This is a genomic window from Capnocytophaga bilenii, assembly GCF_017565765.1.
GTDB lineage: Bacteria > Bacteroidota > Bacteroidia > Flavobacteriales > Flavobacteriaceae > Capnocytophaga > Capnocytophaga bilenii.
Window position 1 is genome coordinate 115343 of record NZ_JAGDYP010000007.1, and the last position, 57671, is coordinate 173013.

Consider the following 57671-nt stretch of genomic DNA (forward strand, 5'->3'; position numbering starts at 1 on the left):
CCAACTCGGCATCACGAGTGATTTTTATCATATTAGCAGAAAGCGACTCATAATTGAAAATATTAAATATTTTGTGCAAACAAAAACGAATAATATCATCTATCATAATAATGTAGTGCTTGCCCTCCAGAGTAGGAAGCTCTACAAAACGGTCTAAAGTAGTAGGAAGCTCAATTAAAGCATATTGTATTTTTTCTTTATAAGCTCTTGAAGAGAAGAATTTTTGTACTCCTGAAGTTTTATTGTCCTCTTTTAGGATCATTTTCACAGCCAAATAAGCAATATCATCTTTCAGCTGCGGAAATTTATCTAAATCATTCAATATAATCGTAAATAAAGCAGGGCGTACCTTATCGTAGAAGTAATTATTTACAAACTCTTCGTGAGCAGGCAAAAGTGTTTGTTCATTTACAATAAATATCTGTTCTTTCTCTAACTTCTTAGTAATATTATCAATAATCTGCAAGCTCCTATCCTGCATTTGTATTACCTCTTTGGTAATCTCCTCAAGTAATTCTTTGGCGTGTATGCCAAGTTCTTTACTGGCATTTTCGTCATTTATCAATCGTTTTACGGTAGCGTAGCGCACCTTGAAAAACTCATCTAAGTTATTAGAGAAAATACCTGCAAAACGCAAACGCTCAAGCAGGGGCACTCGCTCATCGGCTGCCTCTTGTAACACCCTTCCGTTGAAGTGTAACCAACTCAGTTCCCTATTGATATAGAGGTTTTTATTTTGCATCATCCGTTTGTTTTAAGCCATTTCCACACTTCTTTATAGCTTGCTTTCTTGCCATACATCAAGATACCTATACGATATATTTTAGCTGATAGCTTGATTACCATAAAGAAGGTTAAATAAAGTATTAGTAGTGATATGAGTATTTCCCACCACGCTACGCCAAAAGGAATACGCATCAGCATCACTACGGGTGAAGTGAAAGGTATATACGAAAATACTACCGATACAGTACCGTGCGTTTGCTCCATTACCGAGAACATACCTACATAAACCGCCAACATCAGTGGGGTAATTACAGGCAAGAGAAACTGTTGGGTATCAGTTTCATTATCTACCATAGCCCCTATCATTGCATAAAGTGAACTGTACAGCAAGTAGCCCCCTACAAAGAAAAGTATAAAAAGTACAAAAGTTTCCAATAGCGGGAATTGATAGATAGCCGTTAGCACTTCTTGTATTTTAGCAGTATCAGGAGATTGTAAGGCTTCGGTAGTAGTGCCTGTCATAGGCATATCAAAAAATGTAGGAAGCAAGGCAAATAATACACCTGTAAATACAATCCATATGAAGGCTTGGGTGAGCCCTGCCAATGAAGTACCTAATATCTTGCCCAACATCAAATCAAAGGGTTTTACCGATGAAATAATTATCTCAATAATACGATTATTCTTCTCCTCTATCACACTGCGCATTATCATATTGCCATACATTATGATAAACATAAAGATAAGATAACCTGCCGACATTCCCAAAATAGACTTTACCAAAGTGCCCCATTCTGAAGTTTTCTCACCTGTAAAGTTTTGCAATTGCAACGATACTCGCACTTTAGCACTTTCTATTTCCTGCTGATTAATATTTTTTTCAGTAAGATTATACTGAAACAAAGTTTTCTCAAGCACTGATAACATAGCATTGGTAAGTGAAAGTGCAGGTGTTTCTTCGGTATAAAAAGTAACTTGCTGATACCAATTAGGAGTATTTTTAGGAGGAATGTACAGCAATCCGTAGTTTCCTTTTTCAAGTACCTCCTTTTTAGCCGTTAGCAAGTCGGTATTTTGCAAATAATGGTAGTGTACCTCATCGGTATTGGTAAAAGCAGTTGCGAAGATATGACTTTCATCAATAATAGCAATGTTTTTCACCTCACTTTTATTTATATTTACAAGCCAGCCTATAAGTAGTATAAAAGCTACCATTATCAGCGGACTTACGAATGTCATTATAATGAATGATTTATTGCGTATTTTATTGAGGTACTCTCTTTGAGTAATAATTCTTAAAAACTTCATAGTACATAAACATTAGTGGGTTTCACAAGCCGAAATAAATATTTCATCAACAGTAGGGATATTCTCCACAAAATGGGTTATTTCTCCTTTTGTAGTCAAATACTGCAACAATTCATTCACCGTTTGTGTCTCTTTTTTCTTGATATTGATTTTCAGCTCATCATACAAACTCTTAAAGTGTGCTTCTTTCACCTCAAAATGAGTTTTAAGCTCTTCTAATATCGCAGTTTTTTGAGTATCGGCGAGCTTTAAGCCCACATCATAGGAGTTATTTTTGTAAGTACGCTTAATATCGGTGAGCTTGCCATCTAATATCTTTTGAGATTTATTGATAAGTGCTATATGGTCGCAAAGTTCCTCTACTGATTCCATTCGGTGAGTAGAGAAGATAACCGTAGCCCCCTGATCGCGCAGATAGAGTATTTCATCTTTGATAATATTGGCATTGATAGGGTCGAAACCACTAAAAGGCTCATCAAAAATAAGCAATTTAGGCTGGTGAAGCACCGTAACCATAAATTGTATTTTCTGAGCCATTCCTTTAGATAATTCTTGTATCTTTTTATTCCACCAGTCGCCTATCTCTAAGCGTTCAAACCAAAACTTGAGTTGTTTTTTAGCTTCTTCTTTAGGGAGTCCTTTCAGTTGTGCCAAATAAAGTGCTTGTTCACCTACTTTCATCGTTTTATACAAGCCACGTTCTTCAGGTAAATAGCCTATTTGAGCTGTATGTTTAGGCTGCAAAGGCTCGCCATCAAAGAACACACGCCCTGCATCGGGCATTACAATTTGGTTGATGATGCGGATAAGAGATGTCTTACCCGCACCATTAGGACCTAATAAACCGAATATACTACCACGAGGCACTTCCAGCGAAACATCGTTCAGGGCAGTATAATCACCATATTTCTTATAAATGTTTTCAGTTCTAAGCACTTTTTTTAATGTTTAATGATTAATGTTTAGCATATCTCCCCTACTCTACTGTTACCGATTTTGCTAAATTTCGGGGTTGATCTACATTACAACCACGCTTGATAGCTATATAATACGACAACAATTGTAACGGAATAGAAGCCAATATAGGAGTGAGCGCCTCGCTTATTTCGGGTATTTCAATTACGTGATTTGCCAAGCCAGCCATTTGGGTATCACCTTTAGTTACCACCGCTACAATCCTACCTTTACGCGCTTTTATTTCTTGTGCATTTGATACTACCTTGTCATAGTGTCCTTTAGAAGGCGCAATAAATATAACAGGCATATTTTCATCAATAAGCGCAATAGGACCGTGCTTCATTTCGGCAGCAGGATAACCTTCGGCGTGAATGTACGATATTTCTTTTAGTTTCAACGCCCCCTCTAAAGCAGTAGGGAAGTTGAATCCACGCCCTAAGTACAAACAATTCGTTGCTGTTTTGAAAGTATCGGCGATTGCTTCTATTTTAGGATTTACCTCTTTCAATGTACTTTCTATCAATTCAGGTATTTGTTCCAACTCGTTGCACAACTGATGATACATTTTATTGCTAAGCGTACCTTTCCTATGACCTAAGTGCAAAGCTATAAGCGTAAGCACAGTAAGCTGAGTAGTAAAAGCTTTGGTAGAAGCTACCCCTATTTCAGGTCCTGCGTGCGTATAAGTACCCGAATCGGTAACACGAGCTATAGATGAGCCCACCACATTGCAAATACCATAAATAAAGGCACCTTTTTCTTTAGCTAATTTCAAAGCCGCCAATGTATCGGCAGTTTCACCTGATTGTGAAATAGCAATTACGATATCGCCGCGCTCAATGATAGGATTGCGGTAGCGGAACTCAGAAGCATACTCCACTTCTACAGGAATACGTGCATACTCTTCCAACAAATATTCACCCACCAAACCAGCGTGCCAAGAAGTACCACACGCCACTATAATAATACGTTTGGCGTTTAAGAACGTTTCTATATGTCTATCTATACCCGAAAGCTTGGTAGTGCCATCGGGCAATAAGCGCCCGCGCATTGTATTTTGTATAGATTTAGGTTGCTCGTAAATTTCTTTCAGCATAAAGTGTTCGTAGCCTCCTTTTTCAATAGCTTCAAGGCTCAGCTTAAGCTCTTGTACAAAAGGATTTACCTCTTTGTTACTATTAATTTTCACAACCTTTAGCGGACGCTCTAAGTGAATAGTAGCCATTTCGCCATCCTCCAAATACACCGCATTTTGTGTATATTCAATAAAAGGGGTAGCGTCTGAAGCTATAAAGAATTCATCAGCACCAATACCTATTACCAAGGGGCTACCCAAGCGAGCTACTACTATTTCTTCAGGTTTTCCCTCTTCCATTACAGCAATAGCAAAAGCACCAATTACCTCGCTAAGCGCATAGCGCACAGCAGTTTCTAAATCAACATTTTGTTTTTCTTTGAAGTATTCTATAAAGTTTACCAGCACCTCAGTATCGGTGTCAGAATAAAACTTAAATCCCTCTTTTATAAGGTTTTGTTTGATGCTTTCGTAGTTTTCTATAATACCATTATGCACTATAGCGATTTTCCCCGACTGTGAGCGGTGCGGGTGCGAATTTACATCGTTGGGTACCCCGTGAGTAGCCCAGCGAGTATGCCCCATACCGCAGCCGTAATTAGGTACATTACTACCTGCTTTAGTTACCAAATCGGCTACTTTTCCTTTTGTTTTTTCGCCGTGAAAAGTTTCGGCATTCAATATGAAGCCAGCGCTGTCATATCCTCTATATTCCAAACGTTTTAATCCATCTATAATGATAGGAAAGGCAGAACGTTTACCTAAATAGCCTACAATACCACACATTGTTAGTTGTTATTTTTAAGATTTTTAATTGATTGCAAAATTACAAAATAATTCCAAATTATGCAAATATAGTTTTTACTTTTTCTCGCCCTAATGGATTATACTCTTACGCTTTCGGGCACTAATACTTTATAATCACCATTGTTGCGAATTACATCGCGCACTATAGAAGACGAGATAAACGAAGTACGAGCTGCTGTAAGCAAGAAAACCGTTTCTATTTTGGACAATTTGCGATTGGTGTGAGCAATTGCCTTTTCAAACTCAAAATCGGCTGGATTGCGCAAACCACGCAATATAAACTGAGCTCCAATTTCTTTACAATAATCTACTGTAAGACCTTGGTAGGTAGTAACCTTCACTTTAGGTTCGCCGGCAAAAGCTTTTTCTATAAATTCTTTGCGTTGTTCTACGGAGAACATATAGTTTTTATCGCCATTTACGCCTATAGCGACAACAATTTCATCAAATAAATCTAAGGCACGTGTGATAATATCTTGATGCCCTAAGGTAATAGGGTCAAACGACCCAGGAAATAATGCTCTTTTCAATGATTAATTATTAATGATTATTCTAACAATTCATTACTTTTTAGCGAATACCTCGGCAGTACTGATTTCTAAATCGGGGAATTTTACTGAGGTTACGGTTTTACCCATCGCTACAGGTTTTTGAATAACATACTGCCCCTCTTTCAGCACATTAACCCATACGGCTTCGTGCTCTGGGTCTACTATCCAATATTCGGCAACTCCAGCTTCTTCATAAATACGAAACTTATTGTCTAACTCTTTTTGTGAATTACCTGGTGAAAGTATCTCAACTACTAAATCGGGGGCTCCTAAGCAGCCGCGACTGTCTATTTTTTCGGGGTCGCATATTACACAAATATCGGGTTGCAGCACTGTGAGAATTTCTTCATCTTTTTCATTTTTACGAGGAATACGTACATCAAAGGGGGCGTGAAATAGTTCACACTTTTTCCCTTCAAAATAGGCATAAAATTTGACAAACAACAGCCCTGATATACGTTGATGTACGGGTGAGGGGGCTGCCATTTTAAAGATTTTTCCTTTTAGCAGTTCTACGCGTTCTTGGAATTTCCACATTAGATAATCGGCATAGCGATAAATGCCGTTTACAAGGTCTAAATCGTTTATATTGGTAACTACTGCACTCATCTGTAATTTTGTTATTTGTTAATTACTCGTTCTATTTCGCTTTCAAACAAAGCTTCTAAGCTGATGCCCGCTACTTTAGCTTGTTGAGGAAGCAAACTTGTTTCGGTAAGCCCAGGGGTGGTATTCATTTCCAACAAATAAGGCGTATCGTCTACAATAATAAATTCACTACGGCTAAAGCCTTCCATTTTTAGCAATCGGTATACGCGTTCTGCCAATGTGTTGATTTTATCAGTCATTTCAGGAGAAAGACGAGCAGGTGTAATCTCTTTTGATTTACCTAAATATTTTGCTTCATAATCAAAAAAGTCATTTTCGGATATGATTTCGGTCATTGGTAACACCTTTGTTTCGCCCTTATAGTTAATTACCCCTATTGATACTTCGGTACCATTTAAAAATCCTTCTATAAGTATTTCATCATCTACCTGAAAAGCTTTCTCAATAGCCTCTGGTATTTTGTCTTCGTCATAGACTTTATACGTTCCTAAGCTACTTCCTGATTTATTGGCTTTCACAAAACAAGGTAAGCCCAATTTAGCCACTATATCGGCAGTATTGTAATCTTCTCCTTTATTGAGATAGTAAGAAGGTGCAGAAAGTATACCAAAAGGCTTCAGTACCGACAACATATCGCGCTTATTAAACGTAAGAGCTGAAGCGTACATACTGCAACCTGTGAGTGGCAAACCTATCAACTTGAAATACGCCTGCAGATAACCATCTTCACCAGGGGTGCCGTGAATAGCATTGAACACGGCTGCAAACTTAATTTTTTCACCCTTTATAGTAAGCGAAAAATCATTTTTATCAATATCGTATTCATTTCCTTGTTCATCAGTATACACCCACCTCACCTTATCGATACGGATAAGGTAAGGGGTGTATTTTTCTTTGTTGAGATGGGCAGCCACTACGCTACCACTTTTCAAGGAGACTTCAGCTTCACCTGAAAAACCTCCCATTATTACGGCTATATTTTTTTTCATTTGTTTAATATTTTTGTTTTTAATAACAATCTCCTTCATAAAAACTATTCCATCGTATGCGTTCATTGGTAACATCATAGCAATGGGTAGTATCAATACAATATTGGGGGTGTTGTTTATCGGTATGTTTGAGTGTTTCGGTAGAAACTACACGCCACTGCCCATTTACATAGGCAACATTGATATTTTTTGTATCTAAAGTGCTATTGGTAACCGAAACAATCTTCAGGTACTGCGGACTGGCAGGACTGCATTGCGAAGAAGCATTTTGGTAAATAGTAGTAAACTCACCCTGTTTTAGCACAGGGTAAGCTATATCGGCAATATTGAAAACTAACTCAGTAATTTTTTGGTAGTTACCATTTTCGTTTATAAAGATTTTGTACAGATAATCAGGTTCTTGGTTCATTTCGGTACGAGAATATTCCCAAGCCCTTTCCCAATTATTTACATCTTCGGCACTACCAAAAACAGAGTCATTTACCATTATTTGCCGTGTTACCAAAAATTCCTCTTTTTGCTCATCGCCTTTTACATCTATCAAATAATATACCGAATCACGTTCGTAATTTACTACAGGAGGTTCTTTTGCGAGTTTTTCGAGTTCTTTTTCGCGAGAAACGTTGTTATTACAAGCTATAACAAACAGCAGAGCGAAAATAAAGCCTATTTTTTTCATTGTCTTAATGATGATTTGCTGAGAAATTCATCACTTCTTTAAAAATTTTTGTATAATATTCTCTTTCGGGAAGCCCATTCGTTCCCCCATTAATTTTAACACTTACAGCTCGTACGTCATCTTTATCAGCCAGAGCATTCAAGTTGTTTTTATTCCAAAACCAGCCTGCACAATCTACGGCATAATGGATATTAGTAGCCAATTGTGGAGCGAATTGTCGTACCTGCTGCATCACACTTTCCAATTTGAGGGCATCGTTTTTCAGAGTAGGATCGTTTTTTATTCTACTGATATAATCATACACACCCTCGCCTATTTTGTTTTTATAGAGCTTGCTATGAGCTGTATCATTTACAGCATCGTAGTAAGCCAAATAGTTATAGTCATTAGTGAGGTGTATAAGTCCTCGTCCTAAGAAATCGGCACCACCTTTATAGCCAGCGGCACGTGCTCCTGCATCTTCATAAGCCTTAGTAAAGCGGAAAGTCTCTAAATAACACTGAGCCAAAAAGTGAATTTTTCTGACACAAGTATTGATGCCATATTTGCTGAAAGCTGCGTTGAGCTCTTTGGCGAAAGCGGCATAATCGGGTTGTGGTGACATTTTTTCATTGGTATTATTATGAAAAAGGTTGTCTTTAAACAGGGTATAGTCGCTTTTGTTTTGCACGTAGAACACGGGAGTAGTTCCTGCATCTACGGTAATTTTTGTGCCTTTTTGTAGCGAATAATAGTCGGCAGCCCCATATTTTATTACCAATTCGCCTTTGTAGGTATAAATTGGATTTTTTTGGTAGTTGGGGTACTTTTTGTGGAAAGCAGCTATTTCCGAAGGTGGAAAGCTACTCAAAAATTGTTTTTGAGCCACTACGTTGCTTTTCTCTCTCACATTTTTGATAATGTTTTTCAGGTCTTCAGCCGAAAAGTCGGCATTACAATAACATTTGTTCATAATATCAATTAGTTTTAAAAATTAGAGTTTTAGAGGTATGATTGTATGGATTGATATTCGGTGCAAATATACAAAATAATTTTGAATTTTGAGTTATGAATTTTGAATTATTATCCTTCGGTGCGAGCCGCACAGGCTTTTATCCTTCGCTCATCCTTCGCTGAACCTTCGCTCATCGTTTGGTGAGGGAGAATAAATGATAACATTCCCCCCTGCCCCCCTTTCAAAAGGGGGGATGCGTAATCATACTTTTAAAAACTCTTTGGAAATAAGTGGAAAAGTGGGTGGAATTGGCGGGATAAAAACATTATTAAAATTATTTTGCGTATTTCTAAATAAGTTGTATCTTTGCGCCATTAATTCTAAAAGAAATATTATGAAGTTACGTTTTGTTACCGCTGCTTTATTAGCAGGAATGACGTTGCTAACTGTGGGTTGCAACAAAGAGAAAAATGAACCTGAAACCCCTACTGATCCTTATCTTGGTTACAAAAACCTTGATGTGAAAGCAGGAAACGTTAAAGAAATAGCTAATTTAAAAGCTAACACTGATGGAGAGTGGGTGTACTACTCTTTGACAAAAGGAGTGGTAGAAGTAACGACCGCTACGCCTACCGTTAGCAATTGGGATGTAGCTTTTAGCCGCTACCACGTAAAGACCAATAGCGGTACTTCGGGCAAGGGACAAGGAGGAGCTGTAAAAACAGCTGAAACAGACCTTAGCAAAGTAGCTACTGCTTCGGTTACTGCCTCTTATACCGTTGATAAACTATTAAATGTTTCTTCTTTTGGTGGCGGAAAACCAGGTCAATCAAGAATTTCGGCTTCGCCTATTTTTGAAATAGGACACGGAGAAGGCTTTTGGAGTATGGTGAAAGGAGGAATACTAAAACAAGCTGCTGAAAAGTTTGCTGAGAAAACAGTACCTAATTTTAAAAACCTTCCTGATGCACAAAAAGAAACAATAGTGAACGGACTTATACCAACCTTAGAACAAAATATTAAACCTTCATTAGTACACGATAACGGTTGGCTTACTATGGATTACGCTCAAGGTGCTGTAGCTCCTACTTACAAATACAACAACTGGGTGTATGAAATAAAAACGCACGATGGTAAGTTTGCTAAAATACAGCTTACTGACTATAAGAACCAAAAAAACCAAACAGGGTATGTAACCTTTAAATACGCTCTTGCTAAAGAAGACGGCAAATACTAAACCGTCATTTTACACAAGATAAAACTCCCTTTGAAAAGGTAGCATTAGCTTATAACTACAAATGGCTCACTATCTTTGCAAAGGGATTTTTTATGTTTTAATATATTTTTTAGGTTTATATGAGGTGTTTTTATATTACATTTTTACTAACAGTTTGGGGTACAGCAGCTTGTTGGGCACAAGATGAGGGTGAGAAAGAAATTGTGCTAAAAGAGGTAGTAGTAACTGCTACACGAGCTGCAAAAAACCTTAAAGATGTACCCATAACAGTACAAGTAATTACGGCTGAGGATATTCGCAAATCACAGGCTACGAACTTTCAGTCGTTTTTAGAAAGTGAGTTTGCTGGGATTAACTTCACCTATGATGGAGGTATGCCCAACATCAATATGCTGGGTTTTGGGGGTAAATACGTGCTATTCCTGATGGATGGCGAGCGTATGGCAGGCGAGACCTTTGATAATATTGATTATAACCGCATAGATTTGGACAATATAGAGCGTATTGAGATTATAAAAGGGGCATCGTCATCGCTTTACGGCTCGAATGCCTTAGGAGGGGTGATAAATATTATTACCAAAGAGGCTAAAAAAGCTTTTGAGGGGAACTTAAGCTATCTTTACGACACGAGCCACAACTATAAAACCAATGTGGGAATAGGCACAAAACTGCGCTGGGGAAGCATACGGCTCACTTCATTTTACAACTTTAGAGCACCTTATGTGCTGAAAGATACCGAACCACTCATCAGTTACAAAAATGGAGTGCCCGTAGCAGGAGCCGTCTCGACACTGCCCATTGCAGGCTTTACCAATTACGGTATTACGCCTAAAGTAAGCGTAAAGCTATTGCCCAAAACAGAGCTTAGCCTCACCCCCAACTACTACTTTAGCGAACGCAATAGAGGAGATAACGAACGGGTATTAGACCGTTATTACAACTATGCACTATCGGGGAAGGTTACTACAGACTTCAGTGAAACGCAAAAACTGAGTTTGTCGGGGGCTTTTGACCGTTACGACAAACTTTACTACTATAAATTGCTAAACGAGGAAGAAAAGAACTACGAAAATACCATTTGGCGCGGTGCAGGGCAATACAACCTAACGATAGCAGGGAAACATTCGGTAGTGGCTGGTGCTGAAGTATTGCAAGATGAGCTGTTGAGTTTTCGTTTCAACGATGCAGGTACTGCACTTAGGAAAAATGCTGAGAACTATACCCTTTTCACACAACAAGAGTGGAAACTTCTGCCTGATTTTACCTTAGTAACAGGGGGGCGTGTGGATTATCATTCGTTATTCAAGGCACATTTTACTTATCGGTTATCGGGGTTGCTAAAAGTAGAAAAGTTTAGTTTTAGGGGAGGTTTTTCCACCGGATTTAGGTCGCCTACGCTCAAGGAGCTTTTTACCAATTGGTTTCACCCTTGGGGAGGCGGTTTTCAGATTATGGGTAACCAGCACTTGAAGCCAGAAACGAGTAGAAATTTCAACTTTTCAGTAGATTACGACACGCCCAAGCTAAATGTTACGGCAATGACACAGCTATCGTCTGTAAGAGAAAAGATAGGATTTAGGTGGACAGCTTCATCGGATTCTATACGTTACGTAAATTTTTCGGGTGATACACGCATTATAAGTTCGGAGCTATCGGCTACCTATCGCCCTCATAAGGCTGTGAGGCTAAAAGGCTCATATGCTTATTATTACACAGCTAAAAATATGGACGAGAACCGTCCGTACACTTTTACTGTGAAAGGGGAATACATACCCCCTTATGGGGCTAAATACGTGCCTAATGTGGTGCTTAGTGGTAAATACGTAAGTGCTGCGAAAGTGTATGATGCAAGCAATGTGACTGAGGAGGTTTATACGCGTTATGAGCCTTATAGTATATGGAACTTACAACTATTCAGCAAACTGCCTTATCATTTTACGGTAAGTGCTGGCGTGGATAATCTGCTGGGGTATGTGGCTAAGAGTACGAGTTTTTATTCGAGTATTACCCCAGGTCGTACTTATTTGATAGGGCTGAAATGGGGGTATTAGTTTTTAGTTATTAGTAGGCAGGTGATGTGTAAGAGGAAAAAAGTTTATGTAATTTTGGTAATTGAAAAAATAGTATTAAATTTGCAGAGAAATAAAGATTGACAAAAAATAATATAATATGAAAAGAAATCTTGGGAAACGCGACAAGAGCGTTCGTTTGATTATTATTGCAATTATTGCAATTTTAGGATTGTTCAATGAATTTTCAATTGGGGTAGCCTCAGTATTGGGGATGGTGTCTATACTTTTATTGGTATCTATTCTTATCAATTTTTCACCCTTGTACTATGTGTTAGGAATTAGTACCTATAAAGAAAATAAATAATGATTGCTTTTTTTGAAGAAACACCTTTTAAATTTCCTTTTAAAAAAAATGCAGTAAAACAATGGGTAAAACTGCTTTTGGAGAAAGAGGGGAAACAGGCTGGCGACATCAATTACATTTTTTGTGATGATACCTACCTGCATAACATCAATGTTACGTATTTGCAACACGATACTCTTACTGATATTATCACTTTTGATTATAATGAGGGTGAGGTAGTACATTCGGATATTTATATTTCGGTGGAGCGTGTACGTGAAAATGCAGGGATTTTTGGTGTTAACTTTGAAGATGAGTTGCTACGAGTATTGGCACACGGACTGCTACACTTATGTGGCTATAAAGATAAAACAGAGGCTGATAGTGCTATGATGCGTACCAAAGAAGAGGAGGCTATGAAACTTTATAACGATAAATGACAGGGTAATAATACAGCGCAAGGGATAACTACTTAATAGGGGAACAATGCTTATGGATATTCCTGATTTTCAGAAATTAATGCTTCCTTTTCTGGAAGTAATAAAAGATGGACGTGTGTACTCTACTGAGCAGATAGTGGAGATGCTACGCGTGCATTTTGGTCTGACAATGGAGGATATGAAGCTAAAAGTACCCAATGGTAACCAATCTCTTTTTAGAAATCGCATTGACTGGGCTTCGAATCACTTGCACCAAGCGGGACTTGTGGTAAGTTTTCTGAAAGGATATTACCAAATTACAGAGGCAGGGGAGCAAGTGCTTAGCCAAGAGCAAGTGAAGATGGATGCTGCTTACTTGCGAAAGTTTGACCAGTTTCAGTTATGGGAATCGATGTTTGACACGCCGCAACGCTTATTGGAAGGGGAGCGGGAAACTGAATTACAGAACGAGACACCTGAAATTGTTATTGGTAAGGCTACGGTGATGCTCTATCAGTCGTTGAAGTTTGAGTTATTGAGTCTTATAAAGCAACGTCCTATTTCATTTTTTGAGTATTTTATAGTAGAATTGATGAGGAAGATAGGCTATAAGGGGGTAGATTCTTCAAATTTTGATATTATAGGGAAGCGTGAGAAAGAAGGTATTGAGGGGATAATGTATATGGATGAATTGGGAATAGAAAAGGTGTATATGCAGGCTAAGAAGTGGCAAATGGAGGTTACCTCAAAAGATATTAGGAATTTTATGGGGGCACTAAACCTAAAGGGTACACGCAAGGGGGTGTTTATAACCACCTCTACTTTTTCGCAAGAAGCCAAAACAGAAGCTACAACCAACCCGATGAATAAAATTGTGCTGGTGGATGCTGATAGACTTATGCAACTGGCTATAATGCATAATGTAGGAATACAAACTAGAAGAATTGTAGAAATAAAAGGTCTTGATGAAAATTTTTAAATACACTATTTTACTCTGGTTGCTTGGTTACACTTCATTACAAGCTCAAATCATTTTTACAGAAAGCCTTGCTCCTGTGATAGATACTACAAGGAGTTGGCAGGGTAATATAGCTCCTGAACTCAATTTTAAGACTGAAAAAGATACTTATTTTATGGTGAAGAACAATGCCAACGTAAGTTTCTTACTCAGGAAGAAAAAAGCTATTACGATACTCAATCAGGTGGAGATAGCAAAATCGGGCGAGAAGGTGAATATGAGCAATGGTTTTGTGCATATTGAGTATCGTTACTTGTACAAACCAACCTTAGAGGTATATCCGTTTGCAGAAGGAGTATGGGCACCCAGCCGAGGACTGCTGACCCGTGTGGCTGGTGGTTTCCAATTGCGTTACCTATTCTTGCATACTGATCATTTTACTTGGCGGGGTGGTGTAGGTATTTTCTACGAATACGAACGCTGGAACCACGATGGCGTTCCTAACCTTACTACTGCTAATACAGAAGTGTACCAAGAGAGTATTAAATCACGATTGGCTACGGGTATTGAGATACGTTTTACTGATCGTTCTTTTTTGCAGGCGAGCTTTTATATTCACAACCGAATGGATAGCAACGTAAAAAATCCGCGTTATGCTTATTGTATAGACCTAAAATACAAAATTACTGATAATCTTGGATTATGGCTTTCTTATCAGGCTATACAACATACCAAACCTATAGTACCCGTGAAGAAATTATATGTAGTACTTGGTAGTGGCGTGTATTTATCGTGGTAATAGCCAATCTTCAAGTTCGTTTTGTTTTGTGAGGGCGATTTGCCAATCGCCCCTACAATGTGGTTTGATTATAATTAACTTTGGCAAACTTTCAGAGTTTGCCAAAGTGTGTGGCGCAATCATACTTTTTAAGACTTTTTGGACAGCCTCTGTGTGATATATTTAAGCTGTTGTTCTTCTTCGTTTAAACTGCTGTATCAGCGAAGCTACAATCCATAACAACAATAACGAACTGCCAGCAAGAGATAAATAGCTACCTATAGTTACTACTTCAGGTTCAAAACTAAACTTTATGGTATGTTTGCCAGCAGGGATGGGCATTCCGCGCAAAAGATAGTCTACTGGGTAAAAATCAGCAGCTTTGCCATCTATGGTAGCTTGCCACCCGTGAGGGTAATACATTTCGGAAAATACAGCAAAACCATCGTGAGCATTGTTACTTTCATAAACCAATGCATCAGGAGCATAGCTTTTTAGCTGTATGGTAGCTGTACTATCGGCACTGTATTGCAATGGAAATACTGCTTTTACTTCTTTATTATTCACGACCACTTCGGTAGCAGGGTCAAAATTCCTTAACTCACTCATTACTTCATCATCATTAGCTTTGCGAATAACTTGGTTTACAAACCAAGCATTACCCAATGCCTCATCGTTAAGAATAGGTGTTACTTGGTTCTTTTCATTGCGCACGATAACATATTTTACATTCAGCCAATTGAGCACCTTCATATTACCTTCTTTAAACTGATAATCAAAAAGCTCTTGTAGCTTACGGGGTTTGGCAGCGTGATACCCCCCAATAGAATGGTGAAAAAATGAAGTGCGCGCCCCATTGAGCCCCACTTCGGGTTCATAAACACGATAATAGGATTTATCTCGCAAGATATATTCATCAGCAGGGGTAGGCTGAAAAGGATTGGCTAACTGATGCCCCTCTACGAAGCTATCTTTATTGACATAACGCTTGGCTACTCCGCCCAAATCAAAAAACAACAAGGCTAATATAATAACTTGTACAGCCCATAGGTTTAGTTTTTTAAAATGATACAAAGCCAAAGCAGCCGCCGTAAGTAGTGTGAGCAGGAGTGCACGTAGCACATCGGAAGTATAGATACTTTCGCGGTCTTTAACAATCATTGCAATAAGCTCATTGCCATAATACTGTGCATAGCGAGCGTCATTGGGTGAAGTAAAACTAAAAAAGCCTTTGCCGAGCAGCAATAACACTAATATTCCTAATACCACACATATTGTGTTGAGGAGCGGCTTTTTACGTTCTTCGGCAGGCATTTTAATAAATTGATAAAGCCCTAACACAGCAAGTACAGGCACACAGAGCTCTAACAAGACTTGTATAGAGGAAACTGCCCTAAACTTGTTGTAAAGAGGGAAATAATCTATCATAAAATCGGTGAGAAGGTTGAAGTTTTTACCCCACGAGAGTAGCAAAGACATCAGAGTACCTGCAATGAGCCACCATTTGAGTTTATTTCTCACCACAAAAAGAGCCAATACGAAGAAGAAAAACACGACAATACCTATATAAGCAGGAGCAGCCACAATAGGCTGGTCGCCCCAATAAGTAGGCAGGCTATTAGCGAAGTTTAAAGCTTCAACTCCCCCATAGCCTTGAGAAGCTAAATACTGATACGTATTTGATTTTTCGCCGAGTGCTTCGTGATTAGAGCCCCCAAAGAGACGAGGAACGATAAGGTTTAAAGACTCGGTAATTCCGTAGCTATATTCGGTAATATAATCTTTGGATAAGCCTGAAGCCTCTATTGTTGTAGTGGCAGTAGTGAGGGTAGATTTGCTGCGGGTACTCCAAGCAGCATATTCACGAGTAGCTAAAAGCAATGTAGCATTGGACAAAACCGCAATGAAAGCCGCCCCTATAAGAACCCCCATAGCTTTAAGAAAATTTTTTAGCTGTTTTTGCTTGATGGCTTGGAAAAGATGTCCAGCGCCAAGAAGCAGTACCAATAGGAGGAGGTAGTAGGTCATTTGGAAGTGGTTGGCACAAAGTTGCAAAGCTAAAGCGAAAGCTGTGAGAATACCTCCTACGAGATATTTCCGTTGAAATACCAGCAAAATACCCGCTAAAACAGGTGCAAAATAAGCAATACTATGAGCTTTGGCATTATGTCCTACCCCAAGAATAATAATAAGGTAAGTAGAGAGCCCAAAAGCGATAGCCCCGAGAAAAGCATTGCGGGTATCAACCTTGAGTACCGAAAGAAGCAGGTAAAAACCTATAAAATAAAGGAAAAGATAATCTGCAGGGCGAGGTAAAAAGCGAAGAGTTCTGTCTACTTGTTTTATAAAATCATAAGGATAGTTAGCGCCGAGCTGATAAGTAGGCATTCCTCCAAAAGCGCTATTCGTCCAATACGATTCTTTATTATCAGAAAGTCGGTAATCGTTACGTTCTTTTGCCATACCGGTGTATTGAACGATATCGGACTGCCAAATGGCTTTACCTTGCAGTACAGGATAAAAAAAAGCGATAGCTATAATGGCAAATAGAGCCACTGCAATAAGGTGAGGTATTATTTTTTTCATCTAATTATAATTCAATAGTTTATATTTCTTCGTAATCAATATATTCGCCTACTTGACGTGTAGCTTTAGGATTTTTAGTTGTATCTTCACGATTCACAATATTTTCTCTACTGTTCTGGTTGCTTTTATAAGTTTGATTATTATAATCATTATAAGGTGATTGAGGATTTTGCTGATAGTTTTGAAATTCCTTTTGAATACGCTCTCCTACTCTATTGAAAAAAAAACGAAGAATATAAGGCAATAGGATGCGGAATAAAATACGGATTCCAAGTATAATTAGGAGTATGATTAATAGCGTTTTTATAAAACCAATAAATGAAGCTTGTGCTAACATAATTATAATTATTTTAAGTTTGGGGCAAAGATAAGAAATAATGTTTAATTATCAATGTTTAACGATTAAATTTCATAAAATAGAGAGATACGTAACTTACTGATTTTGTTATAGTAAAGTGTTACTTTAACAAAATAAGATGAAAATTTAACAATTTATTAACGCGCTATGTTCTATAAAATTCTTTACTTTGCTATGAAAAAAGTAAGATACTTTTTAGAAACTATAAACCTATTTTTAATCAACTAACATTTAAGTATGTCAATCAATGCTTTTATTATTTATCTTTCAATAGAGATGAAGTATTCCATTCATACTGTTGAAGCTTACAAACACGACCTTAGGGCTTTCGAACGTTTTATTAAGAGTGAGTATGAGAAGAAGGAGGAAGAATGTCCGTTAGAAAAAGCCGACCAAGAGGATATAAAGAAGTGGATTATCAGCCTATCTGACCAATCTATATCATTCAGAAGTATCAATAGGAAACTATCAGCTTTAAAAACTTACTATTCTTTTTTAAAGAAAACAAAACAAATAGAGATAAGCCCTTTTGAAAAAGGAATTTTTATGCTGAAGACCGATAAGAAGCAAAAGATTCCATTTTCAGAAGCAGAAATAGAAAAAGTGCTTTCTTATTTTTCGAGTAAGAATTCATTTGATGAGGTGCGTGACAGAGCAGTAATAGAGATGCTCTATGCTACGGGGATGCGACGATCTGAGTTAGCCAACCTGAAAGTGGGAGATGTAGATCTTATCCAACGCCAAGTAAAAATATTGGGTAAAGGAGATAAGGAACGTTACATACCGATTATACCAGAACTTGAAAATACATTACACGAGTATTTGAAGCTACGAGCAGAAATAGCTAATAAAAAAAGTGAAGATTATTTGTTCTTAGTGAAAAACGGCAAAAAGATATACCCTACATTGATATATAGAATTATCAATTCGTATTTTAGTGCCGTTACCAGCAAAAAAAATGTGAGCCCTCACGTGCTACGACATTCATTTGCCAGCCATCTATTGGATAATGGTGCCGATTTGAATACCGTAAAAGAACTATTGGGGCACGCAAGCCTTGCTTCTACGCAAGTGTATACTAATACAAGCTTAGTAGAGCTAAAACGCCAATACAAAAAAGCACATCCTCGTGCAGAACAAAAAGACGAGGAAGAGTAATAGAATTGTTTAACCTTAAAAAAGAGACATTATGAAAGTACATGTACATCCTGTTGACTTTACAGTTGACCAAAAGTTAGTGGATTTTATCCAAAAAAAGCTTGACAAGCTTGACAATTTTTACGATCGCATCATTGAAGCTGACGTACATTTGAAGTTAGAAAACACCAATACTAAAGAGAATAAAATAGTAGAGGTGAAGGTACACATTCCTGGTGAGAGCCTTGTAGTGAAAAAACAGTTTAAGACCTTTGAAGAAGGTATTGATAGTAGCGTAGAGCCTTTAGAACGAATGCTACTAAAATACAAGGAAAAACGTTAAACTTTTGTTAAACATATTTTTAGTACCAAAAATAATATTACCTTTGCCGCATTATTGTATAATTTACTTAATTAAAAAAAGAAAATGAAAAAAAGTATTTTAGTTCTGGCTTCATTGGCTTTCCTTGGAGTCCAAGCACAAGATGGCTATAACAAATGGTCAGTAGATGTAAATGGAGGGCTAAATAAAGCTGTTTCTCCACTTACACGAGGTTATGCTACAGCCACTCCAAGTCCGTGGAGTGCATCAGTAGGTGTGCGCTATATGCTTAACAACAAATTTGGTCTTCGTTTAGGAGGTGGTTACGATGCTTTCTCTAACAAGAAAAACACCTCTAAGTTTGACTCAAATATTTGGAATGTTAATTTGCAAGCGTATGCCAACTTGGGTAGAGTGTTGAGTTTTGAAGATTGGACTAGCGACCTTAACGTATTGGTACACGCTGGTGGTGGTTACGCTCAACTTAAAAGTGATTGGTTAGGAAAAGCTGACCGTATGGTATTCTTAACAGCGGGTGTTACACCTCAAGTAAGACTTTCTAACCGCATTGCTTTATTATTAGATGGTTCATTATTTTTGAATGCTAAACAAAACGTTAGCTACGATACTAAATCTCGTGCTACAAGACGTGTTTTCCAAGGTGCTCACTTAGTAGGTACTGTAGGTTTGAACATTGCACTTGGTAAACAAGGTGTACACGCTGATTGGGCTGCTAATGCTGCTAAACAACAAGAAAACGATGATGTTGCTCAACGTATCGCTGCTCTTGAAAGCAATGTATCTGATTTGAAAGACAAAGTATCTGGCAAACAAGACAAGATGAACGATGCTAACGGCAACGGAATTCCTGACGAAATTGAAAGCTACTTGAACAACAACTACCAAGCTAAAGGTGCTACTGCAGCAGCTTCTGCAGCTGAAAACGGTGGCGTAAGCGGTGATGTAGTTGCTGACCTTATCAAAAAAGGTTACATAAGTGCTTACTTTGATTTCAACTCTTCTGTACCTCAAATGAGTTCTACTTGGGCTATTGATATGGTTGTTAAATATATGAAAGAAAACAGCAACGCTCAAATATCAGTAGTAGGTTATGCAGATGAGTTGGGTGGTACTAACTACAACTCTACATTATCACAAAAACGTGCTAATGCTGTGAAAGATTTGCTTGTAAAAGCAGGTGTTAGTGCATCACGTATCTCTACTGAAGGTAAAGGTGAAGATACATCAGTTGATAAAAACTCACCAAGAGCTCGTCAGTTAGCTCGTAAAGCTACATTCAGCATAAAATAATAACACTAAATTATACAATTAAAGAAAGCTGTCTCATATTGGGACAGCTTTTTTTATACTACTTATTGCCCAAGTTTCATAATAATTTTGTATTTTTGCAGCCTAAAAATAATTACAGTACAAGATGCCTAAAAGATATACCATTACAGCAGCGCTACCTTATACTAACGGACCTATACATATAGGACACCTTGCAGGTGTATACGTACCTGCCGATATTTATGCGCGCTACCAACGACTTAAAAATAATGATGTAGCTTTTATTTGCGGTAGTGATGAACACGGAGTAGCTATCTCTATAAAAGCTAAAAAAGAAGGTACAACCCCTCAAGCTATTATTGATAAATATCATAATATTATTAAACAATCATTTGAGGATTTTGGTATTTCATTTGATAACTATTCACGTACCTCAGCTGCTATTCACAACGAAACAGCCTCTGATTTCTTTAAAAAACTATACGAACAAGGCGATTTTATAGAAGAAGTATCGGAGCAACTTTATGATGAAGAAGCTCATCAGTTCTTAGCCGATAGGTTCGTAATAGGTACTTGCCCAAAATGTGGTAATACTGAAGCCTATGGCGACCAATGTGAGCGTTGCGGCAGCTCACTTAACGCTACTGATTTGATAGACCCTAAATCATCTATCACAGGTAGTAAACCTATACTAAAGGCTACTAAACATTGGTTCTTACCCTTAGATCGTTATCAGAAGTTTTTAGAAGATTGGATACTAAAAGGGCATAAAAACGACTGGAAACCTAATGTATATGGGCAAGTAAAAAGCTGGTTGGATGATGAGCTTAAACCACGTGCCGTTACGCGCGACCTTGATTGGGGCATCCCTGTACCTATAAAAGGTGCCGAAGGTAAAGTATTGTACGTATGGTTTGATGCACCTATTGGGTATATATCATCTACCAAAGAATGGGCTACCCGTGAGGGAAAAGACTGGAAGCCTTATTGGAAAGATGAAAATACTGAATTGATACATTTTATAGGGAAAGATAATATTGTTTTCCATTGCATAATATTCCCTGCAATGCTCAAAGCTTATGGTAGTTATATATTGCCTACCAATGTACCTGCTAATGAGTTCCTAAATTTAGAAGGTAACAAGCTTTCTACTTCTAAAAATTGGGCTGTGTGGCTACACGAGTATTTAGAAGATTTTCCAAATCAGCAAGATGTATTGCGTTATGTACTAACTGCTAATGCTCCTGAAACCAAAGATAACGACTTTACTTGGAAGGACTTCCAAGCTCGTAATAATAATGAATTGGTAGCTATATTGGGTAATTTTATCAATAGGGTATTAGTGCTTACCGATAAATACTACAATGGTGTAGTACCTGCACCTAATGCTTTTACAGCTACTGACAATGAAGTACTTGCCGAAGTAGTAGCTCTTTCTCAAAAGATTGAGCAATCATTAGAACGTTTTCGTTTTCGCGAAGCGCAACAAGAACTGATGAATATTGCTCGCTTAGGTAATAAATACCTCGCTGACGAAGAGCCTTGGAAACTTATAAAAACCGATGCAGAACGTGTAAAGACTATAATGTTTGTAGCTCTACACATAACTACAGCATTAGCAATTACTAGCGAACCTTTTTTACCTTTTACATCTGAAAAGTTAAAGAAGATGTTGCTTTTTGAAGCAATGTCATCAGCACCTCATTGGCAAGATATATTACCAAACAAACTATTAATTACAAGCGGACATACGATAGGTAAAGCTGTATTGTTGTTTGAAAAGATTGAAGATGAGGCTATAGAAAAACAACTACAACGCTTAGAAACTACTAAAAAAGAAAATACACAAGAGACAGCAAGCGTAGCAGAAACATCTGTAGCACCTCAAAAAGAGCTTATTAGCTATGATGATTTTGCCAAAATGGATATTCGCATAGGTACCATTCTCACAGCCGAAAAAATGCCTAAAGCTGACAAACTACTTATTCTGAAAGTAGATACAGGGATAGACCAGCGTACTATAGTATCGGGTATAGCGCAAAGTTTTGAACCTGAAGAAATTATAGGAAAGCGTGTAACGGTGCTTGCCAACCTCGCTCCACGCAAATTACGTGGAGTAGAAAGCCAAGGAATGATACTAATGGTAGAAAACAACGAAGGTAAATATACTTTTATTGCTCCTAATAGTGAAGGCATTGCTAATGGTACTGAAGTGAAGTAATATCTATCATAGAAACAAAAAAATACTTGAAAGTTTTAACAACTTCCAAGTATTTTTTTATTGTAGTAATCGGGTTAAATTACTTCACTAAAAGGGATAGTTGTATCAAAAATCTCTTCCAACAACTGTTTGGTAACAGTTACATATTCAGAAAGAACTGAAGGGGTAACATCATAATCTTTTTGTTTATCAAAATGAGTATGGAATTGTATCAAATTTTTCTGCAAACGCTTGAATGATAAATTAGCTACTTGCATAGTTTCCTCTGTTTTAAACTTTTGTTGGTACATATAAGCATAAGTAAGTAATTGAAAGGCTTTACCATACTTTATATCAGTAATAAGATCATTCCAATCACTTATTTTTACATCTTTTTCTTCTACAACCCCTGTTTTATAATCTATAATTTGTAATTTTCCATCTCTACAATCAATACGGTCTATAATTCCTTTAAAATTTACAATAGTGCCATTTATCTTGTGTTCAAAAGGAATTACCATTTTTTCTTCTAAACAAAGTACTTTTATTTCTGTACCCTCTTTAATTGTTGCTATTTCTAAATCTAAAAAACGATGCACATATTCCTTAATAACGTTGTAAATAAGATAGTTTTTTCCTTCACTAAAACTATCATTCCTATACTCTCTGCGAAAGTGAATATTAATAATCCTTTCTACTTTAGGGCGTATTTTTTCTATATCATTTACAGTAATAGCTCGGTTTATTCTACTATACAATAAGCCTTTATATAAGCATTCCAACGTTTTATGAATAATATTACCAAAAGTACGTGCCTCTACCGTCTCTTCTACTTCTTGTTCCTCATATACTTTTAATACATTTTGCTGATAAAACGTAAGCGGATTGCGTATATAAGTTGTAATTGCTGAAGGCGATAGTCCATTTTCAGCAAGCACACGTAACTTTTCTATAATTTCAGGTGTTTTTTGTATGTTAAGCACAGACAAAGAAGTAGGATACACTTTAGGAGCTTTGATAGAATGTATCACCTCGTGTTTATCAACGTTTTCAGCTAATAATTGCAATATAAACCTACTCTTTTCTTTACTCTTTAAGCTATCCATTTCAGTATCATACAGTAAGTGAACTTTCTTAGCACGTTGCAAAATACGATAAAAGTTATAACTATAAACCGCATCGCGTTCTTTATAAGTAGGTAACCCCAATTCACGCTTTACATCATAAGGTATCAAAGAGTTATCACTCTTGCCAAGAGGCAATACACCTTCATTTACTGAAGTAATAATCACATTTTCAAAATCTAAACTTCTACTCTCCAATACCCCCATCACTTGTAATCCCTCCAAAGGTTCGCCACGAAAGTTGAGAGCACTTTTCTGCAATACATCTAAATAGAAGTGATATAATGTTTTCACTGAATCTATATAATGATAACGATCTTGTAATTGTTTTAGTTGATTAAATAATTCATAGAACCTATAAGCATACTCTTGCACAAGAATATGTTGTGAATTTTCAGGATGTATATATGATTTAAGTCTATAAATTATCGTAATAGCGTTCTCTATTAGTTTGCTGATAAAAGCAACATTTCTCGTCTTATCCTGCTCTTTTTCAGGAAATAATAATTTAAAAACTTCGTGCTGATTTTCAGGAGTAGCTTGTAGGAGCTTCTCTCTGCTTATATATGTAAGATTGTGCTTTGTAATATACTCTGAGATAGCTTTTATTGACTCTTGCGAAAGTAACTGTTTCAAAAAAGGTTGCGACAATAAGTTCAGTACATCTTTATGGTAAAAACTCTTGGAAAGATGCAAACGAAAATAAGTAGTAAATAAATCATTTAGAGGCGTTTGCTGCAAAGGGTAACCCATTGTAATATTCACAGCCGTATTAGACTGAACCGCTTGAAGCATTGGTATTAGTAAACTCTCATCAGCAACAATAAGTGCTGTTTTTTCCAATTCAGCTTTAGGAGTATGCTGCAAGAGCTCAGCCACCACGTGTACCTGATTGATACTTTTAGAAACCCCTGTAAGATAAATCTTCTTTTCTTTCTCGTAGTTATTATTTATAAATTTAGGAATATGCGTTTTGTAATATCTCCAATGCTCCCTATATTTACGAAAGAAATATCCCGCATCGTGGTCTTTCTTGTTTACAAAATAGCTGTCTGCATCCCAATAAATCTCACCACCTATATCCATCAAAATATTTTGTATAACCTTCTGTTCAGCTTCTGAGAGCGCATTAAAACCTACAAATATATGAATTGTATCAGTGTGAGTCTCTATATATTTAGGAAGAAATTCTACTGCTTTTTTCGCCACAAAGCCTGCATACCCTTTCTTCTTTTTTGTCAATTTTTCATTTAGAGCATCATAATAATCACGTAAAGACTCCCAAAAAGCTAAATATTCTTTCTGTAAATCTGTAAGAGAATCCATACCGCTCCACTGTTCTACTTTTCTTAAGTCACTAATATAAGAAAATATCTTATCAGGCTGTACCAAATATTGGTCTATCTCACTAAAATCTTTCAATGCTGTAACAGCCCAGCCCAAGAACTCTTCAAAATTATTTACATCTTTTGTCTTACACACCGCTTTATAGCTATCATAAAATTCAAATAACAAAGGCAAACCACTAATAGCCTCTACCCCCGATATACGCGTAAATAAATCAGCTATCCCTATAAATTCAGGAGCCATAGTAGGTCGTTGTACTTGTTCAGCAAAATATTTCTTCAAAAACAATGCAGGTCGTTTTCCCGTAGTAACAAACACTAAACGATCTGCTTTAGTGCTGTAGTTCTCAAGTACATCTGTAATTACATCTTTTAAATAACTCATAGTTAATAGTTCTTTTTGTTATTTTTTAGCTGATAAACAATATAGCCTAATGGCAGAACCATTACTCCTATATAAAAAGCGTGATTTATTACTGCCTCAGGTGCATATAATACAGCTACCAAAAGTCCAAATACAGCCCCTCCTAAATGCGCAGCGTGTCCTATATTATCCCCTTCACTCGGATTAAACATCATAAAAGCCGAATAAGCAAAATAAAAAGCACCAAACAACCAACCTGGCAAAAAATTCACTGTTATTCCTGTAGGATTAAGTGCAATCGCAGCAAATATAATTCCTGAAACAGCTCCCGAAGCTCCTATAGCCGAATAATACCATTGTCGTTGGTACAAATACCAACTAAACAAACTACCCGCAATCATAGCCCCAAAATAAACAACTAAAAATAATACACTCCCTATGCTCCTAATGAGTAACCCCTGAAAGAAAAACAGCGATACCATATTGAGAATTAAATGTTGCCAATCAGCGTGTAAAAAGCCTGATGATACCAAACGAATATAATCACCCTTCTGCACCGCTCCTACATTGAATTTATAACGCTCAAAAAAAGTAGTATTCTGAAACCCATAATAACTCACTGCTATTGTAGCCACAAGTATAATAACAAAAACCATATTCATTGCAAAAAATCATTTAAATTTATAACCATAACAAAATTGTCAGTACTACCGAAAAGATAACCACTAACGGCATACAAAACCGCAACCATTGTTTGTAATTCACATTCACCATCGCCAGTGACGGCAAAATAAGCCCCGTAGGAGTAATTAGCGACATAATCCCCATACCAAAAAGATAAGCACTCACCACACTATGCCCTTCAACCCCTACTATCGAAGCCAATGCCCCTATTATAGGCATCGTAAGTACCGCCATACCCGATGACGATGCTATAAACAAACTAAGCACTCCAAATACCAACATCAGCATTGGTAAAAATAACATTGGCGACATCCCTCGCACAAGGTCAGTAGCATAATGCAATATCGTACCAGCTATCTGCCCATCATTCAGTATAAACGATACCCCTCTGGCTATCCCAATAATAAAAGCCACCCCCAATAAGTCTCGAGCTCCTGCTATGAAATGTTGTACAAAAGCCTCTTCACCACAACGCTGTAGTACTGCTATTACAACAGCAGCTACCAAAAACTGAGCAGTCATTTCGCCAAACCACCAGCCCCATTGCGATACTCCTATAATCATAACTACAAACGAAAGTCCAAAAACCAAAAGCTCTATTTTCGTTGATAGTTTCAGTTCAGTAGTCTTTTCAGGTGTATTAGCCGCATATATTTCAGGTAAAGTAACCCCATATACAATAGATTTTTCAGGATATTTTTTTACCCTTTCAGCATACCTAATGATATAAAGTATACTGATAATCACACACAATACTAAGGCAATCAACCGTATATAGAGCCCCGAAGTCCAATCTACACCAGCAGCATCCGAGGCAATAATCACCGCAAACGGATTAACAGTCGATGCCATAGAACCAACATTTGAGCCTATATAAATCACAGCCAAAGGCACTAATAAGTCGTAACCTGCTGCTAAAAAAATAGGTACCAACATAGGGTAAAACGCAAGAGTCTCTTCAGCCAATCCAAAGGAAGAGCCTCCAAGAGCCAAAAGCGTAGTGAGCAGAATAATAAGAATACCTTCACGCCCTTTCAGCAGATGAGCCAAATAGCCTACCCCCATATTTAAAGCCCCCGAACTGTTGAATACACCTATGAAACCACCCAATACCAATACAAAAAGAATCACCTCTATACTATCGTAAATCCCCTTAATAGGCGCAAAAAGCACTGCAACAGCACCTTGCGGAGCCCCATTACCCTCCACATAAGTATTAGGAATTGAAATAGGTTTCTTTATTTTTTCCTCTTTAAACTTATTCAGTTGTATATTGATACCCAAATCATTGAGTTTCCCTTGAGTAGCAGGCACCCTATAGGCACTATCAGCAGTTCGTATTACAAAACTATCATCAACCTTGTTGTAACTAAGCGTACTATAGCTCCCCGAAGGCAATAGATACGTAAGCCCTGTTGCCAATACAATTACAATCATCAACACCGTATAAGGGGTAGGAAATTTAAGACCTTTCATTTTCAAAAAAATATTCACTTTAAAGCCACAAAAATAGCAATTCCTCTGGAAAAGCCAAAGGAATTGCCAAAATATTTTTTAGTTTTAAAACTACACTATATCTCCCTATCAATCACATAATTCACCATCAACACCAAAGCATTCTTATAGTCCGAAACAGGAAAATCATCTAATAATTTCAATGCCCTCTGCTGAAAATCCTTCATTTTATAAGTCGCATATTCCAGCCCTCCTCGTTGTTTTACAAATGCAATAACCTCTTTCACCCGCTTTTTATCCTTATTATGCTTCTTTACCGAATTTATAAGCCATTTTTTCTCGTCTTCACTGCAATTATTTAATGTATAAATAAGCGGAAGCGTCATTTTTTGTTCCTTAATATCAATCCCCGTAGGCTTCCCTATTGCATCATCAGTATAATCAAAAAGATCATCCTTTATTTGGAATGCCATTCCTATATACTCACCAAAAAGTCGCATCTTTTCAATTATTTCTGTTTCTTCTGGCAATACCGAACAAGCTCCCATCGCACAACAAGCAGCTATAAGTGTAGCCGTTTTCTGCCTAATGATTTCATAATAAACCTCCTCAGTAATATCCAATCGGCGCGCCTTTTCTATTTGCAACAGCTCGCCTTCACTCATTTCTCGCACCGCAACCGAGATGATACGCAATAAGTCAAAATCACCATTATCAATAGAAAGCAACAAACCTTTTGAAAGCAAATAATCGCCCACAAGCACCGCTATTTTATTCTTCCAAAGAGCATTGATAGAAAAAAAACCTCGTCGCTTATTACTATCATCCACAACATCATCGTGTACCAAGGTAGCCGTATGTATAAGTTCTATCACCGATGCACCTCTATAAGTACGCTCGCTCATACCCCCACCCGATACCATCTTAGCAACCAAAAATACAAACATCGGTCGCATCTGCTTCCCTTTACGGTTCACTATATAGTAGGTGATACGATTTAGCAAAGCAACTTTCGAGCTCATCGCCCCTTGAAACTTCTGTTCAAAGAGCTCCATTTCCTCACGTATTGGCGCTTTTATTTGTGCTGTTATCTTCATTAGCTTACCTCTCCCGTATTTTTATGTTCGGCAGCAATTTTATCCAATTCTTCCTCTTCTTTAAAAGTACGTTTACCAAAAATATTCTCCAAGTCATCGCGGAATATTACTTCACGCTCCAACAGTAAGTTAGCAAGTTGAGTAAGTTTTTCCTTATTTTCGGTCAATATAGCAATAGCTCGTGCATACTGAGCCTCTACTATTTTTGAAATTTCTTCATCTATCAAATGAGCTGTCTTTTCGCTATAAGGCTTTGTAAATCCATAATCCGATTGTGCTGAATCGTAATAAGTTAGATTACCTATTTTATCATTAAGCCCATAAATAGTAACCATTGCACGCGCCTGTTTAGTAACCTTCTCAAGGTCGCTAAGTGCTCCTGTTGATATTTTATCAAAAATTACCTTTTCAGCAGCACGTCCTCCTAAGGCAGCACACATCTCGTCCAAAATCTGCTCAGTGCGCACTATTTGGCGCTCTTCTGGTAAATACCAAGCAGCCCCCAGCGACTGCCCTCGTGGTACGATTGTAACTTTCACCAAAGGCGCAGCATATTCTAATAGCCAACTCACTGTTGCGTGTCCTGCTTCGTGAAAAGCAATCGCCTTGCGCTCTTCAGGAGTAAGAATCTTGCTCTTCTTCTCAAGCCCACCCACTATCCTATCTACAGCGTCCAAAAACTCTTGCTTACTCACCGCCGTTTTGCCTTTGCGCGCCGCTATCAAAGCCGCCTCATTACATACATTAGCAATATCAGCACCCGAAAAACCAGGGGTTTGCTTAGCAAGAAAATCTATATCCAATGTCTCAGCCGTCTTTATAGGCTTCAAGTGTACCTGAAATATTTGTTTACGTTCATTCAAGTTAGGCAGTTCCACATATATTTGCCTGTCAAAACGTCCCGCACGCATCAACGCTTTATCCAAAATATCAGCGCGGTTAGTAGCTGCCAGCACAATAATATTTGTATGCGACCCAAAACCATCCATTTCCGTAAGCAGCTGGTTAAGCGTATTTTCTCGCTCATCATTAGCTCCCGTCATCGCATTTTTTCCTCGCGCACGCCCTATAGCATCTATTTCATCTATAAATATAATACAAGGTGCTTTTTCTTTTGCTTGTTTAAAAAGGTCTCGCACTCGCGAAGCGCCTACACCCACAAACATCTCAACAAAATCAGAACCCGAAAGCGAAAAGAATGGCACTTGCGCCTCTCCAGCTACAGCCTTTGCAAGTAGCGTTTTACCAGTACCAGGAGGCCCCACCAATAACGCCCCTCTTGGTATCTTACCTCCAAGCGAAGTATATTTATCAGGATTCTTCAAGAAATCTACAATTTCCTGTACTTCCTCTTTAGCCCCTTCCAAGCCTGCTACATCCTGAAACGTTACAGGTACTTGCTTTTTCTCGTCAAACATACGAGCCTTTGATTTTCCTATATTGAAAATACCTCCAGCGCCTCCTGCACCTGCCATACGTTTCATTACATAAATCCATACACCTATTACAAGTACAAAAGGTATCAGAGTAATCAACAAATCCGAAAATATATTCTGCTGACTTTTATTTTCGCGCGTTGTATCGAGGTTATTCTCTTTAACTATTTGGTCAAAACGATTTTCAAAGTTGCTAAGGTCACCCAATTCAAAGCGATATTGTGGTACATCAGCAGGATTACCATTTTGCATAATAGCATTCCCTGTAGGGCGTACATCTTTATGCTCCTCCTTCTTAAGTGCATCTGCATTCAAGTACACATTAGCTTCTTTCTTATTCAGAATAACAATTCGTGATACATCACCATTGCTCAAATATTCTTCAAATTTAGCTTGCGGTATTTCCTTAGGTTGTGACCAAAAGGTTGCTCCTGAATAGTAATTAAATGCCAAAAGCACAAGTAACAACACAGCATACAGCCAATATGCTGAAAATCGGTTGCCGTTATTCTTATTATCTCCCATTTTTTAATATTGAGTTTCTACATTAATGAATTTCGCATCGCCCCATAAGCCTTCCAAGTCATAATGCTCACGAACTTGAGGCTGAAATATATGCACCACCACATCCACATAATCTATAAGTACCCATTCAGCATTCATTTCACCCTCTACGTGCCAAGGCTTTTGATGCCCTTCAGCTTGGCTTACTACTTTTTGTACCGAACCTGAAATCGCTGCCACCTGAGTATTAGTATTACCATTGCATATTACAAAATACTCACACACAGCACTCTCTACCTCACGTAGATCTAAAATAGTGATATCCTTACCTTTAACCTTCTCTATACCTGCTATAATATTGCTGAGCAGTTCATTAGATGTTATTTCTTTATTCATTCTTTTTTATATTTTTCTCTATTTGTTTTATCAAATACTATTAGGGTAAACACTTATCCTTCACTTTTAAACAGAAGCTAAAATGTTAATAGTTCCCATTCTTCTAAAAAAACGTGCAAAGATAATCATTTGAATTTAAAAAGCAAAAATATTGCCATAGCTTTTTGTCAGGACAAGTTGTCAGGTATTTTTATTTAAATGAAACCACCGATGGTACACGTTGGCTGAAGCTATGCAACCTAAAATCATCGTTCGTATCTCCTGTGATTTTAAAAATATGTTTCCCATTACCCGGTATGATAGGAAAATAAGCCAGTGAAAACTGAATTGCCCCAAAAGGCAAATAATCATTAGTAATATAAAATCCTAATGAAAAACGAGAATACAAATCTACATTAAAAAATGGTGATTCTTTACGCCCTATAAAAGCAGTATCTACCGATAGAAATGGACTTACCCGAAAGCCTATAAACTGAAATGGACTATAAAGCTGTGTTTGCGAACTTAGTATCAACTTTCTGTTTCCGTACACCTCACTGCTATTAAACCCAAGAATTCCATAATGTTCGTTAATACTCAGCCTACTACCTTGATATACAAAATCTTTAACCCCCATAACAAACGAAGCCTTCAAAAACTCCCTAAAGTGCCAGTCTCCTATACTGAGCAATCTTGTAAAATGTGTTCCTTCAGCACGAAACACCAGTTCTTTTATTTTTCCTTTCGGAACAAAACTCCCCACCTCAAAATCTGCTGCATAATATCCCTTTCGCTCATAATAAGCTTTTGAAAATCCTAAGGAAATATAAGGTAACATTCTATGGTTTTTCCATATAGCCCCCGATGTTAAATAAAGAGTATGCCCCGTACCCACATCTTCCGTATCACCATTCCTGAAAATATAGCGATCTTTCACAAATTTACTCCTATTCAAGCTCAGTTGCGTAAGAAAAATATTTTCATTAGAATGATATACATCTTCTTCCGGATATAAAAAACTATTCCTGTAAAAACTTGTATTGCGATAAGTAGCCCCAATAATAAAATTATTGATACTCTTATCTTTAGAAACCCCAAGCGACTTTACCCAGCTACCAAAAGTATTAAAACTTTTGTAATACAACACAGGCTTATAATTGGGTATTGTATCTACATACGCATCTCTATTTTCATAGTACGACACACTCCCCGACCATCGTGCCAATGGTGAATAAAGCTGTCTATCCACATAAATATAACGCGTAAAATACCCCTCATAATCCGAATAGTATGAGCCTCTCACATTCACATATGTATTTCTGATGTTCCGCAGTGTATAACTCATTCCCTTACCACTATCAGCTATACCCGTAAAAAACTGCTGATAGGTGAATGAAGCCTCGTGTCCTAACCCAAAAAGATTGCGTTCAGATAAGCGTGTCCAGCCTCTGCTTCCCGTGAGGTCTCCGTCCACATACATTGTCCAACTATCAAGCACTCTTATATGCACATCTACCGAGTCTTTAAACCGCCCCACAGGCATAGGCTCTATATACACCCGCCGCACATAACGTTGATTTCTAAGCAGTCGCTCTGTCTCACTGATGAGCAACGTATCCAAAGCTTGATTCTTTTTAAAAAGAAGCAAATGTCTTATTGTGCTCTCACGTGTTTTTATATGTAGCGCATTTCCATAACGTTCAAACTTGCTGATAGGTTTTTTGTTAGCATCGCGTTCATCAAACCCAAAAGGGTCTAAAGTCGTAATCAGTATATTCCTAATAATTTTTCCCTGATAAGACAACGTATCACAAACAGCTTCTGCAATAGTTTTTATTGTATCAGTCTCTGTAGAAGAAACCTCAGCCAAAGAATGCTGTTCCTTTACTACAATAAAATCTTTCAGTCTTTCAGTTACCTTATGCTGTTGCAAATAATCTCTAAGCCGTTTGTAAAAAATTCTATTTTTTACTTCCCTGTCTAATACCCGCTGAATCGTATCACTCGTTCTTAATGTATCTTCTGTTTGAGGAAAAACTAAGTGTATCCCCAAACAAAAAAATAGTATAAGAGCAAGTTCTTTCATCATCGTTTCTTCATAAAAAATTGTTTTATAAGTTCAGTACATTCATTAGCCTTTATCCCCGTTGTAATTTCAGTTTTAGGGTGCAGTAGCCCTCCCATAACATTATATCCTCTATGCAAATCAGCTGCCCCGTACACCAGTCGTGACAGCTGGCTCCAATACAATGCCCCAGCACACATTGCACAAGGCTCCAAAGTGATATACATAGTACAACCTTTCAGATACTTGCCCCCTAAATAGCTTGCAGCCATCGTAATAGCTTGCATCTCAGCGTGAGCCGTTACATCGTTTAGTCGTTCTGTAAGATTATGAGCCCTCGCTATAATTCTACCATCAGCTACTACCACAGCTCCCACAGGCACTTCTCCTTCTTCAAAAGCTGTAAGTGCCTCATTTAGGGCTATGTCCATAAAGTATTCATCATTTTCTATCATCGTAAGCAACAAAAAATTACTTTGGTAGGTACAAAAACTCTACCAAAGTAAAGTCAATCGTATAAAAAATGTAATTATTTTCCTTTAAAAAGGTTACCTATACCACTCACTATATCGTCCATTACATTTCCATCCTTGTTTTTATCAAGCAACGAGGTGAGCTTATCTCCTATACTTCCTCCGTCTTTGCCTCCAAAGAAATTAGAAAACATAGAAGGCAAGTGTTGGAATATTTGGTTCACATTGTCAAGAGAAATACCAGTTTTTTCGCTGATAGCTTGTAGAGTAGTAGATTGTTCACCCCCCTTTAGTTTGCTTAGTAGCTCAGCACCAGCATTTTCTTCTTTTCCTAACATTTGTTTTAGCGAATCCAACACAGTATTCACTTTATCTGTTGATATACCAGTCTTCTCACTAAGTCCATTAACAATTTTCTGAAGGTTTTCTCCTTCAAAGATGTCTAAAATTTCTGCCATTGTATATAATTATTTTAATAAAGTTACTATTTGTTCAGCTAATTCTGTAGCAATGCGGTCTTGCGCCTCAGTAGTGCTCGCACCTATATGCGGTGTAAGTGATATTTGTGGGTGCATCAATATATGTAGTGAAGGCGTAGGCTCATTTTCAAATACATCCAATCCTGCAAAAGCTACCTTACCACTTTCTAAGGCTTCTAACAAAGCTTGTTCCGAAAGAGCTCCTCCGCGAGCAAGGTTTATTATCCCTACCCCATCTTTCATTTTCTCAAACTCTGCTACATCTATTACATACCCTTTTTGTGCACTATTATTTAGAGTTATAAAGTCAGCTTGCGAAAGCAATTCATCTTTACTAACTGTTTTAACATTAAAGCTAAGCTCCTGTCCGTCAAAAAAAGAAAGGTTTATAACAGCCTCTTTCACGTAAGGATCGTGAGGCAAAACTTTCATTCCCAAGCCTATTGCTATCTTTGCTACTGCCTGCCCTATCCTGCCAAAACCAATAATGCCCAACGTTTTACCACGTAATTCTACCCCATTGGCATAACCTTTTTTCAGTTCATTAAACTGAGTCTCTCCTTCCAAAGGCATCATTCTATTAGCATCGTGCAAATAACGTACCCCCGTAAAAAGATGGGCAAAAACAAGCTCAGCTACCGAATTAGTCGAAGCGTTAGGCGTATTAATCACCTCTATATTTTTACTTTGTGCATACGCCACATCTATATTATCCATCCCCACTCCACCTCTACCAATAAGTTTCAAAGTAGGGCAGCCATCTATAATATCCTTACGCACCTGTGTAGCTGAACGTACTAATAAGCCACTAATTTCGTGTTTATTGATGTATTCTACCAACTGGTTTTGAGCTACCTTAGTAGTAATTACCTCAAAACCTTTTTTTTCCAGCATATCTTTGCCTAAAGGCGAAATACCATCATTAGCGAGTATTTTTATTTTCATTATTATTGTAATTTATAAAATTATGTTCTTTTATGTTTTTTATATACGGCGTTGTACCACTTCAAATATGTGTTCTCCATCACACTTCAAAGTTTTAGAAGGAAACTTCAAAATCAGTGCATAGTCGTGAGTAGCCATTAATATCGTGCGCCCAGCAGCATTTATTTCCTTAAGCACTTGCATCACCTCCACACTCGTTTCTGGGTCTAAATTTCCTGTAGGTTCATCAGCAAGTATAAGTTCAGGGTCATTGAGTAACGCACGGGCTATAGCCACCCGCTGTTGCTCCCCCCCCGATAGCTCGTGAGGAAACTTATAATCCTTAGTATCCATCTTCACTTTAGCCAACACTTCTTGTATACGTTTCTTTATCTCCACTTTGTCTTTCCAGCCTGTAGCCTTTAGTACAAATGCAAGATTATCATACACATTACGGTCTGTAAGCAACTTAAAATCCTGAAATACAACCCCCAACCTGCGCCTTAATAGCGGTATTTTGTTCTCATTCAGTTTTTTTAGGTTGAAACCTACTACCTTACCCTGCCCTTGTAGCAGTGGCAAATCACCATAAAGGAGTTTGATAAGGCTACTCTTGCCTGAACCAGTCTTCCCTATCAAATAAACCAATTCCCCTCGTCCAATAGTAAGATTTACGTCAGAGAGTATCAAGTTATTTTTCTGAAAAACCGATACATCTTTAAGTTGTAATATAGGTGAATCCAATGATTTTTAATATTTTATAGTTAATAATACCCCATTAATCACTTTTTTTTTCTGCTGAAATCAACTGCTTTAGTGCAGTCATCTCTTTGTATTTCTCACGTGCCTCACCTGCAGGATAACCAAAGTATGTATGCCCACCTTCCAACGACTTCGATACTCCACTTTGTGCCAAAATAACAGCTTTTTTACCAATAGTAATACCACTTGTCATTCCCACTTGTCCCCAGATAGTAACATCATCTTCTATCACCACACAACCTGCAATACCCGTTTGCGAAGCTATCAAGCAGCGCTCTCCCACTATAGTATCGTGCCCTATATGCACGTGATTATCAATTTTCGTTCCTTTTTTGATAGTAGTATCAGCAGTAACACCCCTATCAATCGTGCAAAGAGCTCCCAAATCTACATTATCTTCTATAACCACTCTTCCCCCCGATTTCAGTTTATCGTAGCCATTAGCACGTTTTTTGTAATAAAAGGCATCAGCACCCAGTACTGTACCCGCGTGTATCGTAACAAAATCACCTATCTCGCAATGGTCATATATACTCACATTCGGGTGTATCACACAATGTTTGCCTATAGTTACGTGATTACCTATAAAAACACCTGGTTGTATTATTGTATGTTCACCTATTGTTGCCGTAGGTGCTATAGTAGCAGTAGCTCTTTCAAAAGGTTTGAAATATTGAGTCAGCTTATTAAAATCCCTAAAAGGATCATCCGAAATCAAAAGAGCTTTACCTTTAGGGCACTCCACTTCCTTGTTGATAAGTATCACTGTAGCTCTTGATTCCAATGCCTTGTCATAGTACTTAGGATGATCTACAAATACTATGTCACCCATCTGCACCACGTGTATTTCATTCATTCCAAATACAGGAAAGTTTTCATCACCCACGTATTTAGCACCGATGATAGTCGCAATTTGTTTAAGTGTATAAGGCTGTGAAAATCGCATAATAAGTAATTATAAGATAATAAGAGGCTACCCTAAAATCATTATTTTCAGGTAGCCTCTCTTTTTTATTTAATGTTTTATCAATTTAGTCTTTCATTCTTTCAACATAAGTACCTTTCTCAGTTTCTACTTTGATGCGGTCACCTTCATTGATAAAAAGAGGCACATTCACTACCGCACCTGTTTCTACTGTTGCAGGTTTAGTAGCGTTAGTAGCAGTATTACCTTTCACTCCAGGTTCCACGTGAGTAACTGTAAGTATTACGTTAGCAGGCATCTCTACCGAAAGAGGAGTCTCATCTTCAGCATTAAAGATAACCATTACCGTCTCGCCTTCTTTCAAAAGGTCAGGATAGTCAAGCATATCCTTGCGAATATGCACTTGGTTATAATCCTCATTGTTCATAAATACAAACTGATCCCCTTCAGCATAAAGATACTGAAATGAACGAGTTTCTACACGTACATCCTCAATTTTGTGTCCTGCCGAAAACGTATTGTCCAATATTTTACCCGTAGTAACACTTTTAAGTTTTGTACGTACAAAAGCAGGCCCCTTACCTGGCTTTACGTGCAAAAACTCAATTATCTTATAAATATCGTGGTTAAAACGGATACACAATCCTTTCTTAATGTCTGCAGTTGTTGCCATTTATCTATTCCTTTTTATTTATTTTTTAATTTTTATTTCCAAATTTCCCGTAGTATCTTAATCATTACTACTATTATATCCTTTCATTATCCCGTGTTGCGAACGTCTTATAAATTGTAGTATCTCATCGCGTTCCAGCGTTGCCTCCATCTCCGCTTCTATATATTCCAAAGCGTGTGTAGTCGAGAGTTTTTTCTGAAAAATAATACGGTAAATATCCTGAATCTCACGTATCTTTTCCGCAGTAAAACCTCGCCTATGCAACCCTATCGAGTTTACCCCTACATATGAAATAGGATCACGAGCTGCTTTCACATAAGGCGGCACATCTTTTGATACCATCGTACCCCCCGTTACAAAAGCATAACTGCCTACCATACTAAACTGATAAACAGCCGTCATACCTGCCATTACCACAAAATCACCTATTGTTACGTGCCCTGCAAGAGTAGTCCCATTAGAGAATATACAACCATTCCCCACTACACAATCGTGAGCAATGTGCGAATATGCCATTATCAAGCAATTATCACCCACTACGGTCTTCATTCTATCTACAGTACCCTTATTTATAGTAACACATTCTCGTATGGTAGTGTTATCACCTATATGTGTTGTAGTTTCCTCTCCTTTATATTTAAGATCCTGCGGAATAGCCGAAATTACAGCACCAGGAAATATACGACAATTTTTCCCTATACGCGCCCCCTCCATAATGGTTACGTTAGGTCCTATCCAAGTACCCTCACCTATTTCTACATTCTTACTAATAGTAGTAAAAGGCTCTATCACTACATTCTTCGCTATTTTAGCATCAGGGTGCACATAAGCCAATGGTTGAATCATACAATCTTTTATTTTACTTTAACAATTTGAGCCATAAGCTCCGCTTCTGTAGCCAACTTACCATTCACATAAGCATAAGCCTGCATATGGCAAATACCTCGCCTAATAGGAGATAGCAAATCCAACTTAAATATAAGTGTATCCCCTGGTACCACTTGCACTTTAAATTTTACATTATCTATCTTCATAAAGTAAGTAAGGTAGTTCTCTGGGTCTGGTACCGTGCTTAGTATTAAAACCCCACCCGTTTGTGCCATCGCCTCTATCTGCAATACACCTGGCATTACAGGTGCTCCAGGAAAATGCCCCACAAAAAAAGGCTCATCCATCGTTACATTTTTTAGCCCTACTACGTGCTTGTCCGATAGCTCAAATATTTTGTCTACCAACAAAAATGGTGAACGGTGAGGCAGAAGTTTCATAATATCCGTTGCATTTAGCAACGGAGGCTGGTTTATATCTATTAGCGGAACGTTATTGCGGCGTTCATTCTTTATAATCTTAGATAATTTTTTAGCAAATTGGGTATTAGTAAAGTGCCCTGGTTTTGTAGCAATCACTTTCCCTTTTATACGAGCACCCACCAATGCAAGATCCCCAATTACATCCAAAAGCTTATGGCGAGCAGCCTCATTAGGATAATGTAAGGTAAGGTTATCAAGCACTCCATTAGGTTTTACTGAAATTTTATCCTTGTTAAAAATTTTTTTCAGTTTCTCCATTGTGCTTTCCGAAATCTCCTTATCTACATACACTATAGCATTATTCAAATCACCCCCTTTTATAAGTCCGTGATCTAAAAGAGTCTCCAATTCGTGTAAGAAACTGAACGTACGAGCACCAGCTATCTCCTTTTTAAAGTCCGACAACTTATTCAAGTAAGCATTTTGAGTGCCCAGCACCTTCGTACCAAAATCCACCATAGTAGTAACCTGATATTCCTCAGCAGGTATCAGTGTTATTTCACTACCCGTTTCCTCATTTACATAGGTAATAACCTGTTTTACTACATATTCATAGCGTGGTGCATCTTGCTCCACAATTCCTGCAGCCTCTATAGCTTCTACAAAATATTTAGACGACCCATCCATTATTGGCGGCTCCGATGAGTTCAGCTCTATGATTACGTTGTCCAAATCCATCCCTACAAGGGCTGCCAAAATATGTTCACAGGTCTGTATCCTTACACCTTTTTTCTCTAGTACCGTACCACGCTCTGTACTCGATACGTAAGTAGCGTCCGCCTCCACTACAGGGTTCCCCTCGAGGTCGGTGCGTACAAAAGTAAATCCATTATCAATAGCGGCAGGTTTTAGCACCATCTTCACTTGCTTGCCTGTGTGCAATCCTATACCTTCTAAAGTAATCTCTTTAGATAAAGTGTTTTGCTTTATCATAACCTATTTATTATTTTAATTTTTTTTCTAATTCTTCTATACGTTTTAATAATGCAGGCAATTTCCTGAATATCACGTATGATTTATTATATTCTGCATACCCCAATGCAGGTGAGCCCTGTATAACCTCATCATCTTTCACATTCCGTCCCACACCCGTTTGCGCTTGTATTTTTACCCTATTGCCTATCTGTAAATGTCCCACTACACCCACTTGTCCACCTATCATACAGCTTTCTCCCACTTTTGTAGAACCTGCAATCCCTGTTTGCGCAGCAATTACAGTATTTTTACCTATCTCTACATTATGAGCTATTTGTATTTGGTTATCCAATTTTACTCCCTGCCTAATAATCGTTGAACCCAAAGTCGCACGGTCTATAGTACTATTAGCCCCTATATCCACATTGTCCTCAAGTACTACATTACCTATCTGAGGCACCTTGCCATATACACCCTCATCATTTGGCGTAAAACCAAAACCATCAGCACCCAATACAACCCCACTGTGCAAAGTACAATTTTTCCCTATCACAGTTTCCGAATATATTCTGCAACCTGCAAATATCATTGTATTATCACCTATAGTTGTATTATCACCTATGTAAGTATTAGGGTATATCTTTACATTATTACCTATATGAACATTCTCACCCACATATGCAAATGCTCCTATATACACATTCTCACCCAATTGTGCCGAAGTAGCTATAAATGATGGCTGTTCAATACCCTGCTTATTCAGTTTTATCTCATTGTAAAACTCCAATAATTTCGCAAAAGCAACATAAGGGTCTTCCACTCTCACCAAAGTAGTTGTCAAGGCTTCCTCTGGTTCAAAGTCTTTCCCTACTATCACCACCGAAGCAGCTGTTGTATATATAAAATGTTTGTATTTAGGGTTTGCTAAAAACGAAATACTCCCCTGTACCCCTTCCTCTATCTTAGAAAGTTTGTATATTTCTGTCTCTGGGTTGCCTTCCACTTCCCCCCCCAATACATTGGCTATTTGTAATGCTGTAAATTTCATTTAATTAGTTTATAATCAAAACAATACAATTGTTTTAACACAGTTTATAGCGTTTATAACACTATATTTGGCAGCAAAAGTATAAAAATTATTTCAAATATCACTACTTTTTAGCTTTTTTATTTAGGATAACAAATATAATATTTAGTCGTTACCTGTGCAAGTGCCTCCAAATTTAGCTCTTCTGCAGTCTTTCGTATATCCACTACCCTACCATTTTTTGTCAATAATTTTATTCCTTCCTTATCTGGGTTATAACCCCTATTGCTCATCTGTCCTTCAAAAACAAAGTACTTCAAATATTCCTCCTTTAGTCCTTTTAGTAATGCTATTTTGTGCAAACGTTCTATCTTTCTTGGCTCAAACTCTGTAGTTCGCAATTTTAGCTTTAGCAAATCTCTATTGAGTAACATACGGCTCAACTGCGAAAGCACCCAATCACTATGAAATTGCCATTCCTTCATTGCCGAAAAAATATCCATATCGTCCAATAAAGCAAACTTCTCAAGTACCTCTATATCAAAATTCTCATTAGATATTTTATGACTCACAAAAAAATACAATACCCCCGACATTTTAAGCTCTTCTCCCTGCTCTACCAGTTCTTTCGCCCGTGTCAGCAACCTAATGAGCATCAGTTCCGCAGCCACACTCGTTTTATGCAAATACACCTGCCAATACATCAATCGCCGTGCTATCAAAAATTTCTCTACAGAGTACAATCCCTTCTCTTCTACTACCAATTCATCATTGCGCACATTAAGCATTGATATCAGTCGTTCCGAATTGATATTCCCTTCTGCTACACCCGTGTAAAAACTATCCCGCTTCAGGTAATCAGCTCTATCAATATCCAGCTGACTTGCAATTAGCTGATGCATAAATTTTCGCGGGTACTCTCCCGTAAATATCTTAATAGCAAGCTCCAACTTCCCATTAAATTGTTTGTTCAGCTGTTGCATAAATAGTAATGATATATCCTCGTGCGATATATTTTCCACTATACTATGCTCCATAGCGTGCGAAAAAGGTCCGTGTCCTATATCGTGCAAAAGAATTGCTATATACAATGCCTCAGCTTCCTTTTCTGTAATTGTAACCCCTTTAAAGCGTAATATCTCAACCGTTTTTTGCATCAAGTGCATACAGCCCAACACGTGTTCAAAACGCGTGTGTTTAGCACCTGGAAATACCAAAAACGAAAGTCCCATTTGGTTTATACGCCTAAGGCGTTGAAAATAAGGGTGCTCTATAATATCAAATACCAAGCTACTCGGTATATGCACAAACCCATAAATGGGGTCATTAATGATTTTTAATTTATTTCTTGCTGGCATTCAATTGTTGGTTTTTAAGCCAATAAGAAGTCGATTGATACCTCGCTATACACTCCAATACTCCCCGCTCTTCCAAATCCTTCCGCTCCTCTTGGCTGTAATATAATGGATATTCCGTTCCTACAGGCTGCTCAGCCTCTAAACGCAAATCATACTGTCGCACCTTTTTTACTGGCGAAATCACAGTAAGCCGTTCAGGTGTTAAATATCCCAAATCTTGATAAGTAGCTATATAAGCTCGTGGCTGATAATCAGCCGTTAGTACATCCTGCCCTATAAATTTAGACGTGTAGTTAAAGTTCAACAATCCCATCACTGTAGGCATCACATCTATCTGAGATACAAGGGTATCTATCTTCTGTGCAGGTATAAAATCAGCATAGATAAAACACGGAATACGATAGCCATCCAAAGGTAATTCTGTACTACCCGCACTCGAAGCACAATGGTCAGCCACTACCACAAAAAGCGTATTTTTATACCATTTCTGCTTTGCTGCCATCTCAAAAAAACGTTTCAGTGCATAATCTGTATATTTCACCCCACCAGCACGCCTCTTTTCTGTAGGAGGTATATCAATTTTCCCCTCAGGATATGTAAACGGACGATGATTGCTCACAGTCATCCAATGATTAAAAAATGGCTTGCCTGTTTTTGATTGCTCATTCATCACCGCTATAGCTTTATTTGCCATATCCTCATCGCATACCCCCCATATATTTGCAAAAGTAACCTCTTCAGGAGAAAAACTACTTCTATCCACTATATCATAGCCATTCCCACCAAAAAAGTCTTTCATATTATCAAAGTAACTATCCCCTCCATACAAAAACTTCACATCATAGCCCTTACTCCTGAACACACTACCCGTAGTAAATTTATCCTTATTATCCTTGCGTTTCACTACACTCTCCCCTGGCGTAGGAGGCAAGCATAGCGTAAGTGCTTCAAGCCCGCGCACCGTACGATTACCCGTAGCGTATAAGTTTGTAAAAAACATACTTTTCTTTGCCAACTCATCTAAAAAAGGCGTACGATTATCATCATTACCATACATAGTTAAGTACTCAGCCGACAAGCTCTCTACCGAAATAAGTACCACATTATAATGCTTTTCTGCCTGTTGCGATACTATTTTCCGCTCAATACTACCCGCTTGCAATGATTGTAACAAAGTTTCTTCTGCAACTTTTTCATCAATAGAAGGATAAAACTGTTCGTAATCTAATTCACTATGCGTAAAAGCGTAATAAAATTTATATACCCCATTTGATTGTATTTCTTTAGCAAAAATATTACTTGCTGAAAGATTGTTTAGCTTAGGAAGAGCTACTACAGCCAGAATTGCTATCACACTATAAACCAGTAAATAAGCTACCTTTTGTTTAAGTGATGGTATATCTTTTATGGTAGGTTTTGTCTTTACAAAAATAAAAAGTGTAAGTGCTATTACTACTACCCCAACCACCGAAAAAAGTGGTACTACAGGATAACTTTCCATTATATTACCTATTACCTCATTGGTATAAATAAGGTAATCAACAGCTATAAAATTATATCTAATTCCAAATTCATTCCAAAAAAAGTACTCACTCACACCATTCATCACTATAGCAAAAACATATATAACCAAAGTGATAAAATATAGTATATTGCGCAATACAACTCGCTGTTTACGCCAAATAAGCAACAACGCAAAGCAAAACGTCTTAACACCAAAAAAAGCCAATGCTATTTCAGGAATAACCCCGCCGTATTGGTTAAAAATATTATTCGGATAAAACTGAATATACCCCAAAAAAGCTATAAAAGCCACCAATAGTAACCATCCATACGGATTTTTATACTTGCTATTACTTATTAGTAGCATATAAAGCATCAATAGAGCATTGATAAGCACTGCTATCAGCACATCTGAAAGCAATCCTATACCTAATAATTTTACAACCTCAAGCCACGAAAATGATGCTGTTGTAATCGGATGATATACAAATATCAAACGCAGTACAAGCGATATAAAAAGGTAAAGACCACCTATATAAATAAAAGGCTTAAGCCTATGAATAATATCCTTCATCAATTTTTCTTTTTGTGCTGCAAAGATACAATTTTTATCTCAAAATATTATCTTTTTTAACAAAAAAAACTTTGCTCAAGCATTCCTCGAACAAAGTTTTTCTTTATATCATCAATTTTCCAATATCTCAATTATTGGTTGTTCAACATAATAGGCATCGCAAGCATCAACACCTTTTCGCCTTCGTCCAAGCCGTCTAATGGCGTTAATATCCCTGCGCGATTTGGCATAGACATTTCCAACATTATTTCATCTGAATCGAGGTTGTTTATCATCTCTTTCAAGAATTTAGAGTTGAAACCTATCTCCATATCCTCACCGTGATAGTTACAAGTCAATCGTTCTTCACCCTTATTGCTGTAATCCACATCTTCTGCCGAAATAACAAGGCTTGAACCCGCCACTTTCAATCGTATTTGGTGTGTAGTCTTGTTTGAAAACAATGACAAACGATTTACCGAATTATAAAACTGAGAGCGATTGAGCGTCAATTTATTAGGATTTTCTTTAGGAATTACAGCATCATAGTTAGGATACTTACCATCTATAAGCCTACAGATAAACTCCATATTATCAAATGAAAACTTAGCATTGCTTTCATTGTACTCTACCGTCACTTCAGTCTCGCTCCCCGATAAAATACTTTTTAGGATATTCAATGGTTTTTTAGGCATAATGAAATCTGTAGCCTCCTCTGCCTTTATATCCAAACGTTCATATTTCACCAATTTATGAGCATCTGTACCTACAAATACTAACCCTTCAGGAGTAAACTGAAACAATACCCCACTCATTGTAGGACGCAAATCATCATTGCCTATCGCAAAAATTGTCTTTTGGATAGCTGTCGCCAATACATCGCCCAGCATACTTACTTTATTAGCTTCAGGCAAAGCTACAGGCTGCGGAAATTCAGAACCATCTAAGTATGCCAAAGAGTAATTACCTGTTGTAGAGCTAATATCTATAACGTTATTTTCTTTCACTACAAAAGTAAGGGGTTGTTCTGAAAATGTTTTAAGAATATCTATCAGCATTTTTGCCGAAATAGCTATACTCCCTTCAGAATCCGACTCCACCTCCAGTGTACCCTTTACAGTAGTTTCTAAATCTGAAGCCGAAATAGTTAGCTTATTAGTTGAAAGCTCAAATAAAAAGTTATCCAATATCGGCATTGTATTATTGTTATTAATAACACCACCAAATACTTGTAACTTTTTAAGTAAGTACGAACTTGATACTATAAATTTCATATTTTTATTATTTTAAACAACAAATCGCCTCCTAACGGAAGTTATAATGGCAAAAGTACTAAGATTTTTTATTTCTACCAAATATTTTTCAATATTTTTTTTATCGTGTCAATTCCTCCCACAAAAGCAATGCTATTTACTCAAACGACTGCATCTCCACAAGTTTTTTATACATTCCTTGTTTTTGCAACAATTCGCTATGCGTCCCTTGCTCTATAATTCTTCCTTTTTGCATTACCACTATTTGGTCGGCATTCTGTATAGTCGATAGCCTATGCGCTATAACCACCGAAGTCCTATTTTTCATCATATTTTCAAGCGCCGATTGTACCAAACGTTCACTTTCCGAATCCAAAGCTGAAGTTGCTTCATCAAGTACCATTATCGGCGGATTTTTCAACACCGCTCTGGCAATACTCAAGCGTTGTTTTTGTCCTCCACTCAGTTTGCTCCCCGCATCACCTATGTTAGTATCAAAACCTTGCGGTAAATCTACTATAAATTCATACGCATTCGCTATTTTAGCCGCCCTTATCAGTTCCTCCTCTGTAGCATCTGGCTTTCCTATCAGCAAGTTATTTTTTATAGTATCATTAAAAAGTATCGCATCTTGTGATACTACTCCTATGAGCCCTCGTAACGAAGCAGTTGCCATATCTCTAATGTCTACGTTATCAATCTTTACAGCACCGCGTTGTACATCGTAAAAACGCGTGATAAGATTGGCTACTGTACTTTTTCCACTACCCGAACGCCCCACCAAAGCCACTGTTTTACCCTTGGGTATTTCTAATGAAAAATCTGTGAGCACCTCTTGTTCTGTATATCCAAAACCTATATTGTCAAAAGTGATAGACTGAGTAAAATCATTAAGTACCACAGGGTTTTCTACCTCCTTAATAGGATTGTCATATTCTAAAATTTCCAAAATACGTTCTGCCGCCGCATTTCCTTTTTTTATCTCATAAGAAGCCTTGCTAATTGCCTTTGCTGGAGTTAAAATATTGTAAGCTAAACCCATAAAAGCAATAAATTGCGTTCCTTCTAAAGTTTTATCTACCAATACCAGCGAGCCTCCAAACCACAAAAGAATAGCTATCATCAAAATACCTAAAAATTCACTCATTGGCGAACCCAAGTTTTGCCTATTCATAACCTTATTGCTCAATCGTGCAAAAGTATTACTAGATTCCCTAAACTTATTGCTAAATATAGGCTCCGCATTAAACGCCTTTATCACACGTAAGCCCCCTACAGTTTCATCTATGAGCGACAAAAATCTCCCTTGTTCCTGCTGTACCGCTATAGAATTCCTCTTAAGCGATTTTCCTATTTTTGAAATCACCGCAGCAGCAATAGGAATAAATAAAAATGTAAAAAGGGTCAGCTTCACACTAATACTCAGCATCACCAATATAGAAAATACAATAGTAAGAGGCTCACGCACAAAAGTCTCCAATCCCGATAATAATGAGTATTGCACCTCATTTACATCCCCCGACATTCGCGAAATAATATCCCCTTTGCGCTGTTCCGAGTAAAACGCTATCGGCTGACTAACAATCTTATTATAAAAATTATTGCGCAAATCCCGCAATACACCATTGCGTAAGTGTGTACTAAAAAATGCCGCCAAGTAGCTAAACATATTTTTTAGTAAAAATAGCGAAATTACCAAAGCAATCACAATTCCCAACGCCCAAAAAGTATCGCCACGTGCTATCATTTCCACCTGATAATTCAAATACGCCTTCGCATAACTCCCCAAGCTAAACCAGTCACCTGAAAATATAGGTTTCTCACTTGCCACTTGCGTTTTCGCAAAAAGCACATCTAGCATAGGAACAAGTGCTATAAATGATAACGCACTAAATAGTGAATAAAGTATATTGAAAAAAATATTAAGCGTAATATCTTTTTTATAAGGCAATATATAAGGAATAAATTTCTTTAGCTTCATCTATTTTTGGTATTTTTTTACCGTTTCTTCTCTTCTAATTTTCTGATTGTCAGTATATACAAACTCTGGCACAAAATATATTTGCCTTGGCACCTCATATTTTAGCATATCTTTGTCCATATATATATCGTGAGCAAGGGTAGGGTAATCTTTTTCATCACCCTGCACATACAATACAGCTCGTTGCCCCAAATCATCGTCTTGTTCTTTGGTAATAAAATAATCCGTAGCAATATATTTCTTTATTTTTTGCTCCACCATTTCAGGAAATATCTTAAATCCACCCGAATTGATGATATTGTCATACCTGCCCAACCATTTAAATTCAGTTGCCGAGATAAGATCTACTATATCATTTGTAACCACAGGGTGATCAGAAATTAGCGGAGCTTCAATCACCAAACAATTCCTATCATCTTTACTGAACATCACATTAGGCATTGCTTTATAGGTGTCTTGATGCTTTACTTCATTGTTTACGTGGCGCATTGCAATATGCGAAATTGTCTCAGTCATACCATATGAAGAGTAAATATCAGCCGAAATACCCTGAAGTTTAGCTTCCAATTCACCATCAATAGATGCCCCGCCCAAGATAACCTTCTTCACCCTACCCAAGTCTGCAAGAGATTTTGAAGCCTGTAACGGAATCATTGCCATAAAATCATAATTTTTGCTTGTAAGGGATAGTGGCATTGATGACGGACGAACAATATCTATATGTAATCCCAAAATAATAGCCCTAATGAGCATCATTTTACCCGCAATAAAATCGGCAGGCAAGCACAAAAGTGCTGTATCCTTGGGCGATAAATCCAAATATTCTCCAGTTGCCAAAGCCGAATGTACCATATTTTGTTTCTTAATATGTATCTGTTTGGGTACCCCAGTAGAGCCCGAAGTAGTCGCCTCTATATAATCCCTATCGTCAAGCCAATCAAGTAAAAAACGACCCACAGCTTTCCTATAAGGTAGCCCATCTTTTACATAAGCCACAGCCAATATGATTAAACGCTCCCTATCTATAGGAAAACCATTTATTCTAAAATCATTATGTACAAATTTATAATCTATTTCATTCATCTTTAAAAATATTTGTATAGCGGTGCAAAACTACAATTTTTTGGTGATATAAGCAACACTCCCAAAAAAAATATCTTTTTACACCACTGACTTTTAAATATTTACCTTTTTTCTGCAAAAATATTTTAGCGTAATACCCCCTATGTGCAAAATAATAACTACCTTTACCCCAACAAATCTACAATAAAATGCACATAGCTATAGCAGGAAATATAGGTGCAGGCAAAACTACCCTCACTGCACTATTAGCAAAACACTATCATTGGGACGCTCATTTTGAAGATGTTGTCGATAACCCTTACCTTGATGATTTCTATCACCAAATGGAACGATGGAGCTTCAACCTACAAATCTACTTCCTCAATAGTAGATTCCGACAAGTATTAGATTTCAGAGAACGCGGCAACAATATTATCCAAGACCGCACTATATATGAAGATGCCCATATCTTTGCGCCCAACCTACACGAAATGGGACTAATGAGCACACGCGATTTCCAAAATTACAAATCACTATTCGCTCTAATGGAACGTTTAGTCTGTCCCCCCGATTTGCTCATCTATTTGAGAAGCTCCGTCCCCAACTTAGTAAAACAAATTCAAAAAAGAGGACGTGAGTATGAAAACTCTATCTCTATTGATTACCTCAACCGCCTAAACCAACACTACGAACAGTGGATCAAAGATTATAACAAAGGTAAATTACTCATCATAGAAGTTGATGACATTGACTTTGTTAATAACCCCGATGATTTCTCGTCTATAGTTACCAAAATAGACGGATTATTATATGGTTTATTCTAAAAAATGAGGGCAAACATTCAATTGCCCTCATTTTTTTATATCTTATTAAAAAAACTTATTCACGTGGAATGCTACTAAGCCATCAATAGGCTTACGCAATACATTACCCAACTTCAAGTTATTTTCAGCCAACACCTCTTCCAAAATATCTTGCAAGAAAAATGCTATACTTCCTACAAAATTAATAGGCACTTCATAACGTGCTTCGTACTGAGAAATCCAATTATCTACAAATAGTTGCATTCCCTTCTTAACCATCGAGCGGCAATAATCGTGATTTTTATTCTCTACTACAAACTTTGCAAAAGTAGCCAAATAACTATTAGGGTTTGGCATCTTGTAAAGATGATTTTTTATAACATCAGAGTTAAGCTCGTATTGGTTTTCAAATTTTTGAACCAAATCAGCCGGCATTTTCTTAAAATAGTAATCTATAATAAGACGTTTGCCATAAAAGTTTCCGCTTGATTCGTCCATTAGTATATATCCCAATGAATCTACCGCTTGATATAGTTTCTCACCATCCCAATAAGAGCAGTTAGCTCCTGTACCAAGTATACATACAATTGCTTTATCTGTAGGTTTAGTAGTGGCAAATACAGCTGCATAAGTATCTTCTTTCACTTCTATTTTTGCCGTGCGGAAAATACCTGCCAAACTACGTTCTACGAAAGAACGAATACGCTCAGTACCACAACCAGCACCATAAAAGTAAATTTCCGATACCGTATTGCGGTTTTCATACAACTGATAATTGGTTGTAATACGTTCTACGAGTATTTCTTCAGTAAGCACTTCAGGGTTCAAACCCAATGTTTGAGTGAAAAACACCTTTTCACCCTTGCTATTTAAGGCTGTCCAATCCGCCTTTGTAGCACCACTATCAACAATTAAAATCATATCGTTTCAGTTTTTAAAGTTTTCCTATAAGTAATAAAGGTGGAGTACCTAATATTTTAGGCAGCTCCACCTTTATTAATAACTATAATTTAGCGATGTGTTGTGCTAAATCTACCAATTTGTTTGAATAACCTGTCTCGTTATCATACCACGACACAACTTTGAAGAAGTTAGCACTCAATCCAATACCTGCTTTTGCATCAAAAATTGAAGTGTTTTTGCAACCTACAAAGTCTTGTGATACTACAAGCTCATCTGTATAACCCAAAATACCTTTCAATTCACCTTCCGATGCTTTTTTCATCGCAGCATTAATTTCATCAAGAGTAGTAGCTTTCTTTGTGCGGAAAGTTAAATCTACTACCGATACGTCTGCTGTAGGTACGCGGAATGCCATACCAGTAAGTTTACCGTTTAGTTCAGGAATTACTTTCCCAACAGCTTTAGCAGCCCCTGTTGATGAAGGGATAATGTTGCAAAGAGCAGAACGACCACCTCTCCAGTCCTTTTTAGAAGGACCATCAACAGTTAGCTGAGTAGCTGTTGTAGCGTGTACTGTAGTCATTAGCGCTTCTTCTATACCGAAGTTGTCGTTTAGCACTTTAGCAATAGGTGCTAAACAGTTGGTTGTACAAGATGCATTAGATACAATTGTATCGCTTGCTTTTACTGATTTGTGGTTTACACCCATTACAAACATAGGCGCATCTGCCGATGGCGCAGAAATAACCACTTTTTTAGCACCTGCATTAATGTGCGCTTGTGCTTTTTCCAATGTAGTGAAAATACCTGTACATTCAGCCACTACATCAGCACCTACTTCATTCCATTTAAGGTTATTAGGATCTTTTTCAGCTGTAATGCGCACTACTTTTCCGTCTACTACTAAGTGTCCGTTTTCTACTTTCACGTCTCCTTTGAAAGTTCCGTGAACAGAATCATATTTCAACAAGTAAGCGATGTAATCTACATCCAAAAGGTCATTAATACCTACAATCTCTACATCGGCTCTTTCATAAGCAGCACGGAATACAAGACGTCCAATACGTCCAAATCCATTAATTCCAATTTTTACTGACATATTTTTTCTATTTATTTGTTTTACATTTTTTCATTTATTAGGTAGCCATAATTTCAGCTACACGCAACAATTCCATATTAATTTTTGAAGTACCTTTGATAGCTTTTTCAAGGGGTGTAAGCTCCATTTTGGTATTGCGTATACCCACCATACAATTTGTTTTCCCCTCAATAAGCGATTCTACAGCTTTCACACCCATACGGCTCGCAAGTACTCTGTCAAAACAAGAAGGGGATCCTCCGCGTTGCATATGCCCCAATACCGATACGCGTACATCATAATCCGGATGATGTTCCTCTACGTATTCTTTTAGCTCAAATACATTCTTTCCTATATTATCACCTTCGGCTACGACTACCAAACTTGAAGTTTTTCCTGAGTTACGACTTTTTTCCAATGATTTAAGTAACTTTGGTAACCCTATATTTTCTTCTGGTATTAAAATCTCTTCAGCTCCAGCCCCAATTCCCGAGTTCAAAGCTATATGTCCAGCATCACGCCCCATTACCTCTATAAAAAACAAACGGTTATGAGAGCTCGCTGTATCTCTAATTTTGTCTATTGCATCTATTACTGTGTTCAATGCGGTATCATAGCCCAACGTGTAATCAGTACCATAAATATCATTATCTATAGTACCTGGTATTCCTATTACAGGAAAATTGTACTCTTTGTTAAAAGCAAGAGCCCCTGTAAAAGAACCATCTCCACCTATTACCACCAAAGCATCGGCTCCAGCAGCTGTAAGGTTCTTATAAGCTATCGCACGCCCCTCAGGAGTCCTAAAGTCTTTTGAGCGTGCAGACTTCAATATTGTGCCGCCTTTATTAATAATATCGCGTACACTACGCGCACTCATTTCTTTAAAGTCGCCTTCTATCATCCCTTGATAGCCTCTATATACACCCATCACTTCTAATCCGTGATAAGCACAAGTACGCACTACTGCGCGTATTGCGGCGTTCATTCCCGGAGCATCACCTCCCGATGTTAATACTGCTATTTTTTTTACTGACATTATTAGTTTCTTATTTTTCGCTTCAAAATTACAAATAATTCTTTAAATAGAAAAACTTTTTTATGTTTTTTTTATAATATTATTTATAACTTACTAACTATTAATATTATATATTTTTAGAAAAAATGGCGTAGGCTTTTAGTCCCGCTGCTAAAATAGATACTGCTCGTTCTATCTTCTCACATTCAAGTACATAAGCTATACGCACCTGATTGCGCCCTAAGCCTTTTGTAGCATAAAATCCTTCAGCAGGAGCAAGCATTACAGTCTCATTTTCTACTGAAAATTTATCAAGAAGCCATATACTAAAAGCTTCGGCATCTTCCACAGGCAATTCAGCTATACAATAAAAAGCTCCTTTAGGTTTTGATACTCGCACCCCCTCTACTTTTTGCAAGGCTTCTATCAGCACATTCCTTCTATGCGTATATTCTTCAAGCACTTCTGTAAAGTATTGTTCTGGCACATCAAAGGCGCGTTCTGCTGCTATTTGAGAATAGGTAGGTGGCGACAAGCGTGCCTGTGCAAATTTCAATAGCGACTTCATTACTGCCTTATTTTTAGAAACTACCCAGCCTATACGCGCTCCGCACATACTAAATCGTTTCGATACCGAATCTATCATTATCGCATTTTCTTCTATCCCTTCCACTTGCATAATAGAATAGTGTTCGGCTCCGTCATATACAAACTCTCGGTATACCTCATCAAATATTAAAAATAAGTCGTGCTTCTTAGCTATCGCAGCCAATTGCAAAATTTCTTCTTTAGAATACAAATAGCCCGTAGGATTACCTGGGTTACAAATCAGAAAAGCTTTGGTCTTGGGCGTTATCTTTTTTTCAAACTCTTCTATAGGCGGCAAGGCAAAATTATCATCAAAAGAAGAGGTAATAGGCACACATACCGCATCAAAAGCTTCAGAAAAACTGATATAGTTTGCATAATAAGGTTCAGGAATGATAATTTCATCATCTGCATTAGCAACAGTAGCAATTACATAGGTAAGTGCTTCCGAGCCTCCACAAGTAATGATAATATCCTCTGTCGTTACATTTATAGCGTGCTTTTGGTAGTATTGCACCACTTTTTCGCGTAATGAGTTTATCCCCTCACTTTTAGTGTATTCCAGCACCGTAGGCGTAAATTCCTTCACAGCTTCTATAGCTATAGCAGGCGTTTTTATATCTGGCTGACCTATATTGAGGTGATAAATTGTTTTCCCTTCCTTCGCCGCTTTTTCAGCATAAGGAGTGAGTTTCCTAATAGGAGACTGAGGCAATATTTGTGCTCTATGTGATATTGTAGGCATTTTTTATATTCATTAATTATTATATGCTTAATGGTTAATGGCTAATGACAAACTAGCAGATTAACATTTTTGCCAATTTCCCAATTCGCTAATTTGCTAATCTGCTAATTTCTTAATTAATTCTTCTTCGCTACCAATTCTGCTATTCTAATGATTACTTCAGTAGCTTTTTCAAGGTTCTCTACAGGTACAAACTCGTATTTCCCGTGAAAGTTATGTCCGCCTGCAAAAATATTAGGACAAGGCAAGCCCATAAAGCTCAGTTGCGAACCATCGGTACCACCGCGAATAGGTTTGGTAATAGGTGTAATACCCAATTCCTTCATTGCGCGTTCAGCTACCTCTACAATGTGCATCACGGGTTTTATTTTTTCACCCATATTATAGTATTGGTCTTTTATTTCAGCCACTGCCACATTAGGAATTTGTTTGTTCAAATCGTCTACAATTTGCTGTACTACAGCTTTGCGTTTCTCAAAGAGGTCGCGGTCGTGGTCGCGAATAATAAGCTGTACTACAGTATTTTCTACATCACCAGAAATATCGGTAATATGATAGAAACCTTCCCTACCTTCAGTGCGTGCTGGTATCTCATCAGCAGGCAAAGCACTAATAAACTGATTCGCTACAAGCATCGAGTTCACCATCTTATTTTTAGCAGTTCCTGGGTGCACACTCTTCCCTTTAAAGTGTATCTTAGCGCCAGCTGCATTAAAACTTTCATACTCAAGTTCTCCTATTTGCCCGCCGTCCATTGTATAAGCCCAGTCTGCAGCAAATTTTTTCACATCAAATTTATGTGCTCCACGCCCTATTTCTTCATCAGGAGTAAAACCAACTCGTATTTTTCCGTGTTTAATTTCAGGGTGTTGCACAAGGTATTCCATAGCGGTTACTATTTCAGCAATACCAGCTTTATCGTCAGCACCCAAAAGAGTAGTACCATCGGTGGTAATAATCGTATTGCCTTTGTAGAGCAACAAATCATCAAAGTAAGAAGGCGATAATACAATATTTTGTTCTTTGTTAAGCACTATATCACCCCCATCGTAATTTTCTACAAATTGTGGATTTACGTTTTCACCCGAAAAATCTGGTGAAGTATCAAAGTGTGAAATAAAGCCTATGGTAGGTACTTCATAATCTACGTTTGATGGCAAAGTTGCCATTACATAAGCATTTTCATCTATGGTTACTTCTTGCAAACCTATGGCTTTTAGTTCTTCCACCAATAGGTTCGCCATATTCCATTGCTTTTCAGTACTTGGGGTTGTAGCACTCTCAGGGTCAGACTGAGAGTCTATTTTTATGTATTTAATAAATCTATCTACTAAATTTTTCATTATATATAGTTTTTAGTTATTTTTCTTAAGTTTTTTATAGTACAATTCCACTACACACTTTGGCAAACTTTGAAAGTTTGACAAAGTTGAATATATTGATTACACTGATAATCACAGAACTACCTTAGTGGGCTATCTGTTTCACAGGTTCATCGTCCAATATTTTCTTTCTTCTCAATTCAAAATTCCTTCCAAGGTATACCTTCCTCACCATTTTATCAGCAGCAAGCTCCTCCGGCACCCCCGATTTTAGAATTCCTCCTTCAAACATCAAGTAAGTGCGATCGGTAATAGCAAGGGTTTCTTGTACGTTGTGGTCGGTGATGAGAATACCTATATTTTTATTTTTGAGTTGAGCTACAATGCGCTGAATGTCCTCCACAGCAATAGGGTCTACCCCTGCAAAAGGCTCATCAAGCAAAATAAACTTAGGGCTGGTAGCCAAAGCGCGCGCAATTTCAGTACGGCGCCGTTCTCCTCCAGAAAGTAAGTCGCCGCGATTCTTACGGATATGCCCTAAACTAAATTCCTCTATTAGTTCATCGGTCTTGCGTTGTTGTTCCGCCTTTGAAAGTTTCGTAAGTTGCAATACACTTTTTATATTGTCCTCAATACTCAATTTTCTAAATACAGATGCCTCTTGTGCCAAGTAGCCAATACCATTTTGGGCACGTTTATACATAGGGTATTGGGTAATATCTGTATTATCTAAATAGATTGTCCCCCCATTAGGCTTAATAAGCCCTACTATCATATAAAAAGAGGTAGTTTTTCCAGCTCCATTAGGACCTAATAAACCCACTATTTCGCCTTGACTCACTTCCAGCGAAACTCCTTTTACTACTTTGCGCCCTTTGTATATTTTAATGATGTTGTTTACTACTAATTTCATATATTAAAACGAAAAACGATAAGGTATTTCGTTGAGTTCTGTTTCCAAATCTACCCAATCATATACCTGTGTAACAAGGCTATAAACCATTTCTTCGGTAAGTGTTTTTCCCTCGTAAATATCTGTAATGGTTTGTTCATCCATTACCTCTTGCAAATAGGCATCTTCACCCAAATAATCCTCTGCCCACTCCTTGTATTTAGCAGGATCTGTAGTTATTTGGTTAAACATTTCTATATGTTCCTCTACGGGGAAATTTTCTTCACATTGCCAATGTTGCCCGTCAAGTGAATATATTACAAAAGGAATGTCAGCATCGCGAAAACGTTTGCGGTAGTAGGGTAAGAATACTTTAGGTATCCGCTTTTCAAAATCTCGGTTGTTATCCCCTTTGCTGTCTTCAGCACTGTTAGAAGGCACTATTAGGCAGGCTTTTTCTGTAAAATAAAAAGATAATGATGAGCCCACTTCATCTTCAAATCCGTGCCCCCACTGGGCTTCATAACCTTCATACTCCTCTTCTTTCGCTTTGTAGTAAGTATGATATACTTCATACTCGTGTCCACAAATAATCCAATCTAATACTGCCCTGCCTTTGCAAAGCTGGCGCAACGCCTTTACATCGGGAAGCTGCGCTAAATAGGTATTACAATTCATTTAACTATTTAATTTTAGCTTTTTTTGTTCTTTTTTATACACATAAGCCGATATAAAAATACTTACCTCGTATAAAATCATTATAGGTATCGCCACAATTATTTGGCTTGCTACATCGGGGGGAGTGATAATTGCAGCTATGATTAGTACTACTATTACGGCGTGCTTTCGATATTTGCGCATAAAGTGAGGGGTTACAATGCCTAAGCGTGTTAAGAAATAAATAATGATAGGCAGCTCAAAGACTATACCACACGATAATACTGATGAGCGCACCACCGATATATAGGAATCTATATCTATTTGATTTACAACCTCTGGGCTCACCGAATAGCTACCCAAAAAATTTACAGATAGTGGTGTTATTAAATAATATCCAAACAGCACCCCTAAAAAAAATAATAACGAAGCTATCAGTATAAATCCCTTTGCCAAACTACGCTCATTCTCATAAAGTCCCGGACTTATAAATTTCCAAAGCTCGTATAGCAAGTACGGAAATGATACTACAATCCCTGTCCAGATCGATGTCCATATATGAGCCGAAAACTGCCCTGCCATAGTACGGCTTTGTATCGTAAAAGGCAATTCACTATTACAAAAATCACTCTCAAAACCAAAGAAATGACCCACTGAACAGAACATTCTGTAAGTAATAAAATCACCTCGCTTGGGCGCAAATAAAATATTGAATACAATATCTTTCCATACAAATGCCACTACCGATACCAAGAGTACTGCAACAGCCGCACGTATAATATGCCAGCGCAGTTCTTCAAGGTGGTCTAAAAATGTCATCTCTTTTTCAGAATCTTCCATTCCCTTTCTTGTGATAATCTTTGTGTAATATTGTGGCGCAAAGATAATAAATAAAATAATAACAACAATATTTGTAATAAAAAAAAGCTGCCCAAAAGTACTTCTTATAAAATACTTTCAGGCAACTTTTTTAGTTATTTTTTATATTTGTCAAACATTATTCCATACTTACTATGATAAATTCGCTACGGCGATTTTCCTGATATTGTTCCTCTGTACAAGGTACACCATTAGTACAGTTATTTACAGGCTGAGTTTCACCATAACCTTTAGCACTTAAACGATTACGCTCTATGCCTTGTTTTACCATCCATTCAAGGGTTGCTTTTGCACGCCTATCAGATAGTTTAAGGTTGTAAGCATCAGCACCACGACTATCGGTATGAGAACGTATATCCAACTTCATATTAGGATGTTCCTTCATTACCTCTACAATCTTAGCCAATTCCACTGCTGCATCTTCTCGTATATCCGCTTTATCCAAATCAAAGTATATTTCCTTAATATTCAATACTTTTGCCAAATCCACATCCTTATCTATAGTAATTTCACGTGGCTTAATCAAAAATTCGTAGAATACATCACCCTCTACACTCAAGTCAACAAGCACTTCTGTAGTTTCATATTTTCCTATCTCGGCGCGCAAGTAGTAATACAAGTCTTTACAATTTACTTTATCAAATGAGAATGAGCCGTCAGGTTTTGTTTTTTGTCGTGCCACCTCTTTCATTGTCTTATCCGAAAGGATAATCAATCCATCAGCTATCACATCGTTGTTTTCCGAATCTTTTAGCACCCCTTTGATCATCTTTTCACAATCAAATACCAAAGGCTTTTCTTCATAAAAACTATAAATATCATCTTTACCCTTTCCACCTGGGCGGTTAGAACTCAAGAAACCT

General features: G+C 37.5%; 52 protein-coding genes (2 of these 52 running past the window's edge). 11 read left to right on the top strand and 41 right to left on the bottom strand.

What is annotated here, in order from left to right:
• The 9 genes from ppk1 to J4N46_RS09700 all read right to left on the bottom strand — a co-directional run.
• A protein-coding gene (gene ppk1, locus J4N46_RS09660; protein ID WP_208059121.1) for a polyphosphate kinase 1 crosses the window boundary here: on the bottom strand, positions 1–742 show its beginning. The gene continues 1361 nt to the left of window position 1, outside the view; only the first 742 of its 2103 coding nucleotides appear in the window; the start codon lies at positions 740–742; the stop codon falls past the left edge of the window.
• Positions 742–2034, bottom strand: a complete 1293-nt coding sequence (locus J4N46_RS09665) for an ABC transporter permease (RefSeq protein ID WP_208059122.1) — start codon at positions 2032–2034, stop codon at positions 742–744. Before J4N46_RS09665 ends, ppk1 begins: the two co-directional genes overlap by 1 nt.
• A gap of 12 nt (positions 2035–2046) precedes the next feature.
• On the bottom strand, positions 2047–2970 hold the full coding sequence (locus J4N46_RS09670; RefSeq protein ID WP_208059123.1) for an ABC transporter ATP-binding protein: 924 nt from the start codon (positions 2968–2970) through the stop codon (positions 2047–2049).
• A 40-nt stretch (positions 2971–3010) separates the two neighbouring features.
• Positions 3011–4852 (bottom strand): glutamine--fructose-6-phosphate transaminase (isomerizing), encoded by a 1842-nt coding sequence (gene glmS / locus J4N46_RS09675; protein WP_208059124.1) that lies wholly within the window; start codon positions 4850–4852, stop codon positions 3011–3013.
• A 98-nt stretch (positions 4853–4950) separates the two neighbouring features.
• Entirely contained in the window at positions 4951–5403 is a 453-nt protein-coding gene (coaD, locus tag J4N46_RS09680) for a pantetheine-phosphate adenylyltransferase (RefSeq protein ID WP_009415757.1), read from the bottom strand.
• A 33-nt stretch (positions 5404–5436) separates the two neighbouring features.
• Positions 5437–6033 (bottom strand): Uma2 family endonuclease, encoded by a 597-nt coding sequence (locus tag J4N46_RS09685; RefSeq protein ID WP_208059125.1) that lies wholly within the window; start codon positions 6031–6033, stop codon positions 5437–5439.
• A gap of 11 nt (positions 6034–6044) precedes the next feature.
• A complete protein-coding gene (locus J4N46_RS09690) occupies positions 6045–7022 on the bottom strand; it encodes a D-alanine--D-alanine ligase (protein WP_208059126.1) in 978 nt (325 codons plus the stop codon).
• Positions 7023–7041: 19 nt separating this feature from the next.
• On the bottom strand, positions 7042–7701 hold the full coding sequence (locus J4N46_RS09695; protein ID WP_208059127.1) for a hypothetical protein: 660 nt from the start codon (positions 7699–7701) through the stop codon (positions 7042–7044).
• A gap of 4 nt (positions 7702–7705) precedes the next feature.
• Positions 7706–8653, bottom strand: coding sequence for a glycoside hydrolase family 19 protein (locus tag J4N46_RS09700; RefSeq protein WP_208059128.1), 948 nt, complete (start codon positions 8651–8653; stop codon positions 7706–7708).
• A 376-nt stretch (positions 8654–9029) separates the two neighbouring features.
• On the opposite strand from J4N46_RS09700, the gene J4N46_RS09705 reads away from it, so the two are divergent.
• From J4N46_RS09705 to J4N46_RS09730, 6 genes are all read left to right on the top strand, one after another.
• A complete protein-coding gene (locus J4N46_RS09705; protein WP_208059129.1) occupies positions 9030–9872 on the top strand; it encodes an HmuY family protein in 843 nt (280 codons plus the stop codon).
• A 119-nt stretch (positions 9873–9991) separates the two neighbouring features.
• Positions 9992–11923 carry a TonB-dependent receptor plug domain-containing protein gene (locus tag J4N46_RS09710; RefSeq protein ID WP_208059130.1) on the top strand — a complete coding sequence of 644 codons (1932 nt, stop codon included), beginning with the start codon at positions 9992–9994 and terminating at the stop codon, positions 11921–11923.
• Between the two features lie 118 nt (positions 11924–12041).
• Complete coding sequence (locus tag J4N46_RS09715; RefSeq protein WP_009415749.1) at positions 12042–12248, top strand: YgaP family membrane protein; 207 nt, start codon at positions 12042–12044, stop codon at positions 12246–12248.
• Positions 12248–12667, top strand: a complete 420-nt coding sequence (gene ybeY, locus J4N46_RS09720; RefSeq protein WP_009415748.1) for an rRNA maturation RNase YbeY — start codon at positions 12248–12250, stop codon at positions 12665–12667. Before J4N46_RS09715 ends, ybeY begins: the two co-directional genes overlap by 1 nt.
• 46 nt (positions 12668–12713) lie before the next feature.
• Positions 12714–13625 (top strand): restriction endonuclease, encoded by a 912-nt coding sequence (locus J4N46_RS09725; protein ID WP_236013925.1) that lies wholly within the window; start codon positions 12714–12716, stop codon positions 13623–13625.
• Positions 13612–14403 (top strand): DUF481 domain-containing protein, encoded by a 792-nt coding sequence (locus tag J4N46_RS09730; RefSeq protein WP_208059131.1) that lies wholly within the window; start codon positions 13612–13614, stop codon positions 14401–14403. The genes J4N46_RS09725 and J4N46_RS09730 overlap by 14 nt, the downstream gene beginning before the upstream one ends.
• 162 nt (positions 14404–14565) lie before the next feature.
• Here J4N46_RS09730 and J4N46_RS09735 read toward each other — a convergent pair whose 3' ends face one another.
• Positions 14566–16968, bottom strand: coding sequence for a YfhO family protein (locus tag J4N46_RS09735; RefSeq protein WP_208059132.1), 2403 nt, complete (start codon positions 16966–16968; stop codon positions 14566–14568).
• Between the two features lie 19 nt (positions 16969–16987).
• On the bottom strand, positions 16988–17305 hold the full coding sequence (locus tag J4N46_RS09740; RefSeq protein ID WP_208059133.1) for a DUF4834 family protein: 318 nt from the start codon (positions 17303–17305) through the stop codon (positions 16988–16990).
• Between the two features lie 258 nt (positions 17306–17563).
• Between J4N46_RS09740 and J4N46_RS09745 the strand changes: the two genes are divergently transcribed.
• The 4 genes from J4N46_RS09745 to metG all read left to right on the top strand — a co-directional run bounded on the left by J4N46_RS09745 (position 17564) and on the right by metG (position 22296).
• A complete protein-coding gene (locus J4N46_RS09745; protein ID WP_009415742.1) occupies positions 17564–18484 on the top strand; it encodes a tyrosine-type recombinase/integrase in 921 nt (306 codons plus the stop codon).
• Positions 18485–18515: 31 nt separating this feature from the next.
• The gene (hpf, locus tag J4N46_RS09750) at positions 18516–18806 is read left to right on the top strand and encodes a ribosome hibernation-promoting factor, HPF/YfiA family (RefSeq protein ID WP_009415741.1); all 291 of its coding nucleotides are present in this window, start codon (positions 18516–18518) and stop codon (positions 18804–18806) included.
• Positions 18807–18890: 84 nt separating this feature from the next.
• Entirely contained in the window at positions 18891–20096 is a 1206-nt protein-coding gene (locus J4N46_RS09755) for an OmpA family protein (RefSeq protein ID WP_208059134.1), read from the top strand.
• 124 nt (positions 20097–20220) lie between these two features.
• On the top strand, positions 20221–22296 hold the full coding sequence (metG, locus tag J4N46_RS09760) for a methionine--tRNA ligase (RefSeq protein ID WP_208059135.1): 2076 nt from the start codon (positions 20221–20223) through the stop codon (positions 22294–22296).
• A gap of 74 nt (positions 22297–22370) precedes the next feature.
• Here metG and J4N46_RS09765 read toward each other — a convergent pair whose 3' ends face one another.
• The 21 genes from J4N46_RS09765 to J4N46_RS09865 all read right to left on the bottom strand — a co-directional run bounded on the left by J4N46_RS09765 (position 22371) and on the right by J4N46_RS09865 (position 47944).
• Positions 22371–25130 carry a PD-(D/E)XK nuclease family protein gene (locus J4N46_RS09765; RefSeq protein WP_208059136.1) on the bottom strand — a complete coding sequence of 920 codons (2760 nt, stop codon included), beginning with the start codon at positions 25128–25130 and terminating at the stop codon, positions 22371–22373.
• A gap of 2 nt (positions 25131–25132) precedes the next feature.
• The gene (locus J4N46_RS09770; RefSeq protein WP_208059137.1) at positions 25133–25771 is read right to left on the bottom strand and encodes a rhomboid family intramembrane serine protease; all 639 of its coding nucleotides are present in this window, start codon (positions 25769–25771) and stop codon (positions 25133–25135) included.
• Between the two features lie 19 nt (positions 25772–25790).
• The gene (locus J4N46_RS09775) at positions 25791–27269 is read right to left on the bottom strand and encodes a YfcC family protein (protein ID WP_208059138.1); all 1479 of its coding nucleotides are present in this window, start codon (positions 27267–27269) and stop codon (positions 25791–25793) included.
• 95 nt (positions 27270–27364) lie between these two features.
• Positions 27365–28345 carry a polyprenyl synthetase family protein gene (locus J4N46_RS09780; RefSeq protein ID WP_208059139.1) on the bottom strand — a complete coding sequence of 327 codons (981 nt, stop codon included), beginning with the start codon at positions 28343–28345 and terminating at the stop codon, positions 27365–27367.
• Positions 28345–30306 carry an ATP-dependent zinc metalloprotease FtsH gene (gene ftsH, locus J4N46_RS09785; RefSeq protein WP_009415734.1) on the bottom strand — a complete coding sequence of 654 codons (1962 nt, stop codon included), beginning with the start codon at positions 30304–30306 and terminating at the stop codon, positions 28345–28347. The genes J4N46_RS09780 and ftsH overlap by 1 nt, the downstream gene beginning before the upstream one ends.
• Before the next feature lie 3 nt (positions 30307–30309).
• The gene (gene rsfS / locus J4N46_RS09790) at positions 30310–30681 is read right to left on the bottom strand and encodes a ribosome silencing factor (protein WP_009415733.1); all 372 of its coding nucleotides are present in this window, start codon (positions 30679–30681) and stop codon (positions 30310–30312) included.
• A 190-nt stretch (positions 30682–30871) separates the two neighbouring features.
• On the bottom strand, positions 30872–32749 hold the full coding sequence (locus J4N46_RS09795) for a BamA/TamA family outer membrane protein (RefSeq protein ID WP_208059140.1): 1878 nt from the start codon (positions 32747–32749) through the stop codon (positions 30872–30874).
• The gene (locus J4N46_RS09800) at positions 32746–33180 is read right to left on the bottom strand and encodes a nucleoside deaminase (protein ID WP_236013926.1); all 435 of its coding nucleotides are present in this window, start codon (positions 33178–33180) and stop codon (positions 32746–32748) included. Before J4N46_RS09800 ends, J4N46_RS09795 begins: the two co-directional genes overlap by 4 nt.
• Positions 33181–33254: 74 nt before the next feature.
• A complete protein-coding gene (locus tag J4N46_RS09805) occupies positions 33255–33656 on the bottom strand; it encodes a DUF937 domain-containing protein (protein WP_208059141.1) in 402 nt (133 codons plus the stop codon).
• Positions 33657–33665: 9 nt separating this feature from the next.
• Positions 33666–34622 (bottom strand): D-2-hydroxyacid dehydrogenase, encoded by a 957-nt coding sequence (locus tag J4N46_RS09810; RefSeq protein ID WP_208059142.1) that lies wholly within the window; start codon positions 34620–34622, stop codon positions 33666–33668.
• 39 nt (positions 34623–34661) lie between these two features.
• Positions 34662–35345: a cell division ATP-binding protein FtsE gene (locus J4N46_RS09815; protein ID WP_009415728.1), complete on the bottom strand. Its 684-nt coding sequence runs from the start codon at positions 35343–35345 to the stop codon at positions 34662–34664.
• Positions 35346–35379: 34 nt separating this feature from the next.
• Positions 35380–36309, bottom strand: a complete 930-nt coding sequence (locus J4N46_RS09820) for a UDP-3-O-(3-hydroxymyristoyl)glucosamine N-acyltransferase (RefSeq protein ID WP_208059143.1) — start codon at positions 36307–36309, stop codon at positions 35380–35382.
• A gap of 85 nt (positions 36310–36394) precedes the next feature.
• On the bottom strand, positions 36395–36961 hold the full coding sequence (gene efp, locus J4N46_RS09825) for an elongation factor P (RefSeq protein WP_009415726.1): 567 nt from the start codon (positions 36959–36961) through the stop codon (positions 36395–36397).
• 57 nt (positions 36962–37018) lie between these two features.
• Positions 37019–37807, bottom strand: coding sequence for an acyl-ACP--UDP-N-acetylglucosamine O-acyltransferase (lpxA, locus tag J4N46_RS09830; RefSeq protein ID WP_009415725.1), 789 nt, complete (start codon positions 37805–37807; stop codon positions 37019–37021).
• An 8-nt stretch (positions 37808–37815) separates the two neighbouring features.
• Entirely contained in the window at positions 37816–39204 is a 1389-nt protein-coding gene (locus J4N46_RS09835) for a bifunctional UDP-3-O-[3-hydroxymyristoyl] N-acetylglucosamine deacetylase/3-hydroxyacyl-ACP dehydratase (protein ID WP_208059144.1), read from the bottom strand.
• A 10-nt stretch (positions 39205–39214) separates the two neighbouring features.
• Positions 39215–40234, bottom strand: coding sequence for a UDP-3-O-(3-hydroxymyristoyl)glucosamine N-acyltransferase (gene lpxD, locus J4N46_RS09840; RefSeq protein WP_009415723.1), 1020 nt, complete (start codon positions 40232–40234; stop codon positions 39215–39217).
• A gap of 119 nt (positions 40235–40353) precedes the next feature.
• On the bottom strand, positions 40354–41571 hold the full coding sequence (locus J4N46_RS09845; protein ID WP_208059145.1) for an HD domain-containing protein: 1218 nt from the start codon (positions 41569–41571) through the stop codon (positions 40354–40356).
• Complete coding sequence (locus J4N46_RS09850; RefSeq protein ID WP_208059146.1) at positions 41555–43648, bottom strand: LTA synthase family protein; 2094 nt, start codon at positions 43646–43648, stop codon at positions 41555–41557. Before J4N46_RS09850 ends, J4N46_RS09845 begins: the two co-directional genes overlap by 17 nt.
• A gap of 131 nt (positions 43649–43779) precedes the next feature.
• Entirely contained in the window at positions 43780–44901 is a 1122-nt protein-coding gene (dnaN, locus tag J4N46_RS09855; protein WP_009415720.1) for a DNA polymerase III subunit beta, read from the bottom strand.
• Positions 44902–45037: 136 nt separating this feature from the next.
• Positions 45038–46861, bottom strand: coding sequence for an ABC transporter ATP-binding protein (locus J4N46_RS09860; RefSeq protein ID WP_208059147.1), 1824 nt, complete (start codon positions 46859–46861; stop codon positions 45038–45040).
• Positions 46862–47944 (bottom strand): AMP-binding protein, encoded by a 1083-nt coding sequence (locus J4N46_RS09865; RefSeq protein ID WP_208059148.1) that lies wholly within the window; start codon positions 47942–47944, stop codon positions 46862–46864.
• A 188-nt stretch (positions 47945–48132) separates the two neighbouring features.
• Between J4N46_RS09865 and J4N46_RS09870 the strand changes: the two genes are divergently transcribed.
• Positions 48133–48747, top strand: a complete 615-nt coding sequence (locus J4N46_RS09870; protein WP_009415716.1) for a deoxynucleoside kinase — start codon at positions 48133–48135, stop codon at positions 48745–48747.
• A 45-nt stretch (positions 48748–48792) separates the two neighbouring features.
• On the opposite strand, the gene J4N46_RS09875 is transcribed toward J4N46_RS09870, so the two are convergent.
• The 9 genes from J4N46_RS09875 to J4N46_RS09915 all read right to left on the bottom strand — a co-directional run.
• Positions 48793–49647 (bottom strand): N-acetylglucosamine kinase, encoded by an 855-nt coding sequence (locus J4N46_RS09875; protein ID WP_208059149.1) that lies wholly within the window; start codon positions 49645–49647, stop codon positions 48793–48795.
• A gap of 82 nt (positions 49648–49729) precedes the next feature.
• Positions 49730–50728, bottom strand: a complete 999-nt coding sequence (gene gap / locus J4N46_RS09880) for a type I glyceraldehyde-3-phosphate dehydrogenase (RefSeq protein ID WP_208059150.1) — start codon at positions 50726–50728, stop codon at positions 49730–49732.
• A 37-nt stretch (positions 50729–50765) separates the two neighbouring features.
• Positions 50766–51746 (bottom strand): 6-phosphofructokinase, encoded by a 981-nt coding sequence (gene pfkA, locus J4N46_RS09885; protein WP_009415713.1) that lies wholly within the window; start codon positions 51744–51746, stop codon positions 50766–50768.
• A 106-nt stretch (positions 51747–51852) separates the two neighbouring features.
• On the bottom strand, positions 51853–53058 hold the full coding sequence (locus J4N46_RS09890) for a pyridoxal phosphate-dependent aminotransferase (protein ID WP_208059151.1): 1206 nt from the start codon (positions 53056–53058) through the stop codon (positions 51853–51855).
• A gap of 116 nt (positions 53059–53174) precedes the next feature.
• Entirely contained in the window at positions 53175–54401 is a 1227-nt protein-coding gene (gene pepT, locus J4N46_RS09895; RefSeq protein ID WP_208059152.1) for a peptidase T, read from the bottom strand.
• A 124-nt stretch (positions 54402–54525) separates the two neighbouring features.
• Positions 54526–55293, bottom strand: coding sequence for an LPS export ABC transporter ATP-binding protein (gene lptB / locus J4N46_RS09900; RefSeq protein WP_009415476.1), 768 nt, complete (start codon positions 55291–55293; stop codon positions 54526–54528).
• A gap of 3 nt (positions 55294–55296) precedes the next feature.
• A complete protein-coding gene (locus J4N46_RS09905; protein ID WP_208059153.1) occupies positions 55297–55950 on the bottom strand; it encodes a hypothetical protein in 654 nt (217 codons plus the stop codon).
• Complete coding sequence (tatC, locus tag J4N46_RS09910; RefSeq protein ID WP_208059154.1) at positions 55951–56769, bottom strand: twin-arginine translocase subunit TatC; 819 nt, start codon at positions 56767–56769, stop codon at positions 55951–55953. It lies immediately after the preceding gene.
• A 157-nt stretch (positions 56770–56926) separates the two neighbouring features.
• A protein-coding gene (locus J4N46_RS09915) for an OmpA family protein (RefSeq protein WP_208059155.1) crosses the window boundary here: on the bottom strand, positions 56927–57671 show its 3' portion. The gene runs 1208 nt beyond the window's last position; the window shows 745 of its 1953 coding nt (coding positions 1209–1953); its start codon lies beyond the right edge, outside the window; it ends in the stop codon at positions 56927–56929.

What these genes read in the sequence shown, in the direction of transcription:
- J4N46_RS09805 (WP_208059141.1), bottom strand. Translation starts at nt 33,656, where the DNA reads ATGGCAGAAATTTTAGACATCTTTGAAGGAGAAAACCTTCAGAAAATT.
- J4N46_RS09685 (WP_208059125.1), bottom strand. Translation starts at nt 6,033, where the DNA reads ATGAGTGCAGTAGTTACCAATATAAACGATTTAGACCTTGTAAACGGC.
- J4N46_RS09710 (WP_208059130.1), top strand. Translation starts at nt 9,992, where the DNA reads ATGAGGTGTTTTTATATTACATTTTTACTAACAGTTTGGGGTACAGCA.
- J4N46_RS09810 (WP_208059142.1), bottom strand. Translation starts at nt 34,622, where the DNA reads ATGAAAATAAAAATACTCGCTAATGATGGTATTTCGCCTTTAGGCAAA.
- J4N46_RS09745 (WP_009415742.1), top strand. Translation starts at nt 17,564, where the DNA reads ATGTCAATCAATGCTTTTATTATTTATCTTTCAATAGAGATGAAGTAT.
- J4N46_RS09730 (WP_208059131.1), top strand. Translation starts at nt 13,612, where the DNA reads ATGAAAATTTTTAAATACACTATTTTACTCTGGTTGCTTGGTTACACT.
- J4N46_RS09870 (WP_009415716.1), top strand. Translation starts at nt 48,133, where the DNA reads ATGCACATAGCTATAGCAGGAAATATAGGTGCAGGCAAAACTACCCTC.
- J4N46_RS09690 (WP_208059126.1), bottom strand. Translation starts at nt 7,022, where the DNA reads ATGAAAAAAAATATAGCCGTAATAATGGGAGGTTTTTCAGGTGAAGCT.
- J4N46_RS09775 (WP_208059138.1), bottom strand. Translation starts at nt 27,269, where the DNA reads ATGAAAGGTCTTAAATTTCCTACCCCTTATACGGTGTTGATGATTGTA.
- gap (WP_208059150.1), bottom strand. Translation starts at nt 50,728, where the DNA reads ATGTCAGTAAAAATTGGAATTAATGGATTTGGACGTATTGGACGTCTT.
- J4N46_RS09875 (WP_208059149.1), bottom strand. Translation starts at nt 49,647, where the DNA reads ATGATTTTAATTGTTGATAGTGGTGCTACAAAGGCGGATTGGACAGCC.
- J4N46_RS09740 (WP_208059133.1), bottom strand. Translation starts at nt 17,305, where the DNA reads ATGTTAGCACAAGCTTCATTTATTGGTTTTATAAAAACGCTATTAATC.
- glmS (WP_208059124.1), bottom strand. Translation starts at nt 4,852, where the DNA reads ATGTGTGGTATTGTAGGCTATTTAGGTAAACGTTCTGCCTTTCCTATC.
- J4N46_RS09735 (WP_208059132.1), bottom strand. Translation starts at nt 16,968, where the DNA reads ATGAAAAAAATAATACCTCACCTTATTGCAGTGGCTCTATTTGCCATT.
- J4N46_RS09850 (WP_208059146.1), bottom strand. Translation starts at nt 43,648, where the DNA reads ATGAAGGATATTATTCATAGGCTTAAGCCTTTTATTTATATAGGTGGT.
- lpxD (WP_009415723.1), bottom strand. Translation starts at nt 40,234, where the DNA reads ATGAAATTTACAGCATTACAAATAGCCAATGTATTGGGGGGGGAAGTG.
- J4N46_RS09705 (WP_208059129.1), top strand. Translation starts at nt 9,030, where the DNA reads ATGAAGTTACGTTTTGTTACCGCTGCTTTATTAGCAGGAATGACGTTG.
- J4N46_RS09715 (WP_009415749.1), top strand. Translation starts at nt 12,042, where the DNA reads ATGAAAAGAAATCTTGGGAAACGCGACAAGAGCGTTCGTTTGATTATT.
- lpxA (WP_009415725.1), bottom strand. Translation starts at nt 37,807, where the DNA reads ATGATTCAACCATTGGCTTATGTGCACCCTGATGCTAAAATAGCGAAG.
- pepT (WP_208059152.1), bottom strand. Translation starts at nt 54,401, where the DNA reads ATGAAAAATTTAGTAGATAGATTTATTAAATACATAAAAATAGACTCT.
- J4N46_RS09765 (WP_208059136.1), bottom strand. Translation starts at nt 25,130, where the DNA reads ATGAGTTATTTAAAAGATGTAATTACAGATGTACTTGAGAACTACAGC.
- J4N46_RS09795 (WP_208059140.1), bottom strand. Translation starts at nt 32,749, where the DNA reads ATGATGAAAGAACTTGCTCTTATACTATTTTTTTGTTTGGGGATACAC.
- J4N46_RS09725 (WP_236013925.1), top strand. Translation starts at nt 12,714, where the DNA reads ATGCTTATGGATATTCCTGATTTTCAGAAATTAATGCTTCCTTTTCTG.
- hpf (WP_009415741.1), top strand. Translation starts at nt 18,516, where the DNA reads ATGAAAGTACATGTACATCCTGTTGACTTTACAGTTGACCAAAAGTTA.
- ftsH (WP_009415734.1), bottom strand. Translation starts at nt 30,306, where the DNA reads ATGGGAGATAATAAGAATAACGGCAACCGATTTTCAGCATATTGGCTG.
- J4N46_RS09770 (WP_208059137.1), bottom strand. Translation starts at nt 25,771, where the DNA reads ATGAATATGGTTTTTGTTATTATACTTGTGGCTACAATAGCAGTGAGT.
- tatC (WP_208059154.1), bottom strand. Translation starts at nt 56,769, where the DNA reads ATGGAAGATTCTGAAAAAGAGATGACATTTTTAGACCACCTTGAAGAA.
- pfkA (WP_009415713.1), bottom strand. Translation starts at nt 51,746, where the DNA reads ATGTCAGTAAAAAAAATAGCAGTATTAACATCGGGAGGTGATGCTCCG.
- J4N46_RS09865 (WP_208059148.1), bottom strand. Translation starts at nt 47,944, where the DNA reads ATGAATGAAATAGATTATAAATTTGTACATAATGATTTTAGAATAAAT.
- metG (WP_208059135.1), top strand. Translation starts at nt 20,221, where the DNA reads ATGCCTAAAAGATATACCATTACAGCAGCGCTACCTTATACTAACGGA.
- J4N46_RS09700 (WP_208059128.1), bottom strand. Translation starts at nt 8,653, where the DNA reads ATGAACAAATGTTATTGTAATGCCGACTTTTCGGCTGAAGACCTGAAA.
- J4N46_RS09845 (WP_208059145.1), bottom strand. Translation starts at nt 41,571, where the DNA reads ATGCCAGCAAGAAATAAATTAAAAATCATTAATGACCCCATTTATGGG.
- J4N46_RS09665 (WP_208059122.1), bottom strand. Translation starts at nt 2,034, where the DNA reads ATGAAGTTTTTAAGAATTATTACTCAAAGAGAGTACCTCAATAAAATA.
- J4N46_RS09890 (WP_208059151.1), bottom strand. Translation starts at nt 53,058, where the DNA reads ATGCCTACAATATCACATAGAGCACAAATATTGCCTCAGTCTCCTATT.
- rsfS (WP_009415733.1), bottom strand. Translation starts at nt 30,681, where the DNA reads ATGAATAAAGAAATAACATCTAATGAACTGCTCAGCAATATTATAGCA.
- J4N46_RS09695 (WP_208059127.1), bottom strand. Translation starts at nt 7,701, where the DNA reads ATGAAAAAAATAGGCTTTATTTTCGCTCTGCTGTTTGTTATAGCTTGT.
- J4N46_RS09835 (WP_208059144.1), bottom strand. Translation starts at nt 39,204, where the DNA reads ATGATAAAGCAAAACACTTTATCTAAAGAGATTACTTTAGAAGGTATA.
- J4N46_RS09780 (WP_208059139.1), bottom strand. Translation starts at nt 28,345, where the DNA reads ATGAAGATAACAGCACAAATAAAAGCGCCAATACGTGAGGAAATGGAG.
- J4N46_RS09820 (WP_208059143.1), bottom strand. Translation starts at nt 36,309, where the DNA reads ATGCGATTTTCACAGCCTTATACACTTAAACAAATTGCGACTATCATC.
- J4N46_RS09800 (WP_236013926.1), bottom strand. Translation starts at nt 33,180, where the DNA reads ATGATAGAAAATGATGAATACTTTATGGACATAGCCCTAAATGAGGCA.
- J4N46_RS09755 (WP_208059134.1), top strand. Translation starts at nt 18,891, where the DNA reads ATGAAAAAAAGTATTTTAGTTCTGGCTTCATTGGCTTTCCTTGGAGTC.
- J4N46_RS09905 (WP_208059153.1), bottom strand. Translation starts at nt 55,950, where the DNA reads ATGAATTGTAATACCTATTTAGCGCAGCTTCCCGATGTAAAGGCGTTG.
- J4N46_RS09860 (WP_208059147.1), bottom strand. Translation starts at nt 46,861, where the DNA reads ATGAAGCTAAAGAAATTTATTCCTTATATATTGCCTTATAAAAAAGAT.
- efp (WP_009415726.1), bottom strand. Translation starts at nt 36,961, where the DNA reads ATGGCAACAACTGCAGACATTAAGAAAGGATTGTGTATCCGTTTTAAC.
- dnaN (WP_009415720.1), bottom strand. Translation starts at nt 44,901, where the DNA reads ATGAAATTTATAGTATCAAGTTCGTACTTACTTAAAAAGTTACAAGTA.
- lptB (WP_009415476.1), bottom strand. Translation starts at nt 55,293, where the DNA reads ATGAAATTAGTAGTAAACAACATCATTAAAATATACAAAGGGCGCAAA.
- ybeY (WP_009415748.1), top strand. Translation starts at nt 12,248, where the DNA reads ATGATTGCTTTTTTTGAAGAAACACCTTTTAAATTTCCTTTTAAAAAA.